Here is a 51,700-nt window from a genome sequence, read left to right as displayed (position 1 = left end):
GGAAATACCTCCGCACGCGCGGAGAAGAGGGCCCATGAGCCATTCGATCATTTCGGCGCTGGGAAATACCTCCGCACGCGCGGAGAAGAGACTTCCTCAGCTGGAAGTTTACACTTCGGAACGTCGATTTTTCGTCTTCGACGTCGAAAAGGTGGCTGATAGGAGCAGTCCGTCCAAGTCAATAATTGTACGGCGATTGGGGCCTAGCGTATTGATAGCGAATCCTTGCTCTCGTCGGCTGTCTTCATTGATCATGGTTAAACTGCCCTCTTTTAATGCTTCTGAGCAACGGCGCCACAAGTTATCACGGACTCGTTTAGAAACATTGCCAACGTAGACGCCTGTATCGGCTTCAGAGAGGAATCGCGAGAGATAGCCATGCATATGTTGTGGGAGGCTGCGGGAAGTAATGACGAGGAACAACGCAATCACTTCCGTCCATACTGGGTATGTCCTGCGACCTCGGCACCGCGACCAGAGATAAGCCGATCATCATCTCGACTCGGCAGGTAAGGAGTGAGAATTTCTATGAGCACTTCTATCATGCCACGCAATAGCTTGCGATGATGAATCTCTTTCCGGAGTGCCCGCCGAATCTCTGCCGCAGAGTCTTCGTGGCTCGCCAGTGAGAAAACGAGCGGGATCGAAATGGTTGGTTTGTAAAGATCCGCGAGGTCAAAGAGTAGGGAACGTGCATCGCCGCGATGAATAACGCCAAGTGCAGGATTTATGCCAATGGCAGCACAAGCGGAGGCCGCACAGCCATAGAGTATTGAGTTGGCGAGATTAAGCCCCTGGTTGACGCTGTCTGTTGCAGCAGTATTACGCCGGAAATTCTTTATCCCATGTTTCGTTGCTTGTGATTTATAGGTGTTCTTCATGACGCGTCCTTCCAATCCGCGCATGGTTGAAATACTCATTGACTCTTCAAAGTTATCTATTCCCAGCTGACGCCGGTATAGCTGAATAGCAGCTTTGCGTTGATTCGCCTCGTTTGAAACGAGTCGAGCTTGAGCGATGGCCCATCGGGCTGATGACGTAAGCGGGGCGGCATGTGCGTAAGCGGGGACACCACCACCGCCAGTAAATACGACGGATGCGCCAGAGCGTGTGCACGATGTCATGGCGGCCGCAGAGATGGTGGTGCCGGGACCCAACATTAGGACTGCGAGCCCGCCAACTGGAATTTGGACCCGTTGTGTGAGAGCCGCACCTTCAAGTTGTGAGTAGGCAACTACTCCTGTATCCGACTGGCGGATGGCGCAACGCTCGACGTACGCAAAGCTGATGCGGTCTTCTAATCGGACCTGATGATCTGCTGGAATAGTAGAAAATGCAATTGCATCGTCAGAGTAAGCCATCGTGAGTACTTTCTTTGCCGGATATGGCCCGGCTATAAATCAGTCCGTCGTTGGTGTCGTATTCATCGGTGAATTCGATTACCTGTAAGTGGGCCAACATGGATTTCTGGAAGGGGTTAGTCACGAAGCGCATATCGCCTTCTGCGAAGACAGCTGAGCGTAGGTTTATGGAAGCAGCAAGAACGCGTCGAACAGTCTCCTGCGTGACCGGTGATTTTGCTAGTTCGAGTAGCTTGCTGCGAGAGAGCGCACCAGGTATGTGGAAAGGATTGCCCACAACGAGTGCGCGAAATGTTGGAAATTCGATGAATCGAGTTGAAATTTCGTCGAGGGGAACCGGGGAATTCGTAAGCGACCCGAGCTCGCGCAAAGTGAGTTTCTCGTTCCAGGCATCGGCGAGTGGAGCTTGGACGCTTAATGCAGCGGTCTTCTTGTTTTGGGATTGTGCCAACGCGTCGAGCTCTTGGGTGGTCTGTATATCAGATAAAGTGAGCGTGCATGTGTTGACGAAGTCCTGACAATCCTTCGGGAAGATGATTTTTCCATCGGCGTGGGATAACCACGTCGCCGTACGTGTCAAAAGCGCTTCTGAGTAGGGCAGGTTTTCCTGCTCGGAGAAAGCCCGATGGCATACGACGTGAATCAGGCTAGATTTGACCTCTGGCACACGAGTAGCTCGGCAAGGATCCGTCCGTCGCCAAACACGGCCAGCACGTTGAATAAGCGAGGACGACGGACAAAGATCTGTGGACAACACGTCCAGGTCAATGTCTAGTGAAGCCTCAATGGCTTGAGTCCCCACGACGCAGAGCCCGGCGCCAGACCCATGTGGCCCCAATGCTTCCAAGAGCGCATCAGCATTGTGTTGCCGGTGTGCTGCAGTCATGGCAGAGTGCAGCGTTAGCACCTTTTCGCCATGATCGCGTAACGCGGAGGCGACGTCTTGCGCACGTTGTACTCTGTTGCAAATCACCCCAATTCTGGCATTGGGATAGCGTTGGCGCATCCCTAAAACCCAGTGGACGTGGGATTTTACAGTGTCCCCACGTTCGAGATATTGAAGATCAATGGTGATTTCGGTTGGAATCGATTCCAAAGCAATGGGTGTTTGGCCAGAGGGACGAACTTCGGGGAAATGGACGGCATCTGAAAGCGCAGTGCCAGTGTAAGCATGTGTGAAGGCTTCACACTGCTGTTGCGAGAGAGTGGCGCTGAGCAGCGTCACACGGGTTTTAGTTTTGCCGAGCCACTGCAGTATCGGTTTAAGCAATTGCGATTGATAGGGGTCAAGTGTATGTGCCTCATCGATGACAATATGTGCGTTGGCCAGGGCTAAGAGTAGAACGTGAATCCATTTCACCGGAAGTGATGCTTTGAGTGCCTGATCTACAGTTCCCACGGTCACGGATGCCAACAGGCGCTGCATGCCGGAGCGTACAAAGTCACTGGGGATGAGTCCTCCGGTGTCCTTGGGAAGATGATCTTCGTCGAAAGAAGTGACCGGAGATGAATAGAAGTCTTCGATCGTTGCCATGCTGTGTGCCAAGGCCGCAGTGTTCGGCGTAGTTGAAAAAATCTTCTGAACGCGCTTCATGAGTGCATTTGATGTAGCCATTGTGGGTAGGAGAAACATGAGACGTTCGTTGCGTTGCGCGTGACGCAGAAGAGCCGCCTCCGTCTTGCCAGAACCAGTGGCAGACATAATAGTCAGTAACCCGTCAGGGTCTTCTAGCGCAGCGCGCTGCGCGGGACGTGGGGAGTACTCGCCTAGAATCGCCGACTTGGCGGCGGATGGTGAATCCCACCCCTTATAGACTCCCAATTGATTGTGCAGATGTGCCGAGGCTGCGGGCGCCTGGATAGTGATCCAATCCTGCGCGCTATTGAGTGACAAAGTGCCCGATGCCATGCGCTCTTGTGAACGCTGGATCCAGTCAATGCTGGAAACTAGGCGGTCTGCGAGGACCGTGAGGCCAGAAACGAGGAGCATGGCAGACGTGGAAACTTCTGATGGAAGTACTTCAGGAACGCCGCAGACCTCTCGCAAAGTGGAATCAAGTGACTCTTGTGCCGCATTAAAGCCACTGGTTCTCTGACTGAAGTTCCATTCCTGGCGGTAAAATTTTTCCTTGCGTGGGACTTCATCTGCAAAGGGAGCGTCGAATCGACCGTGGTGTCCCATAGCGGGGATTGCGGCCCAGCCCTCTTCAGATGGGGCGTCTAAAGTGATTTCTTGGAGCAAGTAACTGGCAGAAGCCTGCTCATGACGCCGGAACCCACGGACTGTTTGTGCGCTATTTTTGGTCCTAGACGGGACTGTGAAATTGCAGTGACCTTCTGCTGCGATAGCAGTGCGTACTGCAGCCCACCGGTGCGCCTCTTCGGCAGATAGCGGGCGGCCCGGTGCTAGTTGTCCCTGGAAAATAGGGTTGGCTTTGCCCAGATCATGGCTGCCCACCAGCCACATGACAATGCCGCGCGCGTTGGGACCGAGATGTTCCGTCAGGAATTCACGGAGTCCGGGGCGCAGCCAATGATCGTAGAGTTCGCCGCCCATGGCAGCTGCATCCAGTAAATGAGCAAGGAGAGGATAAGGGATATCTAGGCTGTGATTCTTTGCCCAGAGTTCAGAGAAAATCGGGGAGGAAGACATGTGGCAATCTCGCAGCGATGTTGGTGGTGCATGAACTAGGAATAGAGATGACTTATGTAGCGAGCGCTAAGGAGAATTACGCCAGAGCACGAATCGAAAGAAGACCGCAGCCGTAGGCCTTCTCACGCCCTACCCCTGTGGCGAGAAATGAGTGAAGACTTTCGGACTCGCCGGCTAAGGCAACGCCATCTATGTCATCAATTTGCAAAGTCATTCGGCCTTGTTGCCTGGGATCTTTGAGTACGGTACGGCGATGGTTCGTGATTTCGATGTCAGTGAGCGCCGGCGCAAGTTTCTGTGCAAGCCAAGGCGTGAGAGTAGGAATCTCAGTGAGCTCGTGATCTGCGGGCACGGGGCGAACCTTGTAGGTACGTTTGCCTGAGGCATTAGTGAAAGATTCACGGCGGATTGCATTGACGCTCAGCCGGAAGCTGACCGGTGTCGATGGAGCTGGAGGATCAAGAGCAATTTCTTTAGTGATGATTTCAGGAAAACCCGTGATGGTTGGTGCTACTGCAGATTGGATAAGAAAGTACGGTTCTTGTCCGGCAGGGGTATCGAGTCGGAACAAGATATCGGCGTGTGAGCGTGGATTGTTATCGTCAAAAGAAGGGAACAGACCCATCACAGCCCGGTGTCGAAATGTGGGGCTATTAAGGCTATAAGGAGTGATTTTGGCAGAAGCCTCTTGTGCCGCCATTAACAGTGCATGCGCGGGAGCTTTGGTGAGGAATAGTGTGGAGGGCATGGTCAGAGCCTCAGGCTTTCGAGTAGATTTGTAATAGCTCTTTCTCCACGTGGGTGGAGGTATTTCGTATTTCAGTTGATTTGAGCAGGTATTCTCCGCTGACGCGGAGGCAACGCTTGTGGCGGTGACACGAGAAGTATCACCGCAATGAGTTCTTAAGCGGTTGCGCGGCGATGTAACGCAAGGTTATCGACCTTGCGCAGCCATTCATTCCGGGTTGCTACAGCAGGGGCCCATTGCGTAGACGGGACAGCTGCTTCGCCTAAAGCTAGGTCGAAGACCCGAACAGATGTTTTGGCCTGAGCGGAACCGGAGGCCACGACAGCGGGAATAAGCGGCAGAATGTCGCTTGACCCAGTTCCCAAATAGAAGGGGAATACTGCCGGAAATGCTTTACGGCCTAGATAAAGAGAGAATTCCGGTGATCGGAGGGCGGAATCAATGCCTTCCGTATATCCACTATGAGTAATCCTGACGATAAATTCTGCATCAGCTAGATAAGCGCGTCGGCTGATCGCTGTTGCACCGACCGCAGGGTTGAAGGACAACTGTTTAATGGATGTCGCTTTCATTTGTTGCATCATTGCAAGGCGACGGCGGAATGAGTACTCGTCTTCTCGCGATCCGATCGTCTGAAAATCATCGGTGTAAGTTGGAGGTTTGTCCTCGCGGACTGTGAAGTACACGTCTTCAAGCCAAGTGGGCCACTGGCCGCGGCGCGCGCCCAAAGCTGCTGCGAGCAGGCCTCGTAATGCTGAGGCCGTGGGGCGGGGCTCAGTGCGAACGAAGTTTCCGGATACTGCCAGCCCGGCCCATGATTGCAATGGTCCGGCAAGTCGAATGTAAGTTGAACTAGTCATTGAGGATCCACCCAACGACCTGCTCGATAAAGTTGTCTAGTGAGACAGACTTCAGATTTCCGAATTTTCCCTCTAGATCTTTGTAAGTACCAGCGAGTACTTCCGCAGGGCCAAAGTTGCGAGAATCGAATTCTCGAGCAAGAGCATATTGTTCGGCCAGCGCGTCGACAGAAGGCGCAAGGAAACCTCCGTTGCCTCTGGATTGAACAGGCTGGTCAAAGTCATACGCGGTGCGGTACTGCTGCTCCTCTGCGAGGACCAAGGCAGGAAGAGTGTACGGTGCTGTGCTGTTTTCCTTGCCACGAGGCTGGCCGTAGATAACGGCGCGTATCAGCTCTTCGAGGTTACCTCGGGCCTGTGGATCTGTGAAACCAGACCAGCTCTCACGCAACTGTTGCTTATCGATAGAGATGGTTCGGTAGAACACACCGCTCGTGTACTGGCTCACGCCCAAGAACGTCGCTCCAGTCTCATGGTTTTGCTCGCGAATGTCGTCGACTGTAGAAAAGTAGTCCGTGTCGATGGTCGCGGCGTGGGTCGTGATGGCGGGGGACACGCTGAGTGCAGCTTCGGTGTTGTTCCCCGGCGCGTTAGCGAACATGCGGCCAAACGCAGCAATTGCTAAAGAGCCGGTCTTGTGGCCAGCAATCATGTTGGCTACATCATCTGCCGATTCGCCTTCCTGTGCCTGGACGATGTGCGTTGCGGCAGTCAGTAGTTCCTCGCCTGAAAGCCACGTGGAGCGATCAGACTCATTTTCTGTCGCCTTAGCCTTGGTTAGCGCACCCACAATTTTCTTTGCAGTTTTCAGTGCGGCTCCTTCATCTAGATCTGGAGCGAGCTCGAGGGCCTTTTCAACGATGACTTCTGCCAGCTTGCCTGAGCGGATGGAAATTTGGCCAGATGCGTCTTCGTAACGAAGTCGGATGCCGCGCTTAATGGCTTGGGAGGAATGAAGCGCGCGCAGAACACCACCGTGCATGGTGCGCTTGGGCACCCCGGTGTCATCGCGATTCAGGTTGGAGTACGGGATACTGGTCAGGATGCTGATGGTGAGGTGGCGAGACATGATTGTCCTTTCGACAGTTTGAGAGCACCATGGGTGCGTTGATGAGCAATGAAAGAAGTAGTAGAAGTAGTTGTTAGTCTGAGTCTTTTTGGGGATCTGTGCTTGTCCGCGTGCCAAAGCCAGCGTAATAGTCCTCGAGAACGCGACGGCGATGTTTTGCAGAAGTGTTGCTTAGACCATTTCCCCAGGAGAAGAAAGTTCGGAAAAGGTCCTTGATATCGAGTGCCGGCATGTTGTCTGCGGCGGAGGCCAAGTCCATGATGCGTCGAATCGAAACAATGGCGTCTTCGGCATTCTGCGTGTGCAGATAGGCTAGGCGTTGCGCTACCGAGTCTGGCTCCGTTGGGTCAAAGTCACCGGAGGCGTCCCCGGACAAGCCGCGGGAAACTAGGTTGCACCACTGTCCCAAGCTGCGTTTGGGAAACGAGTCGCTCGGCTCGAATTCTGGGAACTTGTCATGTTCCGCGATGAGGGAACATAGGCGTAGCGCAATGACTCGCTCGCGGTGAGTTGCGTTGGGCCCCAGCACCGGCAGCACATACGGATAGGCATAGTGCTCCGTGGCTAGGGAGCCACCTCGGCGCAGACTTGAGCGTATGCGTCGCCATTGGCTATCGCCGTGGCCGTGTGGATCGGTACGGGAGTCCCGTAACCAACGCATTAAAGTGTGGTAGAGCGGTTCCCATGTGCGGGGACGAGTGCTTGCTGATTCCATGATTACCTCTATTCAGAAGACTCAGGGGCGGCGAATTGATTGATGCGGTATCGTGCGAGCCGCAAAATTCCAGCTCGTACATGAGAGATTCGGGCGGGTTCCTGTCCGAAATAAGGCTGAGTGACATCGTCGTATGCCGTGATCGTGGCTGTCATTAGACTGGTGCACAATTTTTGGGAGGGGATGTATTTGGCCTCGGATTCTCGGCATTCCTTCAGCAGGAGGGAGAAGCTATCTGTCATGTGGCGCCAGAATGCTTCGCTTACGCTGTTCCGGGAGTTCTCCAGAAAGTCAAGAACGAGTGGGACTCTCCCGTTGGCTCGTTCATTGGAGTGCTCACGTCGGAATGGTCCGGTGACTAAGGAATGCAGCCTTTGAATACAAGTTGCGCCCTCGGAGATTCGCATTTCTACATCGATGTCAGTATCGTGCGCCCATTGCTCGATGTGGGGAATGAATACCTCGGATGCGCGAATATTGGGGCTGGAAGCGGTGCCCTCGAGCCGGTGACGCACGAAAGCCAGAGTGGTGTCTCCGCGAGGAGACACCATTCTTGGCACGCACCATTGGGTGTAGGCTCCAGTGTTGTTATCTGCTGCCCAGCTGGTAGCCAGAGCTGTGGCGTCTTTGCCGAGGTCTAATCGTTGGAGCTTGAGTTCCTTGCCGTTGTATCGGTACAGGTAGAAAGGATCAGCTTCGTTGCGTGTAGTCCACCATTCCTTCTGCTGATTCTTATCACCCATTTCAGGCAGAATCCACTCAGCCGGAACACCTCCTGTCCGCACCCCAACGAGTTTGTTGTCCTTCCATGCGGTTGCAGGAGAGTTGGAGCTCCAAGTCGCAGCCCATAGGGGATGGATGCAATCGTGCTCGCGGGAACGGGCGCAGGTCCTATCAGCCCAGGCCGGGAGCCCCTGTCCCTCAACCCAGGATCGGGGAATCATGCACAACAGTGTTTCTAACAAAGATGATCCGTGCCAGAGCACTTCTGTCGCGGAGTTGTCTGCGCCTACAAAACGCATTGCAGGAGAACCCGATACGCATTTGTCCCCGTTATAGGCGTTATTTCCGGCGACCGACAGGTGGTGATAAGTAACGAGCTGAAGTACGGCGTCTTCTAGGCTGAGTTCACGGGGCGAACTGAGGAGAAGATTGGAGAATTCCTCCCCCTTGTCAGGAGGCATGGAAGGAGACAACTTTTTGACGGGTTGTTTACCTGGGCCTACGTAAGTTGATTTCGCCTTGGGATTGGTGAGGTTGAGTGCGGGTCGCTGCATAAAGGGGAAATCGGGATCATGGAGACGTGTTCCTGGCTCTAGTGTGGATAAGGCGAAGTCCACTGCGTGAGTAGATAAGCCAGAAGCGAGAAGATTTCTGATGCCACGTGGGGTTGTGTCGGTCTCGAAACGTAAACAGATAGCAGCTGTGGCTGCGAGTAGGCGAATCTGGGCACTGTAGTGGTAGCCCGGGATATTTGTTGAGATATCGAAATGTGGGGTATGAGCTCGGAGAAGTGCTTGCCGAACATCCATTCGACCATCGGTCGTTATGAGAAAGGGAATGTCCGACAAGCAGTTTAAGGTGTTCATGTCATCGGGCATGAGTGTCCTTTCTGCGGTCCCGCCTGGATAAGATAAAGATAACGTGACTGAGAATCTCCGTCAAGGGTTTGGACTCAAATAAAATCAAATCAGCTTAAATAGTCGGATAAATGTCAGGGGATCTAATCTGGCTGCGCAGAAGTTGGCGTTTGTTGTTTATGGATGCTTGGCTGGACCGTCCTCCGCGGAGTGAGAGGTTGCGTGGCAGGTGCACCGTGAGGAACTCGAATTTCCACCGGTCATTCGTCATTCCAGGAATTGACAGCCAAATGGTGACCATCACCCGACTAATAGTGTCAACTATGACTCGACTGAGGATAATTGTGCCCCAGAGAGGATTCGAACCTCCGACACCGGCTTTAGGGGTGATCGAACCAATATCGCCAGGATAAACGAGCATAAACAGCCAGCATAAGTGCTGTTTATGGCCCCCAGGTGGGCAGTAGGTTAGCACGCGGTTACCCCTAGGTTATTCGGTCAAAGTGAGTAGATTAGTTAGTAGATTATTTTTGTCCGCCCAAAAGTACTAACTTGCTCGTCTCAATGACCGGCTTGACGTTAAGCGCATCGGTGTATGACGCGCCCGATACCTCCGGCGTGTGTCCGAAGTAGACGGAAATGAGATGCGGCGGCAGAACGCCCGCCATGGCCGTCGTGAGAACCTTCCGCCAGACGTGCGAACGATTCTCGGCCAAGAAGTCGAACCCTTGAGTCTTTGCGAGGCCCGTGTAGTAGTGACGCACCGCCTTCGTCGCCCCGCTGCGATCCCATGCCTTGCTCGCATCATTCGGTGCCGGTATCACTAGCCCCGTGCCTGCGTGTGCCTTCGCCAGCGCCGCCGACACCTCCGGCACCAGCACCGGCACCTTGCGCGGCCTTCCTGTCTTCGCCAGCTCGGCGGTAACTGTCACCCAGGCCGTGCCCTTGTCGTCGATTTCGACATTCTCCCAGGTCAGTGTGAGCGCTTCGCTGATCCTTAAGCCCGTAGCCATTTGCAGTACCGTCAGCTCCATAACGCGTGCGTGTCTCGCTCTAGCGCTTAACTTTTTAGCCTGCGGTGAGTCTTGCCCCGGCATCGGCGCAGACGGGTCTTCTTCATGCAAAATAAAGTGCAGCAGCGTTTTCCACTCTTCAACAGTAGGAATTGTCGCGTGTTGTGTTTTCGCCCGTGTAAAGGGCATAGCAACGCCGTGAATAGGGTTTCTGTCGAGCAGTCCGTATTCGATCTGCTGCTGAATTACATACGCGCTGACCACGCTTCGCGCCTGCCGTGCACTTTCGGCCCCGTGGTTATCGGCGATGGTCTTGATTACCGCCTTCATCGCCGCTGCCGTCGTGAGTGACCGAATTGAGCGTCCTTGAGTGTATCTGCGGTAAAGATGAAGAACCTCCAGATAGCGCGCTTGCGTACGTGGCTTTGTGTCAGCGCCTTCAACTGCGGGAATGACAACATCATCGATAAATTCGGTAATTGAATCGTCCAACGTCCAGCTGTTATTTGTGGTCACCGCCGCCGATTCTGCGAGTATTTTTTCAAATGCCCTCAGCGCGCGTGCTCGGCATTCCCCGGCATCTCGCCCTTGTGTTCTTTTGTTATGCCGTTTGCCTGTCCAGTCCTTTCCGCTCCAGCGTATGGCCTTCCCTTTGCCAAACTTTGTCACTTTGACTCGATTGATTGTGTGCTCACCCGGTTGCAGTGGTTGTCTTCCCATGCCCAGAAGCATACTAACTTAGTAGAAGTTAGTACAGTTCGAAGCCGAATGCGCCTACAGTCTTGCGCAACCTAGTAGTAACCGTGTACTGTTGACGGTGAAATTTTCACATTCGCACCCGTTGTGTGGCCCCCGGGCAGAACAATACAGACGACAGACAAGGATTCTCAGCGTATATGCGCTGGTAGGAATCGCTCACCCGGTGGATATCCACACTAAAAGCATGACTGGTTTTCTATAGGGCAGCAGGCGTTACGCATAAGTCCCAGGTTGGTTGAAAACCGCCACCCCAGGAGGGGTTTTCAGTCATGCCAAAACTGGTATCAACCTGCGAATTACTTACCACGGCAGAATTTGCTGACCGCCTCAAAATCTCTGTCGCTACTGCCCGCCGTTGGCGTCATAACGGTAAAGGCCCTAACTATGTCCGCTTGGGCCATAACGATGTGCGCTACCGGCTCGAAGACGTCGATGCCTTCCTCAAGAAGCAGACCGTCACCACCTTCGGCGGTGATGCGTAGCCATGTCGAAAATGAAAAACTCCGCTGCGGCAACAGCGGAGCAAAATAAAAAACACTTCGCTCACAAGATTACACGAAACGATGCCGCACAACAAGAGATAAATTCATGCCTGCGGCACGGCTGCCAGGTTTCTCCAAGATTCACAGGGAATTCTTCCACGAAAAGTGAATTCTCGAATACGGTGTGTGTTTTTGGATTTTTCCAAACGGAATTTCACCAACCGCAAAACGAAAACCTGCAACTACCAGTAAAAACACTAACGCGCGCGGGCGGCTTGGGCTTGTGTCGCCCGCGCGGGTTCCGCTGCGAAAATTTCTGTTTCCGCAGGTCACATCGTTGCACCTCCGCGAAAAACACACATCGCAAAATCTGTGTTTTTGGATTTTTCCCCGTTTCGGCGGTGGTCCGCGATGCCTAAGTACGAAAAGTGTGACGAAAAACACACCACGGAAGACACGGTTCTAGCGCCGGAATCGGAGCCGCAGACCGTCAAGGCGTTGCCTGAATCTCTGCAACTTCTGCAACTCGTAGGTACCGACAAGTGCCCGTTCGGGCCGGGTGGGAAGTGGCACAAGCATGACAGGAAGAAGTTCAGCGTATTTTTCATCACGCAGCAAGCGTTCTACGACGGTTACGGCGATTTGCTCACGGAGGAGCGTATCCGAGAAGCGCTCGCCCCGAAGGGAATGACGGACTGGGCCTACATTCTGCACGACCGCGACACGTATACGGCGAAGGACTTTAAGAGTAAGTACACACCACCGAAGGGTGCAGCTGTCGGTGGCAAAAAGCCTGCTCATTGGCACATTGTCATTTTCTGCAAGTCGCGTAAATCGATTGCAGCGGTCGCGAAGGCGCTCGGTGTTCCGCCGCAGTATGTGGAGGGGAAGCCACCTAGTGCATTTCTGCCGCTCTGTAAGTACTTGACGCATGAAGACCCCGCTCAGGCGGACAAGGAGACCTACGACCGCAGCGAAGTAGTCACGAACGTGCCAGACCTTTGGGAACAGGTCGACGAAGACGATGAGCGCCGAGCGCAGAAGAAGAAAGTCAACATCGACGAAGTATCGACGCTGGTCGCGCAAGGAAAAATGACGCTCGCGGAAGTGCGCGAAAAGTACTTGCACCTCTACGTAAAGCGCGGTGTTCTTGCACATCTTACGAAGCTGCGCGGCGACTACCTGCAGTACGCGCCACTGCCGCCACGGGTTGTAAATGTCCTGGTCTACGGTGACGGCGGTACCGGTAAAGACCTCATCGGCAGCGCGCTTGCCCGCGTACTTGATTTCTCCGTATTCAAAATCGGCGGTGAAAATGTCGGCTTTGATGGTTACGACGGCGAAGACTGCATCATTTGGGAAGATGCGCGCGCCGCGACGATTATTCACGCATGCGGAAACAGAGGTAACGCGTTCCGTATGTTTACGCCATTCAGGCAATCTGAAAATACCGAAGGTCGCCTTTCGGTCAACATTAAGTACGGCCGGACTTACCCTAGCCAGCGCCTCAACATTGTCACGGCTGCGACTACACCGGATATCTTCTTTCCGGGACTTGCAGGTACCTACACGGATCGTTTTGGCCGTATGCAAATGGCCGAAGACGAATCTCAGGCTTACCGCCGTTTTCAGATTCTCATCAGGGTAGAAAAAGGCCAGTACACCATCTACCTGAACAAGGGGTTTTTCAACGGCACCCGTGAATTTTTCGATTACGACACTGTTGGTCCGTTTTCGCAGAATTTAGAACAGCTCCGCCGCCGCGTCGACGACATCGCAGACCCGGATGAGCGCGAAGCGGTGATCCGTGAAGTTGAATCGCGTACCGTCGCTCCGGTTGTAGACGTAATTAAGCAAATTTTGTATGGCGACCCCGCCGCGCCGACAGAAGACGCCAACACGCTACTTGCCGACTTCGCTAACGCAGGTCAGCAGGTGACGGCGCGCACCTCGCGCATCAACCCGCCGTCGATGGATTTCGCCGCCGGAGGCGCGAAGCAGAACGCGCACTTTTCGCGTACGGATTTCTTTTGCACAGCGGTACGAGCGAACCCCGCCGCGCCGCCTCGCGCTTGGTTGCTCGACGGTGCGGAGGATGGCCAGCAACACCGCATTTTGCAGGTGCAAAACCTCGACGGCACGTATACGAACTATTTCGCGGGGCTGAGCTACAGCCGTAGCGGCTACGCAACGCGCTCTACAGGCGCGCTGGACGGCTCGGCAACGACGGTGAGCGCTGCCGTAGCCAACGGCGTACTTATCGCCGGAGAACCGGCCGATTCACGACAATTGTGTGTCAGCAGCAACGGGAAAACCTACGTCTGGAATTGGCACGACACCGGCGACGACAAAAACCGCAAGAACCTCGAAGTACGCCTATCCGCCAACGGCCGCGACATTCTCCGCGTCGTCAGCGAAAGTGGTGACGAGTATCCGGCGGATACGCCGCAGCGCCTACAGCGCTACAGCGCCGCGCTGGTGGACAGCGCCACTCAGGTCAGTCTTGAGCAGAACGTAATCAACACCGATGAAGCAGTAGCCGTCATCAACCGGGGTACTTGGGCCACCGGCGCAGTAACCGACGACGAACTGCAACGCATCATCGCCGCGATCACTGCTGGCGGTGATGTGTCATGAGTCGTTTCGAGCGCCAACGCGCGCCCCCTGGAGCAACGCGCGCTTGCGCGTGTTGCCCATCACGTCAATATCAGAAATTGGAAGGATTCAACCCCTCATGTCTGTCAAGACAAATCAGATCGAAAAGGCCGCAGCCCGTATGCGGAAGATTCAAGAAGAGAAGCGCCGCGCAGCGGAGCAAGAACGCGAACAAAAAGCGGAGATGAACCGTCTCTGCGGTGAAGCGTTTCGCGATGCCGCTACCGGCGGCAAGAACTACGGCGACTTTCTGAATAAGACAGTCGCGGAACTTGCCGCGCATCTCGGCATTATCGACCCGCTCGATGAAGCCGAGAACGACGACCAGGAGGACTACGGCGAGCAGTACGGCGGCAGCTCGTACGCGTAGCCGTAGAAGTTCGACAACGCCCCCGATACAACGCACGTTGTTCGGGGGCGTTGTCGTGCACGCAGCGACGCGGAAGAGCCGACCGAATAGGGAGGGTCTGCAGCGTCGCGCGATTGCCCGCCGCAGGCGCCCCCGGTGACAATTTCTGATGTATCGCTTGCGATACGTTACAGAAATTGTCCTAGGGGGGCTAGGACATATGCTATGTCTGGGGTAGGTTGTGTGTTGAGAGGACGGACGCAGGACGGCAGAGGCTCAACACACAACCGAGGGGACCCAGGCATTGCATATGGCCCCATTCGGTACCGAATGGCAGCGAGAGGAGCGAGCATGGCAACAGATACAGCTGGGCGCGCAGCGATGCACTTGCATCCGATGAGTCACGGAGAGGCTTCATCGGGTGATGCGCGCAAGAACGTAGCGCGCGAAGGCATGCGCGATTTGGACGAGAAAGACACGCAACACTTTGCGGCGCAGAACCCGAACATTGTTGCCGCAGACACGCACAAAAACGTCAGTTTCGTCAACGACGGCAACGGCGGTTTTCGCCCGGCAACGAACGTGAACGAAGCCGTGGAGTATCAGCGGCAGCGACGCGAGAAGGTCAATCGCAAGATCGCTGCCCGCTCGATGGAGTCGATGGATTTCGTGGTGCATTTGCCAAAGTCGATGTGCGTAGAAGTGCCGGATTTTTATCCCGGTGTGCGCAATGAAAAGACGGGCAAGACAGGCAAGCGCCGCTCCCGTTGGGTGGCACGGGATGAAGAAGAAGCGAAGCAGTATTTCCGTGACGCGCTGGAGTATCTGCAACAGCACGTGTTTCCGGGCGGGCAAGCATCGGTGGCGTGGTACTCGATGCAGTTCGATGAATCCACGCCGCACATTCAGGGTGTCAGTGATGTGTTCGACGAAGACCCGAAGAAGCCCGGCACACTACGCATTTCTGGTTCGCGTGCGTACATGTCGCATCGCGATGTTGTCTATGAGGACGGCCCGAAGAAGGGCAAGCAGATTTCCGGGCAGGAGAAGTTGCGCAACTATCAGACTGGGTTGCGTGAGCACATGATTTCGTTGGGCTATCCCGTGGAGGCTGAGGTTTCCGATAGGGCGCATGAGTCGTTCACGAAAGAGCGCTACGGCCAGATCATGGATCGTCAGCGGCAGCTGGACGAGGATAAAGCGGAGCTGCCGCAGCTTCGACAGCAGGCAGTGAGCGAGGGCTACGCGGCAGGGGAGGCCGAAGCGCAGGAGCTTGTCTCAGATGCAACCGATTTGATGGATCAGTTGCAGCAGAAGCAGCAGCAGATTGACGACGAGCGCGAGAAGCTGGACACGGACAAAGAAGTGTTGCCGAAGCTGCGGAGACAGGCTGCCAGCGAAGGTCGCAAGGAGGGCTATAAAGCTGGGCAGGCTGAAGCAAAGACACTCGTAGCAGACGCAGAGCAGCAAGCACGCGACATTGTGCAGCAGGCACAAGCGAATGTGGAGCGGCTGCGCAAGGAACGCGAGCGCCTGGAGCAGGAGAACGAAGACAAGCGGAAGGAGATCGCGGGCCTGGACGCGACAATCAACGACAGGTGGGAAGAACTGGCAACGGCTGGTAATGAAGTCGCGGACAAGCAGGCCGAGCTGCGAGAGTTGCTGGATCACGTCAGCGCGGTGAAGGCATCGCGTGACAACATGACGGAGCTGGATTCGGACTTCTTGGACGTGGTGCTGGAGGACGAGTACATGCGAAAGCAGTACGACATGGCCAAGGACAAGCGCGCAAAGAAGCTGCAGGCCGCGACAGACAGCGCGAAGGACTACTACGAGAGCACGGCGGGGAAGAACGGGCAGCGACCAGGGCCGAAGGGTGGCGGCAACGGTAAGCCGAAGGGTGGCGGTAACGGTAAGCCGAAAGGAGACGGGCAACCAGATTTTTAGCTGCGGCGATAATGGAAGGTATGGAACACACCATCAGCGAACTGATTTCCGCAGACCCGGCCCTGTCCCGCGCTGCTACACCCTGAGTCCGATTTTCGGCAAAGTCAGTAGATAAGTTAGTAGATCTGCGAATTTGCCTGAAAGTCAGTAATCCCCCACAACCTGTTGGTGCAGGTCATGGGGGATTTTCTGCGCCCCAGGTAGGAATCGAACCTACGACACCGGCTTTAGGAGAGCCGTGCTCTATCCCCTGAGCTACTGGGGCGGGGGTGATATTTGCCTCCTCACAGGAGGGGGCAATCACGAGGAATTAGATTACCAGCCTTGCCCATTGGGGCCCTAAATCGGATAACTTGTTGAGTATGGTTAACGATCCCAATGTTAGGTTTCACGATGTCCAGCGCCGCGAAATTGTCACCGAGCTGGTGACGAAGGAAGGCGTGAAGACGCTGGCCGTGGAAAAGACGGTGCCGGGTGGTTCCACCGAGCGCATCCTGCTGCTCAATAAGGTGGACGCGCAGCGCCTGAAGATGGCACTGGAGGAGTACCTCAACACCGTCTACGCGTCCGAGATTTCCGGCATGGCGGGCACGCTGTCGCCGGCAGATATGGTCGAGCTCTTCGGCGAAGACGACGATTAATCTGGCGTGGTGTCGCGTCTTAGCGCGCCGCGACGAAGGCCGCGAAGTCGGCGAGAGCCCGCTTGAAAAGCGCCTTGTAATGGGCGGAATCCGCGGGGGAGGTAAGGCCCTTGACCTCAGCGGCGACGGTGGTCTTGCCGGGCGTGCGGGACTGGATGTTCATGGACACGCTGGCCGAGGATCCGTCGGGCGCGGTGGGGCTCGTGGCCGTCACGCGCCAGTAGTTCCACTTGGCTGTCTCGCTGATGCGTGGCTCGCCGTCAAGATTTAGAGGGAGCTGTGGTGCGAACTCGGCCCAGGCGGCGGCGATATCGGCCTGCGCGCCGGGGACGGTCTTTGAGGCATTCGCGCCGAAGGAGCCGTCGCAGCGCTCGCCGGGGACGCGGCGGCCGATGTGCTGCGCAAAAGAGACGGCAACGCCCTGGGCCCACCATTCCAGGTTCTTGCCCTTGAGGACGCCGTCCGGCTGGGCGGCGAGGGTGGCGCGGAGGTGGGAGAGGGCGGCATCGGCAAGCTGGGCGTGGTTGTGGGCCGGGTCGAGGAGCTTCACCCATTCTTCGCCCTGGATGCCCGTGGAACGGGCTACGGTATCCCAGGTCGCCATTTACGCGGTGAGCTCGGCGTACTTCGCGCGAACCTCAGAGGCCGGCGGGTTGGTGACGTGCGTGCCATCAGAGTAGAGGACGGTAGGGACAATGCGGTTGCCGTCGTTGACGGACTTAATCCACTCGTTGATGTCCTCGGTGCCCTCGGCCTCCGCGTCAACGAGGTCGTACGGGGTCTCCGAGCGGTCCAGGTTCTTGCGCAGCTTGGCGCAGAACGGACACCAATCGGCGTAGAAGATGGTCACGGGTGCGTTGGTCTCGGGGGTCTGGACAGTCATGCGGAGATTTTCCTTTCGTAGGTGAGGAACTTGTACTTCAACGGTAGTTCGCTGGGCGGTATTCCCGGCAGCTCCAGGTGGCCCTTCTCGGACGTAAGCCAACCGGTTTCGGCCGTGAGCGAGAAGTGCGCGGGGATTTCGGGGGCGAAGACGGCGTCCTCGCTATAGGCGTCGGCGACATTGGCGTCCATGAGGGTGATTTCAACGCGCTCGACCTGGCCCAGCGTTGCGGCGTAGACCTGGCCGCCGCCGATGATCCAGGCTTCATGCGGAGCGTGGTGAAGGTCGCGGAGGACCTCCGCGCCTGCGGACCATTGGCCGGGCAGCTGGCGCGAGAGGACGTAATTATCGCGGCCGGGCAGTGGGCGGAACTTGGGGTTGAGCGACTGCCACGTCTTACGGCCCATGACGACGGGCGCGCCGAGGGTGACCTCCTTAAAATGGGCGAGGTCTTCTGGCACGTGCCAGGGCATGGTGACGCCGTTGCCAATGCAGCCGTCGAGCGACTGTGCCCAAATCGCGCCCCACATTAGACGGACACCGGAGCCTTGATCGCGGGGTGCGGGTCGTAGCCCTCGAGCTCGAAGTCGGCGAAGTCGTAGTCGAAGAGGCTCGCCGCTTTATTGAGCTTGAGCTTTGGGTAGGGGCGCGGCTCGCGAGTGAGCTGTTCTTTGACCTGCTCGACGTGGTCGTTGTAGATGTGGCAGTCGCCGCCGGTCCAGATGAGGTCGCCCACCTCAAGGCCGGCCTGCTGGGCAAACATGTGCGCCAGGGCCGCGTAGGACGCGAGGTTAAACGGCACGCCCAGGAACATGTCCGCGGAGCGCTGGTAGACCTGCAGGCTGAGCTTGCCGTCGGCGACGTAGAGCTGGAAGAGCAGGTGGCACGGCATGAGCGCCATCTGGTTGAGCTCCGCGACGTTCCAGGCAGAGACGATAGTGCGGCGGGAGTCCGGGTTGTTCTTGAGCGTGTCCAACGCGCCTTGAATCTGGTCGATGTGGCTTCCGTCCGGGGTGGGCCAGGAACGCCACTGCACGCCGTAGACGGGGCCGAGCTCACCGTTCTCATCGGCCCATTCGTTCCAGATGCGGACGTTATTGTCCTGGAGCCACGTGACGTTCGAGTCGCCCTTCAAGAACCACAGCAGCTCGCCGATGACCCCGTGGAAATAGACCTTCTTTGTGGTCAGCAGTGGGAAGGACTCCGCCAGGTTGTAGCGCAGCTGCGCGCCGAAAATGGAGCGCGTGCCCGTGCCGGTGCGGTCGCCTTTGGGCGTGCCTTCCTCGAGGATGCGGCGCAGGAGGTCTTCATACGGGGTGTCGATCATGGTGCTCAGTGTAACGTCCAAATACAACATTGTGAGAGTCCTAGACCGCACCAGCATGGGGCAGCGTACTATTCGTGCTTCTCTTCCGGTGCCGACCCTCGCTCGAGCGCTTCTTTTTCGACAGGCAATGCTCTTGGCGAGTGGTCACGATTAAGCAAAGTCGGGAGAGTGTTCATAAACATCATTCCCAGCCCTCCTACACCAAAAAGTAAGACAATCCACTCGCGGTCAAGGACGAGCGCGACAAGGGCAATAGTGAGAAGACCGAGAATAAGCACGGCTGAGATGTACTGTCCGCGCGGCACGGCCTTTTCATCGATACGTGCATTGGCCCGCATGACGTCGGCAATAGCGTTCTCGCGGTTCGCAGCAGCTGTAGTGGCTTGAGCCGCCATGTCGAGGATAATCTGCGGTGCCGTCGGCTCAATATCCTTGTAACGGCCAAACTCTTCAGCTGAAGGCAAGGGGCCACTGTGGTATTGCGAGATTACCTGCTCGACAATTGCAACCTTTTTCGCCTTGTCCTCGGGAGAATCATCATCGTCTACGAGTTCCGCGAGTAACGCGTCATCGATTGTTGGATGTTTTGGCCCACCATCTTCCACGCCTTCGTCTGGATTTCGGTCGGCGTTGGCAGCATTGTCCCTAGGGTCATCTCGGGGTGACTGCGGCGAGCTGGGAGATATGTCATCGAGGTCTTCCCGCTCGTGATGACGCGGCGCAGGCTCTGGCCATTCAGCATGGTCACGGGTCATGCACCTTCTTCCTTCCTTGTGAAGACAACGAGTAGAAGTAACTTTATGGTTCGTAGTCTTCTTGGTGGTTAATTAACTGGAAGATCTAGTTTAATTTTCGGCGTCCAAAACGGCAATGTAGATAGTTTAGTTGTACCCGCCGTTGGCCTCCGCGAACTCGGCGGCCGCAGCGAGGACCTCGTCCTTGATTTCCGGGCGGCAGATGACCAGGTCCGGGATGAAGGTGTCTTCGTTGTTGAAGGTGATGGGGGAGCCATCGAGGCGCGAGCAGTGCAGGCCTGCGGCGCGGGCCACGCCCACAGGTGCTGCCTGGTCCCACTCGTACTGGCCACCGGCATGGATATAGCCGTCAAAGTCGCCGAGGAGGACGTGCATGGCCTTCGCGCCTGCGGAGCCGACGCCCACGGTCTCGTAGCCCATCTTCTCCGCGATAAAGCCGGCGACCTGCGGCGGGCGGTTGCGGGAGACCACGAACTTCTTCGACATGGGGCCGGTCACGGCGCGCACGTCCGAGGACTTGAACGTCACGCCCAGGTCCGGCATGCCCACGGCGGCGTGCTCCGGAACGCCGTTGATGACGAGGGCGATGTGGATGGCCCAGTCCTGGCGGCCGGTGGAGAATTCCTTCGTGCCGTCGATGGGGTCGACGATCCACACGCGGTCCTTCTTCAGACGGGACATGTCATCCGTGGCCTCCTCGGAGAGGAAACCATCTTCGGGGCGGTGCTGCTCGAGGACGCGGGAAATCCATTCCTGTGCGAGGACGTCACCAGCGTCACCCAGCTCAAGGCCACGAAGCAAACCGCTGGTGCGCACGCCTTTAAGGATTTCGCCGACGCCTTCAGCGATGTGGTTGGTAAGACGAGAATCTGTAAGTTCGCGGGTCATAGGAATTAGCCTACCTTGCCATGTCGGTCGCCGCGCTACAGTGAAGGAATGATTGACGCCGTCCTCGCTCAATTCCGGCCCGCCGTCCGGGGCTGGTTCGAGGATGTCTTTGCCCGCCCCACCGACGTCCAGGAGCAGGCTTGGCGCGCCATTGCTGCCGATGCCCACGCGCTCGTCGTCGCCCCTACCGGTTCCGGCAAGACCCTCGCAGCGTTCCTCTGGGCGCTTAATAACTTGGTCGAGCGCGAGGGCCAGACGGCACTGCCGCTTCCCGGCGCGGCGTCGGCTGGCGCCGCCGCCGGAAGTCATGGAGGAGTGAAAGTCCTCTATATCTCGCCGCTCAAGGCACTCGGCGTGGACGTGGAGAATAACCTGCGCGCGCCCTTGACAGGCATCGCGCGCAAAGCGGAGCGCCTGGGCGAGGAGGTTCCGGATATCACGGTGGGCGTGCGCTCGGGCGACACCCCGCAGGCTGAGCGCAACCGGCAGGTGCGCCGCCCGCCGGACGTGCTCATCACGACGCCGGAGTCGGCCTACCTCATGCTCACGTCCAAAGCGGCGGGCATCTTAAAGAGCGTGGATACCGTCATCATCGATGAGATTCACGCGCTTGCTGGCACGAAGCGCGGCGTGCACCTCGCGCTGACCCTGGAACGCCTGGCGCAGGTCGCCGGTGAATTCCAACGCATCGGGCTGTCGGCCACGGTGCGCCCGCTCGAGGCTGTTGCGAACTTCCTGGGCGGCGGGCGCCCGGTGGAGATCATCGCGCCGCCGGCGGAGAAGCGCTGGGACCTCACTATTCACGTGCCGGTCGAAGACATGTCGGACCTACCGGTGCCGGAGGCCGGCTCGACGATCGGCGAGATGACCGTCGACGACCCGCTGGGGATAACCGGTGGTCCGCTGCCTCAGCCGCGGTCGGATTCCGGGCTGGGGCGCCAGGGCATCGACGCCGGGCCCACCGAGTCCGCGCTGCCCACGGCGAAGTCCATCTGGCCGTTTATCGAGGACAAGCTGTACAAAGAGATCATGGCGCACCGCTCGACGCTCGTCTTCGTGAACTCGCGCCGCACGGCAGAGCGCGTAACGAGCCGGCTCAACGAGCTCTACGCGGCGGAGCACGATCCGGACTCGCTGTCGTCGGCGTCGCGTCGTCCGCCGTCTCAACTCATGGCGCAGTCAGACGTCGTGGGCAAGGCCCCGGCGGTTATTGCGCGCGCTCACCACGGCTCCGTGTCCAAGGACGAGCGCGCCATGACGGAGACGATGCTCAAGGAGGGCACGCTCAAGGCGGTTGTGGCGACGAGCTCGCTGGAGCTCGGCATCGACATGGGCGCGGTGGAGCTCGTGGTGCAGGTGGAGTCACCGCCATCGGTGGCCTCTGGCCTGCAACGTGTGGGCCGTGCGGGGCATGCGGTAGGGGCGGTATCGGCAGGCTCGTTTTACCCGAAGCATAGGGCGGACCTGCTGCAATCCGCGGTGACGGTGCGGCGCATGCGCGAAGGCCTTATCGAGGAGCTGAAAACCCCGCGCAACCCGCTCGACGTCCTTACGCAACAGACCGTCGCGGCTGTCGCTGCGGCGGGCGAGGACGGCCTCGACGTGGACGAGTGGTACGAGACTGTCCGCCGCGCCTGGCCTTACCGGGACCTGGCACGTGAGGTCTTCGACTCCGTCATCGACTTGGCCTCGGGCGTGTATCCCTCGACGGATTTCTCGGAGCTCAAGCCCCGCGTCGTCTATGACCGGATCACGGGCATGCTGACGCCGCGCCCGGGTGCGCAGCGCGTGGCCGTGACCAGCGGCGGCACCATTCCCGACCGCGGCATGTTTGGCGTTTTCTTGGTGGGTGGCGCGGAAGGCGGCGCACCCCGGCGCGTGGGTGAGCTCGACGAGGAGATGGTTTATGAATCCCGCGTCGGCGACATCTTTACGTTGGGCGCCACGAGCTGGCGGATTGAGAACATCACCCGTGACCAGGTGCAGGTCACGCCTGCGCCGGGGCATACGGGACGCCTGCCGTTTTGGAATGGCGACGCCGCTGGCCGCCCGTACGAGCTGGGCAAGGCCTTGGGTGCTTTCCGCCGTGAGGCCTACTCAGACCCGTCGCTCATTATTGACTCGGACGAGTGGGCGCGCGATAACCTGTTGGCCTACCTGCGCGAGCAGGAGGACGCGACGGGGCTTATCCCGGACGAGAAGACGCTGCTGCTCGAGCGCTTCAAGGACGAAGTGGGGGACTGGCGCCTGGTCCTTCACACGCCTTTCGGCCGCCCCGTCAATGCGGCGTGGGCGCTTGCCGTAGGCGCGCGGGTGGCGGAGCGCACCGGCATGGATCCGCAGGCGGTCTCCGGCGATGACGGTATCGTGCTGCGACTGCCTGAGGGCGAGGAAGCCCCGGATGCGTCCCTCTTTGCCTTCGATGCCGACGAGATCGCAGATATCGTGACGGAACAGGTAGGTGGCTCCGCGCTGTTCGCCTCCCGCTTCCGCGAGTGCTCGGCCCGCGCGCTGCTCCTGCCGCGCCGGAACCCCGGCAAGCGCGCCCCGCTGTGGCAGCAGCGCCAGCGCGCGGAACAGCTGCTCGACGTCGCCCGGAAGTACCCTTCGTTCCCCATCATCTTGGAGACCGTCCGCGAGTGCCTCCAGGACGTCTATGACCTGCCGGCACTCACGGAGCTCATGCGGGACCTGGGCCACCGGCGCGTGCGCATCGCGGAGGTCACCGTCGATCAGCCGTCGCCGTTCGCGTCCTCGCTGCTGTTTAACTACACGGGCGCGTTCATGTATGAGGGCGATTCTCCTTTGGCGGAAAAACGCGCAGCCGCCCTAGCGCTTGACCCTGCGCTGCTCGCGAAGCTGCTGGGCACGGTGGAGCTGCGCGAACTGCTCGATCCAGAGATCATCGCGGAGGTCGACGCCCAGCTGCAGCGTCGCACCCCGGAGCGCCGCGCGAAGACCACAGAGCAGGTCGCGGACTTGCTGCGCGTGCTGGGGCCCATCCCGGTCGCTGAACTCGGCGAGCATGCCTCGGTGCCGATGACGGCGCTCGACGCTCTGGGTTCGCGCATCATGCGGGTGCGTATTGGCGGGCGCGAGCACCTCGCGCAGTCTCTCGATGCCCCCTTACTCCGCGATGGCTTGGGCGTTCCCGTCCCGCCGGGCATCCCGGCGCAGCAAGCGACGATCACGGATGCGTTGGAGCAGCTCCTGTCGCGCTGGGCGCGCACCCGCGGCCCGTTTACCTTGCGCGAGGCTGCCGATGCCTTCGGTCTCTCCGTCTCCGCTACCTTCGCTGTTGTCTCTTCGTTGGACAGCGTGTTGGAAGGGCACTACCGCCAGGGTGTCGAAGAAACCGAGTACGTGGCCAGCGAGGTGCTGCGCGTCATCCGATCGCGCTCCCTGGCTGCGGCTCGCGCGGCGACGGAGCCAGTCACGCCCGCGACCTATGGACGCTTCCTACCGGACTGGCAGCAAGTGGCACCGGTGGGGCAGCAGCCCCCGTTGCGTGGCGCCGACGGCGTGTTTGCCGTTATCGAGCAGCTCGCTGGGGTGCGTCTGCCCGCCAGCGCCTGGGAATCCCTCGTTTTGCCCGCGCGTGTGGGGGATTATTCCCCGCGGCACTTGGACGAGCTCACGTCCTCGGGCGAGGTTCTCATCCTCGGCGCGGGCAAGGCCGGCGCGTCCGACCCATGGATCATGCTGCTGCCCGCGGACTATGCGGCGCAGCTGGCTCCTCAGCTGGGCGAGTTCGGTCCGTCCATGCTCCAGCAGTCAGTGCTCGACGTGCTTGCACGTGGCGGCGGGTTCCTTTTTGCTGATTTGCTGGCGGAAGTTCCCGGTAGCCTGGCGGCTCCCGGAGAGCTACGAGAGGCACTCTGGCAGCTCGTCGAGGCTGGGCTCGTCGCGCCGGATTCCTTTGCACCGATTCGCGCGCATCTTTCCGGTGGATCTCGCTCCGCGGCGGCGCACCGTTCCAAGCGCCGGCCGAGCCGTTCGCGCCTGCGCATGGGACGCACGTCCTTTGCCCAGTCGCAGCGTGCAACCTCGACCCCGCCGGACGTGGCGGGGCGCTGGGCGCTGGCGGTGCCGGCGGCATCGGAAGCAACGGCTCGCTCTTTGGCACACGGCGAGGCCTGGCTTGACCGCTACGGCGTGGTCACGCGCGGGAGCGTCGTCGCTGAGGATGTGCTGGGCGGCTTCGCGCTGGCGTATAAGGTGCTTTCCGGTTTCGAGGAGTCCGGCAAGGCCATGCGTGGCTACGTCATTGAAGGCCTGGGTGCGGCGCAGTTCTCGACGCCTGCTGTCATCGACCGCCTGCGCGGGCTCGCGGATTCACCGGACGTGACCGGCTGGCCGTCGGGCACGCAGGAGCCGCAGACCTACCTGCTGGCCGCGGCGGATCCGGCGAACCCCTACGGTGCGGCGTTGCCGTGGCCGGAGACGGAGGGCTCGCCCACGCGCGCGGCGGGTGCTTTGGTCGTGCTCGTGGACGGCCTGCCCGTCGCGCACCTCACGCGTGGCGGCAAGACGCTCACGACCTTCCCGGTGCCCGCGGGCATCGATGGCGGCGAGGTCGTGGGCTATATCGTGGCGGCGCTCACTGAGGCCGTCGCATCTGGGCGCCTCTCGCCGCTCACCATCGAAAAGGCCAACGGGGCCTCGGTCTTTGAGACCCCGTTGGCGAATCAGCTGCGCGAGCACGGCGCAGGGATTACTCCGAAGGGCGTGCGGATTTCTGGCAAGCTTTCGACCTCCGTGGCGCCGAGCAGGCGGGGACGGTCGCTTTCCGATGCGCTGGAGTCGGTGCCGGAGGCCGAACCCTCTGATGGTGCTGCCGACGCGGGGTGTGAAGGCTGGCGGTCCGCGCCGGGTGGTTTCCGGCCGCGTGGGTATCGGCGCTAGGGATACGACTGGTGCCGCAGCACATCCTGGCTTTGGTTTTGTTGCGTTTGGGGGCTGGTTTGGCGGCGTGAAGCGCCATAAACCCAAAGCTGGGTGAGCGGCGGAGCGTGGATACCAGTGCTAGACGATTTCCTTGGCAACCTGCTGCTGGTAGTGCGTGCCCCATTCGTCCATGGCGTCAAGGATGGGGCGCATAGACTGGCCGAGCGGAGTGAGCGAGTACTCGACGCGAGGCGGGACTTCGGCGAAGACCTCGCGGTGGACGATGCCGGTGTCTTCCATCTCGCGCAGGTTCGACGTGAGAACCTTCTGGCTAATGCCGGTCACGGAGCGCCGCAGCTCGTTAAAACGCATGGTGCCGTCGAGGAGATCGCGCAGGATCATGGCGCGCCAGCGGTTGGACAGAAGCGTGAGTGTCGTCTCGACGGGGCAGGCGGGCAAAGAAGTAAGCGGCTGTTTCATGGCTGTGAACTTGATAGTTTCTTTTTGGCTCCTACTTCCGTAAAGATACCACATGCGCGTAAGGTTGGCTTCAACGTTAAAGTTAAACCTACTGAAGGAGAACTCCCATGAAGATTGTCGTCATCGCTGCCAACGGCAAGGCCGGCCAGCGCATCGTCAAGGAAGCACAGGCCGCAGGCCACGACGTCACCGCCATCGTGCGTGGCGAGAACCGCTCCGCTGCAACGAACGTCATCACGCGCGACATTATGGACATCACGGCGGAGGACCTCGCTGGCTTCGACGCTGTCGTCAACGCCTTCGGCGCCTTTACCCCGGAGACGCTGCCGCTGCATACCAGGTCCGTGGCACACCTGGGCGACGTGCTCGCCGGTTCCGATGCTCGTCTCTACGTTGTAGGTGGTGCCGGTTCCATGATCGTGGACGATAAGGGCACCAAGCTGCTCGAGACTCCGGACTTCCCGAATATGTTCGTGCCGCTGGCTTCCGCACAGTCGGAGCAGCTCGATTACCTGCGTATGCGTGATGATTTCAACTGGACCTTCGTGTCCCCGGCTGCCGAGTTCGATGCCGAGGGTGAGCGCACCGGGAAGTTTGAGATTGTCGACTCCGACAAGTTCACCGTCGATGCCAACGGCAACAACGAGATTTCCTACGCTGACTACGCCGTGGGCATGGTCGCGCTCATCGAGGCTGGCTCCAACAACCACAAGCGTGTGAACATCCGCCACTAGGTTTCCTCGCATGCGCCCCCAGTGTCACTTCGGTGGCGCTGGGGTTTCGTGCTGTCTGGGGGAGGACCTCAGTTTGGCGCTATTTCTGTAGAAGAGTAGGAATGAAAGCAGGACCGCTTTCTACGGCCGCACTACGAACCACGAAGAGGAGAACCGTCATGCGTCTCAAGCGTCAATTGCCCCAAGTCTCAGAACTGAAGAACCTCATGCGCTTTGAGAGGCCGACCCTCGACCGTCGCGCCGCGCGCCTTGCGGAGGCCGCTGACGTGTGGGATCTCCGGAAGATTGCCAAGCGTCGCATTCCGAAGGCTGCCTTCGACTACGTGGACGGCGCCGCGCGCGACGAGGTTACCTATGACGAATCACGGGAGACCTTCCGCTCCATTCGTCTACTGCCTAACGTGCTCACAGGTGCCACGGAGCTCGACCTGTCCGTCGACATTGCGGGTGGGCGTTCCGCGCTGCCGTTCGGTATTGCGCCGACCGGGTTTACGCGCTTTATGCATGCCGAGGGTGAGGATGCGGGGGCATCGGCAGCAACGGCGGCGGGTATCCCGTTCACGCTGTCGACAATGGGTACTCGCTCCGTGGAGGAGGTCGAGCGGGCCTCCGGACGCGGGCGCCGCTGGTTCCAGCTCTACCTATGGAAGGACCGCACGGCCAGCGCGGAGTTGCTGCGTCGCGCGGCGGCGAGTGGCTACGACACGCTCGTCGTCACTGTCGATACCCCGGTCGCGGGCCAGCGCCTGCGTGACACGCGCAACGGCATGCGCATCCCGCCGCGGCTCACCGCCGGCACCGTTCTTGACGCCGCGTGGCGTCCGGAGTGGTGGTTCAACTTCCTCACGACGGACCCGGTCACCTTCGCGTCGCTGACCTCGACGACGGGTACTCTGGGTGAGCTCGTCAACACGATGTTTGACCCGGGTCTCAACTTCGACGATCTCGCGTGGATTCGCGAGCAGTGGGACGGAAAGATGCTCGTCAAGGGCATCGTCAACCCTGCTGACGCCCGCAAGGTGATCGAGCTCGGCGCCGATGGCGTGGTGGTTTCCTCGCACGGCGGCCGTCAGCTCGACCGCGTGGTCAATACGCTGCGCGCTCTCGAAGCCATCCGCGCCGAGCTCGGCCTCGACGCCGAGATCGTCTACGACTCCGGCATCATGTCCGGCACCGATATTGCGATTGCCCTAGCGCTCGGCGCGAACTTCGTGCTCATCGGCCGCGCCTACCTCTACGGTCTGATGGCGGGCGGGCGCGAGGGCGTGGATCGCACCATCGAGCTGCTCACCTCCGAACTGGAGACTGCCTGCACGCTGCTCGGCGTGTCCTCTGTGCGCGACCTGAAGCGCGAGCATGTCATCACGCCGTGGGAGAGTAGGGCGTCGGTGCCGGGAGTTACTTCCGGCCTCGCCTAAACGCAACGGCTTACGTTCTGTGTCTGTTCGGAGTTAACCGACAGTGCAGTGGTCCGCACAATTGGAGTTGGCTGAATCCGGGAACGAGCGTGATGCGGCGTGATAGTCGGGCCTGGGGAGACACCAGAAGCTGCGAAAAAGAAAGGGCGGGCCGTCGCATCACGTGCGGGGCCCGTTGCCTAATTGCCACTGAGTGGCTTCGCAACAACAATACCAACGTTGTCGTGTGCGGCGCCAAAATTCCCACGACGACGCACGGATTCTGCTCCGTTGCGAATATCCACAACGCTCCAGGGACGCTGGAGCTTTCTGTGATTTCGAGTTAGCTGCAAGCCCGCTGTGGGTGAGCACCGTAATCCAGATGTGCGCCACAGCAAAGCACAGGCTCGCGGCGGTGAGCAGGTGGTGACGCAGCACCGCGCCGCAACTGATGAACATGACGGCGGGGAGCAGCGCGCGTCCGCATCTCAAATCTGCCCACGCCGAGCGGGAGAACCACGAGGATTATGCACGCACAGCGGGCGATATTCTCGGCCACCGTGAGTGCGACGGGGACGTCCACCGGCGGTTGCGCGTCGCCGTTGCCGCCGGCGAGCGCCCCGATGATATTCGGTACGAGCAACACCACGAGTTGGTCGGCGCCGTAGGCGTTGAGTCAGTTGAATGTCATGATGACTCCTTACTGGTTCAGTGTAGGGCTGGCGTAGAATCGCCAGTCGTTAAAAAAGGAGTGATGCCGCGTGCCTGAGGGTGATTCCGTCCTGCAGCTGGCCGAACGCATGCAGTTCATGGTCGGCCGCGAGGTGACGAAGACCTCGGTGCGGGTGCCGCGCTATGCGTTGGCGCGCTTCGATGCGATGGAATGCGTGGCCGTGTGGCCCTACGGCAAACACCTTTTTATGGAATTCGCGGGGGCGGAGGGCGAACCGCTTATCCTCCACACGCACCTGAAGATGGAAGGGCAGTGGCATATCCACTACGCGGGGGATAGGTGGCGCGCGCCGGGGCATACCGCGCGCGTCGTGCTGCGCTTGGCCAACGAGCCGCGCGATATTGAGGTTGTCGGCCACACGCTAGGCTTCGTCGAGGTCTATCCTGAGTCGGATTACCTAGGGCGCATCGAGCATCTGGGCCCAGACATCCTCGACCCGGACTGGGAGACAAATGGCGGGCGCGAGGAGGCGATCCGGCGCATCGAGGCGCGGCCCGACCGTCCCATCGGCGCGGCGCTGCTCGACCAGAAGAACGTCGCGGGCATCGGCAACGAGTACCGCGCCGAGGCCTGCTTTATCGCGGGCATGCATCCCGCGGAGCGTGTCGGCGACGTCGACGTCGAGAAGATCATGGATGTCTCGCGGACAATCATGTGGGCCAACAGGTTCTCGCCCATCCGAGTCACGACCGGTGTGCGGCGCGCCGGGGAGACGACGTATGTCTTCGGTCGCAATAATGCGCGCTGCCGACGCTGCGGCACGCCCATCGAGAAGGGAGTGCTCGGCGGCGTCGACGCCAATGGCGATGAAGGCGAACTAGAGCGGATTATTTGGTGGTGTCCGTACTGCCAGGGGACGGCTTAGTTCTTTGCCGGTACCAGGGGACTGTGTGCTGGGGCATCTGAAACATCTGATTGGCTGAGCTTTCGCTCACGGCGCGCGGAGCGAACCAAGCGGATATAGAGCCAGATGCACGTAGTCCACGTGCCTGCGACGACGCAGAACGACGCGATAATCGGCCAATTCGCGTCGGGGAAGGTGGAGGCCAGCGAGGGGAAGAGATTATTAAGCGTGTGCAGGGCGACGCCAAGCAGCCACCACAGGAAGGGGTTCTTGCGTGATAGTCCGAATGCTGCGAGACCGGTATAGAGCGCATGCCCAAAGGGGTTCCCGAACGTTCGGATAGAGACGCCCGCTGCAGCGCCGACGGTATCGGAATCAAGATCGTAGAGGGTAATGCGCGCAATAAAGGCGAAGTCTTCAACAATGGCAAATCCCATTCCCACCGCGATACCGACAAAAACGTAGTCTCGCGCCCGTTCGGGTTTGATGAAGTAGGTGCAGATGAGTAAGACACCGATGAACTTGAGTGTTTCCTCGTTGAGCGGTGCGAATCCTGCGGCGTCAAGCCATTGCAAATGGAATTTGGCTTGTATTTCGTCGAGTTGAGTGCCAAAGAATACAGCGGGACCGGTACAGGCGATGCCCCAGATGAAGCCAAGTACGGCGCCCTTATGTTTGCGGAGTATGAGCCACGAGATGAACAACAGGACGAGGCCGTTGATGAGACCGGCGAGGAGGCTGGCCTGGAGATACGGAAGCTGGAGCTGAAAGTGGACCGAGGAGGCGAGGCCTACGGTTACGAGTAGGTAGTAGAGGATTCTCATGCGTGCTCCTTGATGCGCTCGGCGTATTTCGCGGCATTCGGGCCGTCGAGATGGAAGAAGTCTTTGTCACCATCGCGGTCTAGACCGACGGTGATGTTTCCGAAGTCCTCGATTTGGTACACGCCTTGTCCGCGATCGTCGACGACGGCCTGTGGGAGCTGCGACGTGTAGTTGAACGCGCGATGTTGCCGCGGGAGGTATTCGTTGGGTTCTTGGGAAGTCTTGCTGCTCTTGGCATAAATCGTGACGCCATCGCATTCCCAGCTAGGAGTATCTTTCAGGTAGCCGAGGCCTTGCTCGCATTCCAATCCGGGGATTTCCAGGTTGTGAAATGCTACGGCGCTGGTGGGGTTGTGCGGATCGGGCAGAAAAGCGTTGGCTACAGGGACGCCGGCGAAGTAGACGGCGGCGAGAGCCATGATGGTAGGTACTTTCTTGTGCATGTCTTCAACGCTAGAAACGACGCTGTCCGAAACAATCCACCCTGGGGTGGATTTAACGCCGAGTAGGCGTTACTACTCTGGGTGGAGATGACACTTAAAAACTGGTTGCACCAACGGGCCTACGCAAAACACCTCCACGAATTACAAGGAGTAACGAGATGGCGGCGCGTAGCGCTCATTGTCTTTTGTGTGCTTGCGGACGTAGGGATGCTGGTGTGGATGTTCGTCGGTTTCGACCGGCGCGACGGTTCCGAATGGAGCGACACGTCGATGAACTACGCAGCCATAGCGGGAATTGTGACGGTTGCTTCGTGGTTCCTTTTGCCGCTGGCTTTGCGCCACGTACCACGCGAATACAGCCCGTACGAAAACTACCCGGGGCCGTTGATCTCTCTGGTGTCCGCGGTGATGATCTGCGCAACGGCAGGCCTCCATCAGCTCGCCGTGAGCGTCTACGTCGTTTATATCTCCCTCGTCTCGCGCGGCAACGTGCGGTGGGGCGTGGCCGGGCTCGTAGCGATGACTGCGAGCCTGGGAGTCAAGGTCTACGATCCCGATGCGTTCGAGACGATCCCCATGAGCGTGTTTGGATATGGCCTGCTGTGGTGTGTATTCGTTCTTTCCGGGTTCCTCATAGGCGTAGCCCGGCATAATCGCAGAGAAAAGCAGAGCATTCTTGTCGCTCAGGCAGAACTCAACGAGGAAAAGTTGCAGGCAGGTACAGAAAAAGCCCGGCAAGAAGAACGCGAGAGAATTGCTCGTGACATGCATGACTCGCTCTCACACAGACTGAGCCTCATCTCCGTCTTTGCCGGCGGACTTGCCTATCGCGACGATTTGAGCCGAGAACAAGTAGCCGAGTCAGCGGCGACAATTCAATCTGAAGCAGAGCACGCAGTGGATGACTTGCGCCGGGTGCTGCATTCGTTGCGCTTTGATGACCGGATTGATCCCCGCACTAGTCTTGAGGACCATGTTGCACGTGCACGCGCTACCGGGACCAAAGTAGCGGTCAATTATGTTGACGATTGCACCGGTGAGCTATCAACGATGGGTGTCCACGCGCTGAGCCGCGCAGTGCAAGAAGGCCTAACCAATGCGCGCAAATACGCGCCGGGGCACAAGGTCCACATCGAGGTAGACCGCGAGGACGACATGGCACGAGTAACGATGCGGAATCGAAAAGCCGAGAAAGTGCTCGCTACAGGAGGCGGAAACGGACTAATGGGTATGCGTGAGCGCGCACGTTTAGCAGGAGGGCGATTAGACGTCCATGACGATGAGGAATTTAGCTGGAGTTTGTACTTGCCGTTGGAGGAACGATGATCTCGGTTGTATTGGTTGATGACGAGGAACTGTTGCGGAGCGGAATTCGACTCATTCTGGAAGGCGCAGGCGATATTGAGGTAGTAGGCGAAGCGAGCAATGGCCGCGACGGAGTCGCCCTGGTTACTGAGCGTCGACCTGACCTAGTTTTGATGGATATCCGGATGCCGGTCATGGATGGGATCGAGGCAGTCAAGAAGCTCAAGTCTGCTGTTCCCGATATACCCGTTGTTATGCTGACGGCCTTTGATGCCGATGCATTCATCGTGGATGCACTGCATGCCGGGGCGATGGGGTTCTTATTGAAGACGACGGGGCCGGAGGCGCTCGTTGCTTCGGTGCGCGCTGTAGCAGAAGGCCAACAGCTTTTAAGCCCAAAGGCTCTGGCCAAGCTATTGGCTACGCCGCATGAGGCTCCCGCAGAATCCCTGGATGTGGAGGGGCTCAGCACACGCGAAAACGATGTCGCGCAGCTGATAGCTGAAGGACTTGATAACACTGAAATCGCCGAGCAGCTCTATGTCTCCGTGGCGACGGTCAAGACGCACGTCAAGCACATCTTGGAAAAAATTGGTGGGACCAACCGAGTCCATATTGCCATCGCGGTACTAGAGCGGCGGTAATTGATAGATACGTGGTGCGACGGATCCGTTCTGCGGTTTAAGCGGTACGAGGGAGTTGATCCTCGACGTAGGTCTGGCGGGATGCGAAGTAGCCGGCGACGAGGGTAACGAGTCCGATGGCGGCCATGACGGCGAGCGGAATAAAGAAGGAGCCGGTGGCCTCGCGTGCGGCGCCGGTGAGCAGTGGGCCGAGCGAGGCGAAAGTATAGCCGACGCCCTGGCCGAAGGAGGTGAGCGCGGTGGCGCCCTCGAGGGTGCGTGCCCTGATATTGACGAGCACAATGGCCATGGGGAAGAGGACGGTACCGACGGCGGCGAGCGTGACCCAGAGCCACGGCGCTGCGAGCGGGGCGAAAGCAAGGCCCAACATTGCGGCAGAAAAGAAGACCGCGGACATGATGACGACGGGGAAGACGTTATCCAGGCGCCCGGCGAGCCATGGGCCGGCGATCGTGACAGGAATGCCGAGAACACTAAAAAGAGCGAGCATATTCGCGCCGTACTGCGCGGTGTGGCCCGCGTCGGTGAAGATCTGCGGGATGAACGTCATCATCGTGTAGGCCACCAGCGAATTGGAGCCGAACATGAAGGCCATGCCGACGCCGATGGTGGTGCGCCACACCGGCAGACGGAAGTTGGGCTCGGGCGCGGTGTCGATGGGGTTCGGGCCGCGGTGGATGAGCAGCGGCATCCAACTTACTGCCGCGATGGCGGCGAGCACACCCCAGGAACCAAGCGAAATCTGCCAGCCGGGCAGGCCCATGTTCTCCGCCCAGTCCATCATGGGTACGGCGACAACGGGTGCTGCGGCGAGCATGATCTGACTCGACATCATGAAGGTGAGCGACATGCTGGGCACGTGACGCGGGAAGTATTCGCGCACGACAAGCGGCATGGTCGCGTTGAGGATGCCGATGGCAAACAGCGCGATGAGTGAGCCGACGAGCAACAGCCACTCGTTGGGATAGACGACGCGCAGGAGCTGGCCCACGGCGGTAAGTCCGAGCGAGAGGAGCATCATCTCGCTGAGCGTGAAGCGTGCCTTGATGCGGGGGAGCACGAACGCCGAGGCCGCGAACATCGCAGTGGGCACCGTGCCGATGATGCCCACCATGGTTCCGCTCATGCCGGTGGAGGCTTGGATCTCCGGAATGAGTGGGGAGATCGCCGTGATGACGGAGCGCAAATTGACCGCGGCCAGGATGATAGCGATGAGTGCAGTGATGCGCGGATAGCGGATGTTCTTATGCGGGGGAGGTGTGCTCATGATGGTGCTTCATCTTAGGTGCTGGTTACGCTGGTGGCGATCCGAGCGTTCCACCCCTGTGCCCTGCAGGTCTGTGCGGCTAGGCTGGGGCTCATGAAGACGATTCTCAACGTGATTTGGTTTATCTCCGGCGGCTTCCTCCTCGCCTTGGGCTACTTCCTGGCAGGCATCCTCGCCTGCATCTTCGTGGTCACCATCCCCATGGGCGTGGCCTCGTTCCGCATGGCACGCTTTGCCCTGTGGCCCTTTGGCAAGACCGTCGTGCAGCCTGCCCGAGGCACCGGCGGCATGTCGGCCGTCTCCAACGTGATGTGGTTTATCGTTGCAGGTCTCTGGCTGGCCATCGGCCACGTCGCCACCGCGCTCGCGCAGACCGTGACCATCGTGGGTATCCCGGTGGCCCTGGCTAACCTCAAGATGATCCCGGTGACCTGCTTCCCGTTCGGCCGCAAGATCGTGGACTCGGATGTCATCCCGCACGGCTGGGAGCCCATGATCAAGCTCTAAGAATTTTCTCCAGAAACCGGCTATCGGCAGCGGAAATGGGATAGGCTGAGGACAACTTAGTTCTCATTTTTTACAAGGAGTTCGTCATGCCTGGTTTTAGCCTCGATAAGCTGCAACAGTTTGCCGGCCCTGCCGCCGCGGTGGTCGCGCTCATCATCACGCTGATCGCTTCCCTCGTGCCGGGACTCGGCTCGAGCGCCCCGACCGAGACGAAGGGCACCGTCATCTTCACCGTCGTAGACCGCGCCGGCCTTCCCATGCGCTGTTCCTACACGAGCACGTGGCCGGAGATCCAGACCGAGGAAGCCAAATTCACCGCGGAGAACGGCACCGTGGGCTTCGATGCCCCAGCCGGCACCACCGTGGAGGTGAACTTCGACTGCCCGGCCGGCAAGGCCACCGCCAGCGCCACCGCACCGGAGACCGGCGTCGCACAGAAGAAGGTCACTGTGGACGGCTTTGCGTTGAGCTCGAAGGATGAGGGATCGAGCGCAGCGTAAACGCAGACCACACTGGAAATGTAGGGACGCCACGGTTGATGTGGGCGTCCCTATTTCTTATAGACACCTCCGCGCGCACCGAGGGGAAAATCTCGATGACGAGTTGTCCGTGGTCAACGGTGTACACCACGCGGTACCTTCCCACGCGGATGCGAAAGTCCCCTCGCCCTTGGAGTTTCTTGTAGCCCGTGGGAATGGATCGGTCGCGAGAGCATCGATGGCATCCTGCATGGCGGAGTATGCAGCGGGAGCACCGCGACGAATTGGGCGTCACTATTGATGAAAGTCGCTTTACTGGGAAGCAGACGATCGTTACCCGCAATGGGAAACGCGTTGCGGCAATCGTTGCCGTTAGCGATCTAGAAAGGCGTGAGGAGCTCGAAATGGAAGCGGATGTTGCTGCCTTTGATGAAGCTCGTCGGGCTGATGATGGCAAGCGCATACCGTGGCGGGATATCCGTGATTCCTCAAGCGCTCGCGACGGAATTTTTGGTTGCCGCGGTCACCGCGTGAGCGCACTGAAAATAGGATTCTCTTCGCTGAGTGCTTAGACATACAGAGAAAGGACAGCGCTATGGGATTCGGTGGAGCCTTCTATAGAAGGGACTCGGACGGGCGCCCGTGGGTGCCGCCGTGGTGGTTCTCCTTCGTCATCCTTCCCTTGTTGGTCATCGCGACGTTCTATGTAAGCCAGGTGACCGGCTGGGGCGGGGTGGCGTCCTCCAATGAGGAAGGCGTGCCGTGGAGCGAGGTGACTTCGGACGGAGTGATTCTCTACGTCGTGGGGTTCATGGCGTTCTACTTCGTCCTCGTGCTGCCCATCTTCGTAGTCCGCAGGCACCTGTGGGATAAGAAGCAGCAGGACGCGTCCCAGTCCTAAAAAGAAACCCTCAGTTCCACCGCGATGGTGAACTGAGAGTTTCTCCTTTGTGCGCCACCGGCGAGGCCGGGGACGCGCGATGTGGTCTTAGCGGTTCTGGCGGTACCAGCGCACGAGCTCGTCAGTGGAGGTGTCGCCGGAGTTGACCTCTTCCTTACCGGAGACGGCCGGGGCCAAGTCATTCGCCTGCTGCTTGCCCAACTCCACGCCCCACTGGTCGAAGGAGTTGATGTGCCAGATCATGCCCTCCGTGAACACGATGTGCTCGTAGAGGGCGATGAGCGCGCCGAGGGCGTGCGGGGTGAGCTCCTCGGCGAGCAGCGTGGTGGTGGGGCGGTTGCCCGGCATGACCTTGTGGGGGACGACCTCGGGGTCGACGCCTTCGTTGGCGATCTCCTCGGCGGTTTTACCAAAAGCCAGGACCTTGGTCTGCGCGAAGAAGTTGCCCATGAGCAGGTCGTGCATGGAACCCGAGCCGTCCGCAGTGGGGAAGTCCTTACGAGGGCGGGCAAAGCCAATAAAGTCAGCCGGGATGAGGTGCGTGCCCTGGTGCATGAGCTGGAAGAAGGCATGCTGGCCGTTGGTGCCCGGCTCGCCGAAGTAAATCTCGCCGGTGTTGTAGTCCACATCCTTGCCGCCGTGGCACACGGACTTGCCGTTGGACTCCATGGTCAGCTGCTGCAGGTACGCAGGGAAGCGGGCGAGGTCCTGGGAGTAGGGGAGCACGGCGTGCGTCTGCGCCCCCAGGAAGTCGGTGTACCAGACGCCGAGCAGACCCATGAGGACAGGAACGTTCTCCTCGAGCGGTGCGGTGCGGAAGTGCTCATCCATGGCATGCATGCCAGCGAGGAACTCGCGGAAGTTCTCCGGGCCGATGGCGGCCATGAGCGACAGGCCAATGGCGGAGTCAACGGAGTAGCGGCCGCCCACCCAGTTCCAGAACCCAAACATGTTCGCGGTATCGATGCCGAACTCGGCGACCTTCTCCGCGTTGGTGGACACGGCGACGAAGTGCTTGGCGATGGCCTCGGTGTTGCCGTCGTAGGCCTCGAGCGTCCAGCGGCGTGCCGCGTGGGCGTTGGTGAGGGTTTCCTGCGTGGTGAAGGTCTTGGAGGCGACGATGAACAGGGTGGTCTCCGGATCGAGGTCCGCGAGGTTGGCCGCCATATCGGATGGGTCGACGTTGGAGACGAAGCGCGCCTCAATATCGCCGGCGAGGTAGGTGCGCAGCGCCTTGTAAGCCATGGCCGGGCCGAGGTCCGAGCCGCCAATACCGATATTGACGACGGTCTTAATCTTCTTACCGGAGTGGCCGGTCCAGGAGCCGTTGTGCAGGGAGGCGACGAAACCTTCCATGCGGTTGAGCACTTCCTGGACATCGGCGTCTACGTCCTGGCCATCGACGGTGAGCTTGGTGCCCGCCGGAGCACGCAGTGCGGTGTGGAGGACGGCGCGGTCCTCGGTGGAGTTGAGGTGCTCGCCCGCAAACATCTTGTCGCGGGAAGACTCGATGCCCGCCGCGTGGGCCATGTCGAGGAGCGCGTCACGCACAGCGTCGTCGATGAGGTTCTTCGACAGATCGACGTGCCAACCAGCGGCGTCGAACGTCCAGTTCTTCGTGCGGTTGGGATCTGTGGCGAAGAGCTCACGCAGATTCGGGCGTGGAGCTGCGGCGAGCTCGGTGAGAGCGTTCCATTGAGGGTTCGACGTAATGGACATAAGGCGGGGCCTTCCTTCGCTTATTCAGGCGGGGTCTTTTACATCTTCCTACCGTAGTCCAAAAGTTTCACGCACGAGCGGGCAAAGATAGCGAAAAATGGTGCCCGATCGGGGATTTTCGCCACAGCGCGCGTGTCTAGCCCAGGCGCCCGCGGCCCATGCGTAGCAACGCTGACGCGATGGCGGGGCCTTCCTCGCCCAACTCATCGCGGAATTGGTTGATGATCTGCACCTCGCGGGTGTGGACCAGGCGCGTGCCGCCGGAGCTCATGCGCGTGCGCCCGATGGCTTGGGAGACCTGTTGGCGGCGCTTGGCGGCGTCGAGGATGATCCGGTCCATGCGGTTGATCTCCTCGCGGTAGCGCTGGATCTCCGCGTCGGAGAGGGGATCGTCCGTGCCGGACGGCATGCGGACGTCAAAGTCAGACTCGACGTTCGGGGTGGTCGTGCCGGTCTCGGGGATGTCGGTGCCCTCGGGGAAATCGGTACCGGAGTTAGTGTCAGCGCTCATGCGCTCATAATGTAGTCGCGGACACACCAAAAGCCAAGCATAGGGGCAAGATAGGGGCGGGTGTTCGGGCGTGGGGAACGACTCGTGTCGGCGGCTGCTAGTACGGTTGTAAGCCATCATGGATAACGCGTCTCCTTTTAACTCGAACCCTGCCTCGAAGTCGGACTCCGGCTCCACGCGCAACGTCGGCCAGAATCCCTTTGGCGGAGATAGTGCCGCGCGTGCGTCGCAGGCACCCGTGCCGGGCTTCCGTCCGCGCACCCAGGGCGGTTTCGGCGCGCCCGCGGGCGCTGCAGAGGCCGCCAGTAACGGCCAGCCAGCGGGGGAGGACCCACTCGTTGCGGGTCTCAACCCCCAGCAGAAGGAAGCCGTGGAGCACATCGGTGCGCCGCTGCTCATTGTGGCAGGCGCGGGCTCAGGCAAGACGGCGGTGCTTACGCGCCGCATCGCGTACCTCATGCATCGCCGCGGCGTGCAGCCGTGGCAGATCCTCGCCATCACGTTTACCAACAAAGCGGCGGCGGAGATGAAAGAGCGCGTGGGGCAGCTGGTAGGTCCCGTTGCGGAGCGTATGTGGGTCTCCACGTTCCACTCCATCTGTGTGCGCATCCTGCGCCAGAACGCGCAGCTTGTGCCGGGGCTGAACACGAACTTCACGATCTACGACAGCGATGACGCGCGCCGGCTGCTCACCATGATTGCCAAGGACATGCAGCTGGACCTGAAGAAGTACACCGGCCGTGTCCTCGCCAACCAGATTTCAAATCACAAGAATGAGCTCGTCGGTCCGGAGGAGGCGCTCGCGGAGGCCTCGAAGACGAAGAACCCGTTCGATACAACAGTCGCGCAGGTCTTCGCCGAGTATCAGCGCCGCCTGCGCGCGGCCAACGCCGTGGACTTCGATGATCTCATTGGTGAGGTCGTGCGCATCTTCACCCAGCACCCACAGGTGGTGGACTTCTATCGTCGGCGTTTCCGCCATGTGCTCATTGACGAGTACCAGGACACCAACCACGCGCAGTACCGTCTTGTCTCCGCGTTGGTCGGCGATGGCGTGGCACCCAATCCGGAACTGTGCGTCGTTGGCGACTCGGACCAGTCTATCTACGCCTTCCGCGGCGCGACCATTCGCAATATCGAGGAATTCGAGCGCGACTACCCGCAGGCGCGCACGATTTTGCTCGAGCAGAACTACCGCTCGACGCAGAATATCCTCAACGCCGCGAACGCCGTCATCGCGCAGAACGAGCACCGCCGCGAGAAGAACCTGTGGACCGCCCACGGGGAGGGGCCCAAGATCATCGGTTACGTCGCGGACAACGAGCACGATGAGGCCCGGTTCATCGCCCAGGAGATCGACCAGCTCGCGGATAGCGGACGCAACTACTCCGATATCGCGGTCATGTACCGCACGAACAACGCGTCGCGCGCGGTGGAGGATATCTTTATGCGCTCGGGCATCCCGTACAAGGTGGTCGGCGGCACGCGCTTCTACGCGCGCCGCGAGATCCGCGATATCGTGGCCTACCTGCGCATCATGGATAACCCGGATGACACGGTGAGCCTGCGCCGCATTATCAACGTGCCCAAGCGTGCGATCGGCGACGCAGCCCAGGGCCACATTGCGGTCCATGCGGACAATATGGGGGTGAGCTTTGGCCGCGCGCTTGTCGATGCCGCCGTGGACAAGGTCCCAGGCCTCGGCGCCCGTGCACGCAACGCGGTGGGGCGCTTCAATGAGATGATGGATGGCCTGCGCGCACAGCTGCCGGGCATGACCAATGAGGTGACAGGGCAGCCGGATCTGGGTGAGCTCATCACGGCGATCCTCGAGGCGACGGGATATAAAGAACAGCTCGAGCAGTCGAATGATCCACAGGATGGTGCGCGCCTCGATAACCTCAACGAGTTGGTTTCCGTCGCGCGCGAGTTCTCCTCGGAGGCCGCGAACCAGATGGCGTTTATGGATGACGACGATAAGGACTTGCTAAAGCAAGCCGAAGAAGACGGAGAAGCCGCGCCGGGCTCCCTGCAAGCCTTCCTGGAGAAGGTCTCGCTGGTCGCTGACGCGGATCAGATTCCGGACTCCGAACAGGGAGTCGTGACACTCATGACGCTGCATACCGCCAAGGGCTTGGAGTTCCCAGTCGTCTTCCTCACCGGCTGGGAGGACGGCCAATTCCCGCACATGCGCTCCCTCGGAGACCCGAAGGAGCTGAGCGAAGAACGCCGTCTGGCGTATGTCGGCATCACGCGTGCCCGTGAGCAGCTGTATCTCACGCGAGCAATTCTGCGTTCGTCGTGGGGCAATCCCTTGACGAACCCGGCCAGCCGCTTCCTCGGCGAGATCCCGGAAGATCTCATCGACTGGCGCCGCGAAGAGCCCGATTCCAGTTTGTCCAGCTCCGGTCACGGAGCTGGAGCGTGGGGCAGTGGTGGAGACGATTATTCTTATGGCCGCAGCTTCGGCCGTGACTGGTCGGGGTACGGGAGCAGCCGCGGTGGCGGCTCGCGTGGTTCCGGGTCGTCCGCGTCTTCCCCAACGCAGCGGCGCCGTGAACCGTCCTCGTCCATGCCAAAGAACAAGAATCTTCACCTTGAGGTCGGCGACCGCGTCAACCATGCCAAGTACGGACTCGGCAAGGTGGTGGCCGCCAGTGGCACCGGCGCTCGCGCGACGGTGACCATTGATTTTGGCTCGGCGGGCACGGTCCGACTCATGCTCATCGGTGGTGTGCCGATGGAAAAGCTTTAGACCGTGCGCGGTAAGCCGGGCTGCAACTAGAAGTTAATGCCCTGCTCGGCGAACCAAGCCTGCGGATCCACCGGCGTGGTGCCGTCCGGGTGAATCTCGAAGTGCAGGTGCGGGCCGGTGGACTGGCCCTCGCTGCCGATGGACGCAATCTGCTGGCCGGCGCTCACGCGCTCACCCACGCCCACGAGTAGGGAGCTGGCCTGCATGTGGCCGTAGACCGACACGGAGCCGTCGTCGTGCTGGACGCGAATCCAGTTGCCGAAGCCCTGTGCGGGGCCCGAGCTGATGACGGTGCCGTCCATGACGGAGACAATCGGTGTGCCAATCGGGTTGGCGATGTCGATGCCGTTGTGCATCACACCCCAGCGCTGACCGAAGCCGGAGGTGTAGGTACCCGAAGTCGGGAAGACCACCGTGGCGCCGGAGGCCGTGCGGCCGCGCATGCTCGTGTTGAGCGCACCCGTGCTCGTCGACGGAGCGAAAGCCTCAGCCAGGCCCGGCACGATGGACGGGTCCAGCACGATGTTGAGCTCGTTGGTCTCTGCTTTGTAATCGATAGTCGGCACAACGCCCTCGTTGAGGACGCCGTTCGCCGCCTGAGCAAAGCCGATGGCGGCGCCCAGGAGGCCAGCACCGTCCACGGCTCCGTTTGACTCCGATTGGGACGACCCTTGCGAGACGTTGAAGGAGGCAACGGGGGTTTGCGCCGTGGCGGCCGGGGCGACGCCGAGCGCCGCGATGAGTGCGGCGGCGGCGAGGCCCGTGCGGTGGGTGCGCTTCATAAAAAGAGTCCTTTTCGGGTTGGACAAAATTCCAAAAAACTACTGCCAGTGGCCGTCGGCGTGTCGCTCCACGATTTCCGGCCACGTTATGGCAACGAAATAAAAGCTATCCCGTGGGTCCGCCATTGGCAACACGTCAAAATATGCAGGTAAATGCCCCAAATTCGAAAACCATTCGAACATGCCAGCGTGTTACGCATGTTACTAATGTGAAAGGTGTTACAACTGTAAAGTCTCGATTTAGCGAACGGGGGTAAGGGTCGGGGGTGGCTAAATATCGTCTCTGTAACATTCAGTATCCTCCCAGCTCATCAGCATCTCCGAACGCTGCACACAGAAGAAATCCCTGCGCACGCGAGAGTGTGCAGGGAATTTCTGTGAGAATCGGCGTGTCGCTACCGCGCACCATGTAGCCAGGCCTGCGATGGCGCCTGCGTGCTAAACGAGCGAGCGCTCGGCCTCGCGTCCCGGAAGCAGATCGGCTCGGTCGCGTCCCTGCGCGTCGAGCCGTGGGCGGTGGACCCACCACGCGAGTGCCGCCGTGACGAGGGGAACGACCACGCCGACGGCCATCATGAGCCACGACGGTTGGTAGTACGGAAGGCTGCCCCACCGGTATACCTCGCCCGCAATGGTGTGGGCGTCGCGGGTAGTGAAGAAGACGGCGCCCACATGTCCAGCGAGGATGCCAGTCCACAGGCCGAGGGCAGCGACGAGTCCCGCCTGCAGGGCCGCGACCTTGGCGGCGAAGCCGGGAGCTGCGCCAAGCGAGGCGAAGACTCGGGACTCGCGACGAATGCCGGCGGCGGCGAGCGCGATGACGAGTGCCAACGCGACGAAGGATAGACCTGCGACTGCTGCGGCGAATGGCCAGGTCGGCGGATTGTAGGACTTGTAGACCGCGGAGGAATACCCGTACGCCAGGGGAGCAGGCGGGTCGCCTTCCTCACTGCCATAAATGTCCTCACGAATGGTGTTGTCCTGGTGGCGCGTGATGGGGTCATCGGTGAGCAAGGCAGTACCGGCATAGATGACCTTGACGCCTAGCTCGCGCGCGGCATCCTCGCTCACAAGGGTGAGCGACCTAGCGTGGAGCGGCAGAGCCTCCGCAATGGGAAGCTCCTTGCGTGCTTCTTTCGAAGCTTCCTCCCATGCGTAGCTACCGTCATTGGCAATCTCGACTGCGTCGTAGCGCTTGGACACGACCTCAGTGGTCTTCGCGTCGGCCAAGCCATGTCCCTTGTTGATGACCACGCCGCCGGCGCGCAGCGTTGCCGCCGCGCGGTCGCGATCCTCAGGTGAGTCGAACTTAAAAAGCGAGAACAGATCCTCGATGGTGTCCTGGGACGCGACGATGAGACGGTTGCCCAGGGGCGATTCGGAGGGATTTGAAGAGGTGCCAGCCAGCGTGGACAGGCAGGCACGCGCGGCGTCTGGATCGATGTCGGTCGTGCGTCCATGTGCGTCGGCGTATACCACGGCGCTTGGGTCATCGGTATACGCTGCGGCGCACTCCTCGGCCGCGGGAGCATAGAGCTGCGTCGAGCTGTCGTCTGGGCCGTAAGGTTCACGCCGCGCGTCCGCATCGAGTGCGTAGACGTCGACCTCCTTGGTCGGGCCGAGGTGTGGCGCAATGCGACCGATGCCCTCGCGGGCGGCCTCCCGGGAGTCCGCATTGACAAAGGCGAGATTGCTCGGCGTATACGTCGCGGCTATGGCCTGGCCTTGGGCATCATCGGTGCGCATCGAGACGACACCACCCACCACGAGTGCGGTGAGCGCGGCGATGGCCGCCACAGCGGGCAGCGTGTGGAGCGAACGGCGCGTGAGCCCGCGGCCGGCGGTGCGCAGCGCGACGGGAGCGCGGCGTGTAGCGTGTGCGCCCCAGAAGACGAGCCCTGGAATGCTCAACGTCATCGCCACGAGACCGACGAAGACGATGATGGTCCACCAGTCTCCCCCCGAGACATAGTGACGGTTCCCCGGGGTTTCGGCGAACCATAGGACGAGGGCGCCGATGGTCGTGAGCGCAAGTAAGACGGGGCCGCACACCATCCACCAGCGCCAGCGGACCATGCGGTCGGGTGCGCCGCCAGCCAAGGCACCGGCTAAAGAATTGCGGGCGGTGAGATAGGCAGGCACCGCGGCGGCGGTGATCGAGCCGAGTACGGCGACAAGACACGCGACGCCGATGCTCATCCACGGGATGTGCACGCTCCACCCGGGGTTCGCGATAGCCCACCAGGCCCAGCCGATGCCGCCGCCGAGGACCACGCCGAGCGTGGCGCCGATGGCACCGGCGAAGAGCGCGAAGACCAAGACCGCGGCCGCGATGTGCCAGCGCGACGCACCCTGGGCGGAGAGCATCGCGAACAGTCGCGTGTGGCGAGCGAGCGCCAGCGAGAATACGGGCGAAATAAACAGAACGATAAGCAGTGCGATGACCGCATAGAATGCCAGCGCGCTGAGGATTGCCAACGCAACCTGGCCAGGTGTCATGCCGGCCCAGGCCATCGGCGCGGCACTCGCGTGGTCCGGATTGATCTCAGGGGCATCGGCCGGAGGATGCGTGGCCAGGTCGGTGCTCAGCAGCATGCCGCCGCGCACGTTGACGTATTCGACGTCGGCCCACGAGATCTCCCCGCGTGGCCGGTAGAGCCACGTCACCATGGCCTCCACAGTGGTCGGGAGATCGACCTCGCGGTCATAGAGCGCGCCGTCGATGACGAGCGATTGATATGAAGGCGAGATAGCAGCGACGGTGAGCGTGCGCGTCGTTCCATCGGGCAGGGCCGTGGTGATGGAATCGCCGACAGAGATGTCCATCGCCTCCGCATTGAACTTGTCGAGGAAGATCTCATCAGGCCCCAGCGATGTAGGGAGATCCTCAGGCAAGAAGTCCGGGGAAAGCTGCACGATGGGAGAGTAGTACGTACCCGTCGGAGTAGCATCCGCGCCCTTCGCAACGTCTACGGTGAACTCCAGCTGGCGACCAATTTCGATGGAGTCGGGGACGACGGCCTCGGCATCGGAATACGCGGTGGGCATGCGCTGATCGCCGGTGCACGTTCCCGAGTACATGCCCGGTTCCTGCACGCAGGTCCCGCCTTCGATGGCGAGTTGCTCACCACTCGCGGGACTGGCAAGACGCCCGCTGCCGGAGGCGTCGCTGATGGCCAGCGCAACGACGACTGCGATGGGCAGCGCGATGAGCAGGACTGCGGCGATGAGCCGTCCGGGCGCGCGGAACATGTCGCGCCGGGTGGCGCGGGTGGCGGCGGCAAGAGAAGACATTATTTCTCCTCCTGTCCCAGGCGCGCGGCCTGTGGCGCGCCTGGTTCGCTGAGGCGGCCATCGCGGACCATGACGACGCGGTCGGCCCACGCGGCAAAGCGTGGCTCGTGCGTAACGAGGAGTCCGGAGGCGCCGGCGTCAATGCGCGCGCGCAGGGCGTTCATCACGTCCTCGCCCGTGGCGGTATCAAGCGCGCCCGTAGGCTCGTCCGCGAGGAGGACGCGGCGCGGGCCAATGAGCGCACGGGCGATGGCGACGCGCTGGGCCTGACCGCCGGAGATTTCCTCGGGGTAGCGATCGGCAAACCCTGCGCCGTCGAGGCCGACCTCGGAGAGGGCGGCATCGGCAAGCTCGCGGCAGCGGGAGGGGGACTCGCCGTCGAGCTCAAGCGGCAGCGTGACATTCTCGCCGACGGTGAGCGTGGAGACAAGATTGAAATCCTGGAAAACAAAGCCCAAGTGCTTGCGGCGAGCCTGGGCGGCGCGACGCGCGGAGAAGTCCGCGGTGTCGACACCCTCGATGAGCACGCGACCGGAGGTGGGGCGTAGGAGGAGCCCCGCGACATTGAGCAACGTCGACTTACCGGAACCGGAGGGACCCATGACGGCGACGAGCTCGCCGGGGTGTAGCTCGAGCGAAGCGGAGTCGAGCGCGGTGACTTGGCGGGCGCCGGTGCCGAAGACGCACGTGACGTCCTGGAGCTCGAGGGGGAGCGGAGAGGCGGCATTCATCGGTTTTCATTCTCCTGTGCGTTGGTGGAAAGGGGAGCGAGCGCTTCGACGCGGTCGAGCCAGCGCAGCGTGGCTTCGAGCTCGAAGATGCGTTTCTCTGAAGCGAGACGGTGAGCGCTGCGCACCTGGGGCATGTCGCGCTGTGCGGCGGTGAGCTCGCGGACGGCCTGGAGCGTGGCGAAGCGTTGGTTATCGAGGAGCGAGACGAGATCGATCTCAGGACGGCGTGCGGCGAGCGCGACTTTGATGACGAGCTCGTCGCGGTCAGCCGCCGGAGGGAGGACGGGCGCGTTGAACCAGTTGTGCAGTTCTGCGCGGCCTTCCTCCGTGATGGCGTACTGATCGGCCTTGCGCCCAGTGGGACCGGTGGTGGTGCCCGACTGAGCGATGAGCTCGTCGCGCTCCAACCGGGTGAGCGTTTGGGAGACCTGTCCGATGTTGAGTGTGGATCCCGTTTCTTCCGCGTAGCCATGCTGCAGGGCGCTCGCGCTCGCCGGCGCGGCGGCGAGCAGGGCCAATAGTGAGTGTTTCACTGACATGACGGTCCTTCACGAAAGCGGTATGTGTACTGGTTATAGAGTTGGTTACTGGGTAACTCTAGGGGTAGATTACTGGGTAACCATTGGGGCGTCAATGGCACGTGCGTTCGGTGGTGTGATGTGGGGGTTTGTATATATGTGTATGGGCGAGGTTCGTACCGGGCCGTCTGAGTGCCACCTCTTTACCCCCGTTTGGCACTAAAGTCTTGAACCTCCCCGGAGTAAAGCGGTGAAACGGGGTAGTTCAGGGGTGAAGAATACTGACGCGTCCGCAAGCGGCATGTGTATTAAAGTGATTTAACACACAGTAGAGGTAAGAGGGGCTTGTGCGGCCCTTATTGCCCGTGATTACACGTGCCGAGGAGCCTGAATGTTCGGTGGCCATGGCTGGGGCGGTGCTGTGGGGAGGAACGAAAAACGCCGAGTGCCCGCCTCCGTGAAGGAGGCGGGCACTCAGCGACGGTAGAAGTGTGAGGCGCTTATTTAGACGTTGATACCGCGCTCAGCGAGCCATGCGGCCGGGTCGACCGGGGTCGTGCCGTCCGGGTGGATCTCGAAGTGGAGATGGGAACCGGTGGAGAAGCCCAGGGAACCCATGCCAGCGATCTTCTGGCCGGCGGTGACGTGCTCGCCGACGGCGACGTCGAGGGTCTGCATGTGGCCGTAGACGGACACGGAGCCGTCCTCGTGCTTGATGCGGATCCACTGGCCGTAGCCGGAAGCCGGGCCCGAGTCGATGACGGTGCCGTCCATGACGGCGAGGATTGGGGTGCCCGGGGAGTTGGCGATATCGATGCCGTAGTGGAAGGAGCCCCAGCGCGGGCTGAACGGCGAGGTGAAAGCGCCCTCGGCCGGGCGAGCGACAGACGGTGCACGAGCCGCTTCATCGGCAGCTTGGCGGGCCTCAGATGCCTGGATAGCGGTGTTGAGCTGCTCGTCCAGGTTGGGCACCGGCTTGACCTCGGCAAGGTTGAGGACCTGCGGGGCGGTGGTGATGGCGGTCATTGCGCCATCGGCAGACTGCTGCAGCTGCTCCTGAGCGTCGCCCAGTGGGTTGGTCGTAGCGGCGAGCTTGACGTCCTGAGTCTCGGAACCGGACTGCAGCTGTGCGGCCGTGGCGCCACCAACGCCTGCGGATGAGACGGCACCCGCGGCGACGGTGAAGAGCGCGATGCGGCCCTTTGCGGTCTGTGCGGTAGCGATCTTGCGGTGGCGGCCGGAGCCGGCGCGCTGAGTCGTGCTTCGCATCTAACTTCTTCTTTCTTGTCCTTCATTCGTTACCAGGCGCGAAACGTTACGATGCGCCCTGTAGGTTTACGAATTTGTGACCTACTTGTTATCAACGAAAGGTAACAATAGCGTCTCGATGAGGGCTGGGCAAGCCGCTTGAGCAGTTCTTAGTCGATTCTTAGCAATCCGCCGTCGCGATGGTAGCAATCTGATAGAAGCCTGTGTCGTATCTTTAGGGCGCATTCCGAACGGAAATTCCGTGTCTGATTACCCCCACCGCCGAGTCTCAACCTCTTCTTTACCCTTATATATAAGGAATAGAAAACGGGCGTCGCTCGTCGTGCCACCCGCGGCCCGCCGCTGGGTCGTGGCAAAGTGTTTTCCATCATGAGCAAGAACACCAGCCCCACCTCGCGCAGCCCTCGCCGCACGCACGCCACACCGGCCGCCGCCCGTGTCGCCTCCCGTGTGAGCTCCCGGAGCAAGGACAAGCAGGCCGCCGTCCCTCGCACCCTCAGCGCCCGCATCCGCCGGATGTTTTTTGCCGTCGCGCTTCCCGATGCCCTCGTGGTCGGTGTCATCATCGCCGTCGCCCTCGCGCTCGTGTTGCTCACCGGTTCGCCCGCGGCGTGGCTGCCCACCGCCATCGCCGAAGGGTGGATGGTTTCCACGCTCGGCTCGGCCAGCGCCGACGGAATCTCCATCGGCGTCGTTCCCGCGTTGCCAGCCTGCCTGCTCTTTGTCATGCTCGCCACGCGTGTGCATTCCTTGGTGAAGAAGCGGGTGAGCGTCAAGGACCTCCTTATTCTGTTGGGCTGCATTATCGCGGTGCCCACCCTCCTCACGCTCATCGCGTGGTTCATGCTCTGGGATGCGGGCAAGGTCTATGACGTCGCGCCGCCGAGCCTACTCACCACACTGCCGCGCGTGTGGATCCTGCATCTCGCTGCCATGGCGGTGGGCATGGGGCCGCGCCTCTGGCGCGCGCTGGCTCGCCGCTACGGTGTGCCGCGCGTCGTCGTCGACGCAGCATCGACGGCGGGCCGCGTGCTCATCGGGTTCGCCACCGTGGCCGCACTCGTCTTCCTCGTCCTTTTTATCGTGCGCTTCGACGCGCAAGCCGCCATGCTCGCCGGATATCCGAAACTGCCCGGGGTGGGTCTGGCGGGGCTTATCGCGCTGTCCATTTTCTATATCCCCAACGCGATCGTCGCGACAGGCGCCGTGTTGCTCGGCTCCGAGTTCCACCTCGGCACCGCGAGCGTGAGTCTCTTCGATACCGTTCTCCTGCCGCTGCCGCCTCTGCCAATCCTGGCCGCCGTTCCTGCGCAATCCGCGTCCTGGGCTGTGGGCCTGCTCGCGCTGCCTGCCCTCGTTGCTGTAGTACTCTTTCTCCGTGCCCGCCCGAGCTTCGCCCACGCCGCACTCGCCGGCGTCTGGACTGCGCTCGGAGTGGTGCTCGCGTGCTACTTCACGTCCGGCACCCTGGGCTACTACGGGCATGTCGGCCCCATGCTCTGGCTTGCTGCTGGCCTTGCCTTCCTGTGGACGGCAATGCCCGGCCTCCTCGTTGCCGCCGGCTACTACTTCTTCGACCGCCGCGCCGCGGGTGCTGCTGTGGCGGAAACGGACGAGGAAGAGTCTCACGCGGAGTCGGTCATTGACGAGAGCGAAGCAGAGTCTGACGCCGCCGAGCTCGAGGCAGGGTCGGAGGATTCGGCTGACGATGCTGAAGCCGACGAAGCTGAGCCTGCTGAGACGGTCGATGAAGTCGCGGAAGATACCGATGCACGCGATGAAGTCGCGGATTCTGAAGACAACGAGACTTTCGATGACGAGGTGGACACCGACGCTGAACTCCACGCGGACGCGGAAGCTGAGTCTGACTCTGGCGCTGAGCCGGAGTTTGGTGATGACGCCGAAACCCGGTCCGATGGAGAGGTCGAGGCCGAGGCCGAGGATCAGCGTGGCACGTCCGGGTTTGAGACCGCGGAAGTCACCGGTAAGAACGATGATGCGAAGGACAACGAGCCAGAAGCCGAAGCTGTCGAGGATGAAGTCCTTGAAGGCGAGCTCCTCGACGTCGAGTCCTCTGATGAGGTCTTAGAAGGCGAGATCATCGAGGGCGAGATTGTCACTGATGGGGGCACTGCGGAGGATGGAGACGCGGACACACAACGTTAGGCGGTGAAAAATTCCGCCATGAGGGTGTGACCGGCTACTCTAGGTGTGTGACTTCGACACGTATCGCACCGCTTGAGATCGTTGTGCTTGTCTCCGGCACCGGCTCACTGCTTCAGAACATCCTCGACCATCAAGACGACTCGTACCGTGTCGTCAAAGTTGTGGCCGACAAAGAATGTCAGGGCATCGAGCGCGCTGCTGCGGCTGGCATCCCCACGGAAGTGGTGGCGCTGGCCGAGGACCGCGAAGAATGGAACCACCGCCTGGTGACTGCCGTAGGCAGCCCGGACGCGGTGGTTTCTGCCGGTTTTATGCGGATTTTGGGCGCGGCTTTCCTGGAGCGCTTCGAAGGGCGCACCATCAACACGCACCCGGCGCTGCTCCCGGCGTTCCCGGGCGCGCACGCCGTGCGCGACGCGCTGGCCTACGGGGTCAAAGTCACCGGTTCTACCGTCCATTTCGTCGACGCTGGTGTGGACACCGGCCGTATTATCGCCCAACGGCCCGTCATGGTCGAGCGCGGCGATGGTGAAGCCAGCCTGCATGAGCGCATCAAAGTAGTTGAGCGCAAGCTCATCGTCGAAGTCCTGCGCGCAGCGCGCGTGGACGGCGACGCCCTTTCCATCGATCTCTAACACCGATCTTTAGTACAAGGAAGATTTCACACAACCTATGACTGACGCCAAGCAGATCAAGCGTGCGCTTATCAGCGTCTACGACAAGACTGGACTCGAAGACTTGGCCCGTGCGCTCGACGCCGCGGGCGTGGAGATTGTCTCCACTGGCTCGACCGCGAAGAAGATCGCGGATCTGGGTATTGACGTGACCCCGGTGGAGCAGCTCACCGGCTTCCCGGAGTGCCTCGAAGGCCGCGTAAAGACCCTGCACCCGAAGGTCCACGCTGGCATCCTGGCCGATACCCGCAAGCCGGATCACCTCACACAGCTCGAGGAGCTCGGCGTTGAGGCTTTCCAGCTCGTCGTCGTCAATCTCTACCCGTTCCGTGAGACCGTTGCGTCCGGCGCTGACTTCGACGGCTGCGTCGAGCAGATCGACATCGGAGGCCCGTCCATGGTGCGCGCCGCCGCGAAGAACCACCCGTCTGTCGCCGTTGTCGTCGACCCGTCGCGTTACGGTGACGTCGCCGAGGCCGTGAAGAACGGCGGCTTCTCCCTCGAGGAGCGCCGCGCGCTTGCTCGCGACGCCTTCCTGCACACCGCTGACTACGACGCGGCCGTCTCCGCCTGGTTCGTGGACCAGCTCACCGAGGGTGGCGCCACCACGACGCTGCGCTACGGCGAGAACTCCCACCAGTCCGCGACCGTTACCCGCGATGGCTCTGGCAAGGGCCTGGCCAACGCGGAGCAGCTGGGCGGCAAGGAGATGTCCTACAACAACTACCAGGATGCTGACGCCGCGTGGCGCGCCGCCTGGGATCACGAGCGTCCGTGTGTGGCCATCATTAAGCACGCCAACCCGTGCGGCATCGCCGTGTCTGATGAGTCCATCGCTGCGGCACACCGCGCTGCGCATGCGTGCGACCCGCTCTCCGCATTCGGCGGCGTCATCGCCGTCAACCGCGAGGTCTCCGTCGAGATGGCCAAGCAAGTCAAGGACATCTTCACCGAGGTCATCGTCGCTCCGTCCTACGAGGATGGCGCCGTGGAGATCCTCAAGGAGAAGAAGAACCTCCGTATCCTCGTTGCCGAGCACGAGGCTCCGGCAGAGGAAATCAAGCACATCTCCGGCGGCGTCCTGTGCCAGGAGCCGGATACTTACCAGGCCGAGGGCGATAAGCCGGAGAACTGGACGCTGGCCTGCGGCG

46 protein-coding genes and 1 tRNA gene (1 of these 47 only partly in view) are annotated in these 51,700 nt (G+C 60.6%); 20 read left to right on the top strand and 27 right to left on the bottom strand.

Going from position 1 to position 51,700, the window contains the following annotated elements:
• Nucleotides 1-108: 108 nt before the first annotated feature.
• The 9 genes from cas2e to HMPREF2559_RS12185 form a co-directional block, all read right to left on the bottom strand.
• Nucleotides 109-432: a type I-E CRISPR-associated endoribonuclease Cas2e gene (cas2e, locus tag HMPREF2559_RS12585; protein ID WP_256374997.1), complete on the bottom strand. Its 324-nt coding sequence runs from the start codon at nucleotides 430-432 to the stop codon at nucleotides 109-111.
• Nucleotides 429-1,361, bottom strand: a complete 933-nt coding sequence (gene cas1e / locus HMPREF2559_RS12580) for a type I-E CRISPR-associated endonuclease Cas1e (protein WP_083297849.1) — start codon at nucleotides 1,359-1,361, stop codon at nucleotides 429-431. Before cas1e ends, cas2e begins: the two co-directional genes overlap by 4 nt.
• The gene (locus HMPREF2559_RS12200; RefSeq protein WP_083297848.1) at nucleotides 1,348-4,014 is read right to left on the bottom strand and encodes a CRISPR-associated helicase/endonuclease Cas3; all 2,667 of its coding nucleotides are present in this window, start codon (nucleotides 4,012-4,014) and stop codon (nucleotides 1,348-1,350) included. Before HMPREF2559_RS12200 ends, cas1e begins: the two co-directional genes overlap by 14 nt.
• 76 nt (nucleotides 4,015-4,090) lie before the next feature.
• A complete protein-coding gene (locus HMPREF2559_RS12575; protein ID WP_083297847.1) occupies nucleotides 4,091-4,762 on the bottom strand; it encodes a type I-E CRISPR-associated protein Cas6/Cse3/CasE in 672 nt (223 codons plus the stop codon).
• A 155-nt stretch (nucleotides 4,763-4,917) separates the two neighbouring features.
• The gene (cas5e, locus tag HMPREF2559_RS12570; RefSeq protein WP_083297846.1) at nucleotides 4,918-5,622 is read right to left on the bottom strand and encodes a type I-E CRISPR-associated protein Cas5/CasD; all 705 of its coding nucleotides are present in this window, start codon (nucleotides 5,620-5,622) and stop codon (nucleotides 4,918-4,920) included.
• Nucleotides 5,615-6,691 carry a type I-E CRISPR-associated protein Cas7/Cse4/CasC gene (gene cas7e, locus HMPREF2559_RS12195; protein WP_070540958.1) on the bottom strand — a complete coding sequence of 359 codons (1,077 nt, stop codon included), beginning with the start codon at nucleotides 6,689-6,691 and terminating at the stop codon, nucleotides 5,615-5,617. The genes cas5e and cas7e overlap by 8 nt, the downstream gene beginning before the upstream one ends.
• 73 nt (nucleotides 6,692-6,764) lie before the next feature.
• Complete coding sequence (gene casB, locus HMPREF2559_RS13540; protein WP_371325683.1) at nucleotides 6,765-7,352, bottom strand: type I-E CRISPR-associated protein Cse2/CasB; 588 nt, start codon at nucleotides 7,350-7,352, stop codon at nucleotides 6,765-6,767.
• A gap of 62 nt (nucleotides 7,353-7,414) precedes the next feature.
• Nucleotides 7,415-9,007: a type I-E CRISPR-associated protein Cse1/CasA gene (locus HMPREF2559_RS12565; protein ID WP_083297844.1), complete on the bottom strand. Its 1,593-nt coding sequence runs from the start codon at nucleotides 9,005-9,007 to the stop codon at nucleotides 7,415-7,417.
• Nucleotides 9,008-9,510: 503 nt separating this feature from the next.
• A complete protein-coding gene (locus HMPREF2559_RS12185; RefSeq protein WP_083297843.1) occupies nucleotides 9,511-10,731 on the bottom strand; it encodes a tyrosine-type recombinase/integrase in 1,221 nt (406 codons plus the stop codon).
• Between the two features lie 296 nt (nucleotides 10,732-11,027).
• Between HMPREF2559_RS12185 and HMPREF2559_RS13430 the strand changes: the two genes are divergently transcribed.
• The 5 genes from HMPREF2559_RS13430 (at nucleotide 11,028) to HMPREF2559_RS12170 (ending at nucleotide 16,191) form a co-directional block, all read left to right on the top strand.
• Nucleotides 11,028-11,240 carry a helix-turn-helix transcriptional regulator gene (locus HMPREF2559_RS13430; protein WP_083297842.1) on the top strand — a complete coding sequence of 71 codons (213 nt, stop codon included), beginning with the start codon at nucleotides 11,028-11,030 and terminating at the stop codon, nucleotides 11,238-11,240.
• Between the two features lie 11 nt (nucleotides 11,241-11,251).
• On the top strand, nucleotides 11,252-11,659 hold the full coding sequence (locus HMPREF2559_RS12880) for a hypothetical protein (RefSeq protein WP_148138823.1): 408 nt from the start codon (nucleotides 11,252-11,254) through the stop codon (nucleotides 11,657-11,659).
• The gene (locus HMPREF2559_RS12180; RefSeq protein ID WP_070540949.1) at nucleotides 11,652-13,877 is read left to right on the top strand and encodes a Rep family protein; all 2,226 of its coding nucleotides are present in this window, start codon (nucleotides 11,652-11,654) and stop codon (nucleotides 13,875-13,877) included. The genes HMPREF2559_RS12880 and HMPREF2559_RS12180 overlap by 8 nt, the downstream gene beginning before the upstream one ends.
• Before the next feature lie 97 nt (nucleotides 13,878-13,974).
• Nucleotides 13,975-14,265 (top strand): hypothetical protein, encoded by a 291-nt coding sequence (locus tag HMPREF2559_RS12175; protein ID WP_070540946.1) that lies wholly within the window; start codon nucleotides 13,975-13,977, stop codon nucleotides 14,263-14,265.
• 330 nt (nucleotides 14,266-14,595) lie between these two features.
• A complete protein-coding gene (locus HMPREF2559_RS12170; RefSeq protein ID WP_070540943.1) occupies nucleotides 14,596-16,191 on the top strand; it encodes a plasmid recombination protein in 1,596 nt (531 codons plus the stop codon).
• Nucleotides 16,192-16,383: 192 nt separating this feature from the next.
• Here the strand turns inward: HMPREF2559_RS12170 and HMPREF2559_RS12165 are convergent.
• A tRNA-Arg gene (locus HMPREF2559_RS12165) sits at nucleotides 16,384-16,456 on the bottom strand.
• 97 nt (nucleotides 16,457-16,553) lie between these two features.
• Between HMPREF2559_RS12165 and HMPREF2559_RS12160 the strand changes: the two genes are divergently transcribed.
• A complete protein-coding gene (locus HMPREF2559_RS12160; RefSeq protein ID WP_070540940.1) occupies nucleotides 16,554-16,832 on the top strand; it encodes a cg0963 family protein in 279 nt (92 codons plus the stop codon).
• A 19-nt stretch (nucleotides 16,833-16,851) separates the two neighbouring features.
• Here HMPREF2559_RS12160 and HMPREF2559_RS12155 read toward each other — a convergent pair whose 3' ends face one another.
• From HMPREF2559_RS12155 to HMPREF2559_RS12125, 6 genes are all read right to left on the bottom strand, one after another.
• Complete coding sequence (locus HMPREF2559_RS12155) at nucleotides 16,852-17,436, bottom strand: hypothetical protein (RefSeq protein WP_070540938.1); 585 nt, start codon at nucleotides 17,434-17,436, stop codon at nucleotides 16,852-16,854.
• Entirely contained in the window at nucleotides 17,437-17,715 is a 279-nt protein-coding gene (locus tag HMPREF2559_RS12150; protein ID WP_066512114.1) for a glutaredoxin domain-containing protein, read from the bottom strand.
• A complete protein-coding gene (locus tag HMPREF2559_RS12145; RefSeq protein ID WP_070540934.1) occupies nucleotides 17,712-18,245 on the bottom strand; it encodes a dihydrofolate reductase in 534 nt (177 codons plus the stop codon). The genes HMPREF2559_RS12150 and HMPREF2559_RS12145 overlap by 4 nt, the downstream gene beginning before the upstream one ends.
• Entirely contained in the window at nucleotides 18,245-19,051 is an 807-nt protein-coding gene (locus HMPREF2559_RS12140; protein ID WP_210387042.1) for a thymidylate synthase, read from the bottom strand. Before HMPREF2559_RS12140 ends, HMPREF2559_RS12145 begins: the two co-directional genes overlap by 1 nt.
• Before the next feature lie 59 nt (nucleotides 19,052-19,110).
• A complete protein-coding gene (locus tag HMPREF2559_RS12875) occupies nucleotides 19,111-19,797 on the bottom strand; it encodes a hypothetical protein (RefSeq protein WP_066512124.1) in 687 nt (228 codons plus the stop codon).
• Nucleotides 19,798-19,923: 126 nt separating this feature from the next.
• Nucleotides 19,924-20,685, bottom strand: coding sequence for a 3'(2'),5'-bisphosphate nucleotidase CysQ (locus HMPREF2559_RS12125; protein WP_070540922.1), 762 nt, complete (start codon nucleotides 20,683-20,685; stop codon nucleotides 19,924-19,926).
• Nucleotides 20,686-20,733: 48 nt separating this feature from the next.
• Here HMPREF2559_RS12125 and HMPREF2559_RS12120 point away from each other — a divergent pair, with 48 nt between their 5' ends.
• Nucleotides 20,734-25,590: an Lhr family ATP-dependent helicase gene (locus tag HMPREF2559_RS12120; protein WP_070540919.1), complete on the top strand. Its 4,857-nt coding sequence runs from the start codon at nucleotides 20,734-20,736 to the stop codon at nucleotides 25,588-25,590.
• A gap of 120 nt (nucleotides 25,591-25,710) precedes the next feature.
• Here the strand turns inward: HMPREF2559_RS12120 and HMPREF2559_RS12115 are convergent, their stop codons facing one another.
• On the bottom strand, nucleotides 25,711-26,052 hold the full coding sequence (locus HMPREF2559_RS12115; RefSeq protein ID WP_066512130.1) for a winged helix-turn-helix transcriptional regulator: 342 nt from the start codon (nucleotides 26,050-26,052) through the stop codon (nucleotides 25,711-25,713).
• 107 nt (nucleotides 26,053-26,159) lie between these two features.
• Between HMPREF2559_RS12115 and HMPREF2559_RS12110 the strand changes: the two genes are divergently transcribed.
• From HMPREF2559_RS12110 to HMPREF2559_RS12095, 3 genes are all read left to right on the top strand, one after another.
• Nucleotides 26,160-26,786: an NAD(P)-dependent oxidoreductase gene (locus HMPREF2559_RS12110; RefSeq protein ID WP_068801529.1), complete on the top strand. Its 627-nt coding sequence runs from the start codon at nucleotides 26,160-26,162 to the stop codon at nucleotides 26,784-26,786.
• Between the two features lie 158 nt (nucleotides 26,787-26,944).
• Nucleotides 26,945-28,204: an alpha-hydroxy acid oxidase gene (locus HMPREF2559_RS12105; RefSeq protein WP_068801530.1), complete on the top strand. Its 1,260-nt coding sequence runs from the start codon at nucleotides 26,945-26,947 to the stop codon at nucleotides 28,202-28,204.
• Nucleotides 28,205-28,944: 740 nt separating this feature from the next.
• On the top strand, nucleotides 28,945-29,781 hold the full coding sequence (locus HMPREF2559_RS12095) for a DNA-formamidopyrimidine glycosylase family protein (RefSeq protein ID WP_068801532.1): 837 nt from the start codon (nucleotides 28,945-28,947) through the stop codon (nucleotides 29,779-29,781).
• Here HMPREF2559_RS12095 and HMPREF2559_RS12090 read toward each other — a convergent pair.
• The gene (locus tag HMPREF2559_RS12090) at nucleotides 29,778-30,584 is read right to left on the bottom strand and encodes a PrsW family glutamic-type intramembrane protease (RefSeq protein ID WP_068801533.1); all 807 of its coding nucleotides are present in this window, start codon (nucleotides 30,582-30,584) and stop codon (nucleotides 29,778-29,780) included. The two genes, HMPREF2559_RS12095 and HMPREF2559_RS12090, sit on opposite strands and share 4 nt — an antisense overlap.
• The gene (locus tag HMPREF2559_RS12085; RefSeq protein WP_141759235.1) at nucleotides 30,581-31,027 is read right to left on the bottom strand and encodes a hypothetical protein; all 447 of its coding nucleotides are present in this window, start codon (nucleotides 31,025-31,027) and stop codon (nucleotides 30,581-30,583) included. Before HMPREF2559_RS12085 ends, HMPREF2559_RS12090 begins: the two co-directional genes overlap by 4 nt.
• 87 nt (nucleotides 31,028-31,114) lie before the next feature.
• On the opposite strand from HMPREF2559_RS12085, the gene HMPREF2559_RS12080 reads away from it, so the two are divergent.
• On the top strand, nucleotides 31,115-32,353 hold the full coding sequence (locus HMPREF2559_RS12080) for a sensor histidine kinase (RefSeq protein WP_233423548.1): 1,239 nt from the start codon (nucleotides 31,115-31,117) through the stop codon (nucleotides 32,351-32,353).
• A complete protein-coding gene (locus tag HMPREF2559_RS12075; RefSeq protein ID WP_068801535.1) occupies nucleotides 32,350-32,976 on the top strand; it encodes a response regulator in 627 nt (208 codons plus the stop codon). Before HMPREF2559_RS12080 ends, HMPREF2559_RS12075 begins: the two co-directional genes overlap by 4 nt.
• A 37-nt stretch (nucleotides 32,977-33,013) precedes the next feature.
• On the opposite strand, the gene HMPREF2559_RS12070 is transcribed toward HMPREF2559_RS12075, so the two are convergent.
• The gene (locus HMPREF2559_RS12070) at nucleotides 33,014-34,243 is read right to left on the bottom strand and encodes an MFS transporter (protein ID WP_083297841.1); all 1,230 of its coding nucleotides are present in this window, start codon (nucleotides 34,241-34,243) and stop codon (nucleotides 33,014-33,016) included.
• Nucleotides 34,244-34,336: 93 nt separating this feature from the next.
• On the opposite strand from HMPREF2559_RS12070, the gene HMPREF2559_RS12065 reads away from it, so the two are divergent.
• From HMPREF2559_RS12065 to HMPREF2559_RS12055, 4 genes are all read left to right on the top strand, one after another.
• Nucleotides 34,337-34,750 carry a YccF domain-containing protein gene (locus HMPREF2559_RS12065; RefSeq protein WP_068801536.1) on the top strand — a complete coding sequence of 138 codons (414 nt, stop codon included), beginning with the start codon at nucleotides 34,337-34,339 and terminating at the stop codon, nucleotides 34,748-34,750.
• A gap of 86 nt (nucleotides 34,751-34,836) precedes the next feature.
• On the top strand, nucleotides 34,837-35,250 hold the full coding sequence (locus HMPREF2559_RS12060) for a hypothetical protein (RefSeq protein WP_068801537.1): 414 nt from the start codon (nucleotides 34,837-34,839) through the stop codon (nucleotides 35,248-35,250).
• Between the two features lie 239 nt (nucleotides 35,251-35,489).
• Nucleotides 35,490-35,801 (top strand): type II toxin-antitoxin system Phd/YefM family antitoxin, encoded by a 312-nt coding sequence (locus tag HMPREF2559_RS12555; protein WP_077210045.1) that lies wholly within the window; start codon nucleotides 35,490-35,492, stop codon nucleotides 35,799-35,801.
• A 23-nt stretch (nucleotides 35,802-35,824) separates the two neighbouring features.
• On the top strand, nucleotides 35,825-36,130 hold the full coding sequence (locus tag HMPREF2559_RS12055; protein ID WP_066487730.1) for a hypothetical protein: 306 nt from the start codon (nucleotides 35,825-35,827) through the stop codon (nucleotides 36,128-36,130).
• An 87-nt stretch (nucleotides 36,131-36,217) separates the two neighbouring features.
• Here HMPREF2559_RS12055 and pgi read toward each other — a convergent pair whose 3' ends face one another.
• Together pgi and HMPREF2559_RS12045 are read right to left on the bottom strand one after the other, a co-directional pair.
• Nucleotides 36,218-37,849, bottom strand: a complete 1,632-nt coding sequence (gene pgi / locus HMPREF2559_RS12050) for a glucose-6-phosphate isomerase (protein WP_070540913.1) — start codon at nucleotides 37,847-37,849, stop codon at nucleotides 36,218-36,220.
• A gap of 136 nt (nucleotides 37,850-37,985) precedes the next feature.
• Nucleotides 37,986-38,360, bottom strand: a complete 375-nt coding sequence (locus HMPREF2559_RS12045; RefSeq protein ID WP_066487746.1) for a chorismate mutase — start codon at nucleotides 38,358-38,360, stop codon at nucleotides 37,986-37,988.
• A 118-nt stretch (nucleotides 38,361-38,478) separates the two neighbouring features.
• Between HMPREF2559_RS12045 and pcrA the strand changes: the two genes are divergently transcribed.
• The gene (gene pcrA, locus HMPREF2559_RS12040) at nucleotides 38,479-41,115 is read left to right on the top strand and encodes a DNA helicase PcrA (RefSeq protein ID WP_083297840.1); all 2,637 of its coding nucleotides are present in this window, start codon (nucleotides 38,479-38,481) and stop codon (nucleotides 41,113-41,115) included.
• 26 nt (nucleotides 41,116-41,141) lie between these two features.
• Here pcrA and HMPREF2559_RS12035 read toward each other — a convergent pair whose 3' ends face one another.
• The 5 genes from HMPREF2559_RS12035 to HMPREF2559_RS12015 form a co-directional block, all read right to left on the bottom strand.
• Nucleotides 41,142-41,897 carry a M23 family metallopeptidase gene (locus HMPREF2559_RS12035; RefSeq protein ID WP_068801539.1) on the bottom strand — a complete coding sequence of 252 codons (756 nt, stop codon included), beginning with the start codon at nucleotides 41,895-41,897 and terminating at the stop codon, nucleotides 41,142-41,144.
• Nucleotides 41,898-42,335: 438 nt separating this feature from the next.
• A complete protein-coding gene (locus HMPREF2559_RS12030; RefSeq protein WP_070540910.1) occupies nucleotides 42,336-45,191 on the bottom strand; it encodes an ABC transporter permease in 2,856 nt (951 codons plus the stop codon).
• Nucleotides 45,191-45,922 carry an ABC transporter ATP-binding protein gene (locus HMPREF2559_RS12025; protein ID WP_070540906.1) on the bottom strand — a complete coding sequence of 244 codons (732 nt, stop codon included), beginning with the start codon at nucleotides 45,920-45,922 and terminating at the stop codon, nucleotides 45,191-45,193. The genes HMPREF2559_RS12030 and HMPREF2559_RS12025 overlap by 1 nt, the downstream gene beginning before the upstream one ends.
• Nucleotides 45,919-46,461: a PadR family transcriptional regulator gene (locus HMPREF2559_RS12020; protein WP_066487761.1), complete on the bottom strand. Its 543-nt coding sequence runs from the start codon at nucleotides 46,459-46,461 to the stop codon at nucleotides 45,919-45,921. The genes HMPREF2559_RS12025 and HMPREF2559_RS12020 overlap by 4 nt, the downstream gene beginning before the upstream one ends.
• Before the next feature lie 483 nt (nucleotides 46,462-46,944).
• On the bottom strand, nucleotides 46,945-47,709 hold the full coding sequence (locus HMPREF2559_RS12015; protein ID WP_066487763.1) for a M23 family metallopeptidase: 765 nt from the start codon (nucleotides 47,707-47,709) through the stop codon (nucleotides 46,945-46,947).
• 369 nt (nucleotides 47,710-48,078) lie between these two features.
• Here HMPREF2559_RS12015 and HMPREF2559_RS12010 point away from each other — a divergent pair, with 369 nt between their 5' ends.
• The 3 genes in view from HMPREF2559_RS12010 to purH are tightly spaced (at most 47 nt apart) and all read left to right on the top strand, a layout consistent with a single transcriptional unit that may run on beyond the window.
• A complete protein-coding gene (locus HMPREF2559_RS12010) occupies nucleotides 48,079-49,875 on the top strand; it encodes a cell division protein PerM (protein WP_070540991.1) in 1,797 nt (598 codons plus the stop codon).
• Between the two features lie 47 nt (nucleotides 49,876-49,922).
• Nucleotides 49,923-50,510, top strand: a complete 588-nt coding sequence (gene purN, locus HMPREF2559_RS12005) for a phosphoribosylglycinamide formyltransferase (RefSeq protein WP_077210046.1) — start codon at nucleotides 49,923-49,925, stop codon at nucleotides 50,508-50,510.
• Between the two features lie 37 nt (nucleotides 50,511-50,547).
• Nucleotides 50,548-51,700, top strand: the 5' portion of a protein-coding gene (purH, locus tag HMPREF2559_RS12000; RefSeq protein ID WP_066487767.1) for a bifunctional phosphoribosylaminoimidazolecarboxamide formyltransferase/IMP cyclohydrolase. 380 nt of this gene lie beyond the right edge of the window; 1,153 of the gene's 1,533 nt are visible here — the first part of the coding sequence; the start codon lies at nucleotides 50,548-50,550; its stop codon lies off the right edge, out of view.

Origin of the sequence: Corynebacterium sp. HMSC072G08, assembly GCF_001809185.1 — a bacterium.
Taxonomy (GTDB): Bacteria; Actinomycetota; Actinomycetes; order Mycobacteriales; family Mycobacteriaceae; genus Corynebacterium; species Corynebacterium phoceense.
Note: the sequence above shows the minus strand (reverse complement) of the source record. Positions and strands in the feature narration are given on the sequence as shown.

Coding starts and splice junctions, on each gene's coding strand:
- HMPREF2559_RS12160 (WP_070540940.1), top strand. CDS start 16,554: ATGGTTAACGATCCCAATGTTAGGTTTCACGATGTCCAGCGCCGCGAA.
- HMPREF2559_RS12120 (WP_070540919.1), top strand. CDS start 20,734: ATGATTGACGCCGTCCTCGCTCAATTCCGGCCCGCCGTCCGGGGCTGG.
- HMPREF2559_RS12115 (WP_066512130.1), bottom strand. CDS start 26,052: ATGAAACAGCCGCTTACTTCTTTGCCCGCCTGCCCCGTCGAGACGACA.
- HMPREF2559_RS12170 (WP_070540943.1), top strand. CDS start 14,596: ATGGCAACAGATACAGCTGGGCGCGCAGCGATGCACTTGCATCCGATG.
- HMPREF2559_RS12145 (WP_070540934.1), bottom strand. CDS start 18,245: ATGTGGGGCGCGATTTGGGCACAGTCGCTCGACGGCTGCATTGGCAAC.
- HMPREF2559_RS12125 (WP_070540922.1), bottom strand. CDS start 20,685: ATGACCCGCGAACTTACAGATTCTCGTCTTACCAACCACATCGCTGAA.
- HMPREF2559_RS12030 (WP_070540910.1), bottom strand. CDS start 45,191: ATGTCTTCTCTTGCCGCCGCCACCCGCGCCACCCGGCGCGACATGTTC.
- HMPREF2559_RS12555 (WP_077210045.1), top strand. CDS start 35,490: ATGCAGCGGGAGCACCGCGACGAATTGGGCGTCACTATTGATGAAAGT.
- HMPREF2559_RS12110 (WP_068801529.1), top strand. CDS start 26,160: ATGAAGATTGTCGTCATCGCTGCCAACGGCAAGGCCGGCCAGCGCATC.
- HMPREF2559_RS12150 (WP_066512114.1), bottom strand. CDS start 17,715: ATGACTGTCCAGACCCCCGAGACCAACGCACCCGTGACCATCTTCTAC.
- HMPREF2559_RS12080 (WP_233423548.1), top strand. CDS start 31,115: ATGACACTTAAAAACTGGTTGCACCAACGGGCCTACGCAAAACACCTC.
- HMPREF2559_RS12875 (WP_066512124.1), bottom strand. CDS start 19,797: ATGACCCGTGACCATGCTGAATGGCCAGAGCCTGCGCCGCGTCATCAC.
- HMPREF2559_RS12015 (WP_066487763.1), bottom strand. CDS start 47,709: ATGCGAAGCACGACTCAGCGCGCCGGCTCCGGCCGCCACCGCAAGATC.
- cas5e (WP_083297846.1), bottom strand. CDS start 5,622: ATGACTAGTTCAACTTACATTCGACTTGCCGGACCATTGCAATCATGG.
- HMPREF2559_RS12180 (WP_070540949.1), top strand. CDS start 11,652: ATGCCTAAGTACGAAAAGTGTGACGAAAAACACACCACGGAAGACACG.
- HMPREF2559_RS12060 (WP_068801537.1), top strand. CDS start 34,837: ATGCCTGGTTTTAGCCTCGATAAGCTGCAACAGTTTGCCGGCCCTGCC.
- HMPREF2559_RS12155 (WP_070540938.1), bottom strand. CDS start 17,436: ATGGCGACCTGGGATACCGTAGCCCGTTCCACGGGCATCCAGGGCGAA.
- HMPREF2559_RS12070 (WP_083297841.1), bottom strand. CDS start 34,243: ATGAGCACACCTCCCCCGCATAAGAACATCCGCTATCCGCGCATCACT.
- HMPREF2559_RS13430 (WP_083297842.1), top strand. CDS start 11,028: ATGCCAAAACTGGTATCAACCTGCGAATTACTTACCACGGCAGAATTT.
- HMPREF2559_RS12010 (WP_070540991.1), top strand. CDS start 48,079: ATGAGCAAGAACACCAGCCCCACCTCGCGCAGCCCTCGCCGCACGCAC.
- HMPREF2559_RS12200 (WP_083297848.1), bottom strand. CDS start 4,014: ATGTCTTCCTCCCCGATTTTCTCTGAACTCTGGGCAAAGAATCACAGC.
- HMPREF2559_RS12880 (WP_148138823.1), top strand. CDS start 11,252: ATGAAAAACTCCGCTGCGGCAACAGCGGAGCAAAATAAAAAACACTTC.
- HMPREF2559_RS12085 (WP_141759235.1), bottom strand. CDS start 31,027: ATGCACAAGAAAGTACCTACCATCATGGCTCTCGCCGCCGTCTACTTC.
- HMPREF2559_RS12035 (WP_068801539.1), bottom strand. CDS start 41,897: ATGAAGCGCACCCACCGCACGGGCCTCGCCGCCGCCGCACTCATCGCG.
- HMPREF2559_RS12025 (WP_070540906.1), bottom strand. CDS start 45,922: ATGAATGCCGCCTCTCCGCTCCCCCTCGAGCTCCAGGACGTCACGTGC.
- HMPREF2559_RS12065 (WP_068801536.1), top strand. CDS start 34,337: ATGAAGACGATTCTCAACGTGATTTGGTTTATCTCCGGCGGCTTCCTC.
- HMPREF2559_RS12175 (WP_070540946.1), top strand. CDS start 13,975: ATGTCTGTCAAGACAAATCAGATCGAAAAGGCCGCAGCCCGTATGCGG.
- HMPREF2559_RS12565 (WP_083297844.1), bottom strand. CDS start 9,007: ATGCCCGATGACATGAACACCTTAAACTGCTTGTCGGACATTCCCTTT.
- HMPREF2559_RS12045 (WP_066487746.1), bottom strand. CDS start 38,360: ATGAGCGCTGACACTAACTCCGGTACCGATTTCCCCGAGGGCACCGAC.
- cas1e (WP_083297849.1), bottom strand. CDS start 1,361: ATGGCTTACTCTGACGATGCAATTGCATTTTCTACTATTCCAGCAGAT.
- casB (WP_371325683.1), bottom strand. CDS start 7,352: ATGCGTTGGTTACGGGACTCCCGTACCGATCCACACGGCCACGGCGAT.
- HMPREF2559_RS12105 (WP_068801530.1), top strand. CDS start 26,945: ATGCGTCTCAAGCGTCAATTGCCCCAAGTCTCAGAACTGAAGAACCTC.
- pcrA (WP_083297840.1), top strand. CDS start 38,479: ATGGATAACGCGTCTCCTTTTAACTCGAACCCTGCCTCGAAGTCGGAC.
- HMPREF2559_RS12075 (WP_068801535.1), top strand. CDS start 32,350: ATGATCTCGGTTGTATTGGTTGATGACGAGGAACTGTTGCGGAGCGGA.
- HMPREF2559_RS12055 (WP_066487730.1), top strand. CDS start 35,825: ATGGGATTCGGTGGAGCCTTCTATAGAAGGGACTCGGACGGGCGCCCG.
- cas7e (WP_070540958.1), bottom strand. CDS start 6,691: ATGTCTCGCCACCTCACCATCAGCATCCTGACCAGTATCCCGTACTCC.
- HMPREF2559_RS12575 (WP_083297847.1), bottom strand. CDS start 4,762: ATGCCCTCCACACTATTCCTCACCAAAGCTCCCGCGCATGCACTGTTA.
- HMPREF2559_RS12090 (WP_068801533.1), bottom strand. CDS start 30,584: ATGAGAATCCTCTACTACCTACTCGTAACCGTAGGCCTCGCCTCCTCG.
- pgi (WP_070540913.1), bottom strand. CDS start 37,849: ATGTCCATTACGTCGAACCCTCAATGGAACGCTCTCACCGAGCTCGCC.
- HMPREF2559_RS12020 (WP_066487761.1), bottom strand. CDS start 46,461: ATGTCAGTGAAACACTCACTATTGGCCCTGCTCGCCGCCGCGCCGGCG.
- HMPREF2559_RS12185 (WP_083297843.1), bottom strand. CDS start 10,731: ATGCTTCTGGGCATGGGAAGACAACCACTGCAACCGGGTGAGCACACA.